We start from the raw sequence: 57,671 nt of genomic DNA, 5'->3' as shown, positions 1-57,671 counted from the left end.
CCCGCAGGCAGCTTTGCCTGTAGTTTATGCCAGCCGCCATCAAGGGCCGTAAAAAGACGTAAACTTTCCCAGAATGCTGCCGATATTATTCCACAACTGCTGGATGAACAGATCGAACAGGCTGTTTAACTGATACGGTGTGGATGAACACTCCAGCAGCGGTAAGCGATTACCGCTGCTTTTTTTTGTCCTGACCTTACGTTAATTGCCCGACTGCGCATCCTGTCATAGTCAATTGCGAAAGGATGATGTCGTGCTTATCTTATTAGGTTACCTGGTTGTTATTGGTACAGTTTTCGGCGGTTACATGATGACCGGCGGACACCTTGGGGCACTCTATCAACCGGCTGAGCTGGTGATTATCGGTGGCGCGGGTATTGGGGCATTCATCGTCGGTAATAACGGGAAAGCCATCAAAGGGACGATGAAAGCGATCCCGCTGCTTTTCCGTCGTTCGAAATACACCAAAGCGATGTATATGGATCTGCTGGCGCTCCTGTATCGCCTGATGGCCAAGTCACGTCAACAGGGCATGTTCTCGCTTGAGCGCGACATCGAAAACCCAAAAGAAAGTGAAATCTTCGCTAGCTATCCGCGCATTCTTGCCGATGCCGTAATGCTTGATTTTATTGTCGATTATCTACGCCTGATTATCAGCGGCAATATGAATACGTTTGAAATTGAAGCGCTGATGGACGAAGAAATTGAGACTCATGAGAGTGAGGCCGAAGTTCCGGCGAATAGTCTGGCGATGGTCGGCGACTCACTGCCGGCATTCGGGATCGTCGCGGCCGTTATGGGTGTTGTGCATGCACTGGCTTCTGCCGATCGCCCGGCAGCAGAGCTGGGGGCGTTGATTGCGCATGCGATGGTGGGAACATTCCTCGGTATTTTGCTGGCCTATGGATTTATTTCTCCGCTTGCCAGCGTTCTGCGCCAGAAAAGCGCTGAAACAACCAAAATGATGCAGTGCGTGAAGATAACGCTGCTCTCCAATCTGAATGGCTACGCGCCGCCGATTGCCGTTGAATTCGGTCGTAAGACTCTGTACTCCAGCGAACGTCCTTCGTTTATCGAACTGGAAGAACATGTTCGTGCGGTGAGAAATCCAACTGCGCAACAGACGACCGAGGACGCATGAAAAATCAGGCCCATCCCATTATCGTTGTAAAGCGACGCAAACATAAGAATCACGGTGGTGGGGCGCATGGCTCGTGGAAAATCGCCTACGCCGATTTTATGACCGCGATGATGGCCTTCTTTCTGGTGATGTGGCTCATTTCTATATCCAGCCCTAAAGAATTGATCCAGATTGCCGAATATTTCCGTACACCGCTGGCCACCGCGGTGACCGGGGGAAATCGTATTTCGAATAGCCAAAGCCCGATTCCAGGCGGCGGGGATGATTACACCCAGCAGCAGGGTGAGGTGAACAAGCAGCCGAATATTGATGACCTGAGAAAACGTATGGAACAGAGCCGCTTGAGCAAACTTCGTGGCGATCTCGATCAACTGATTGAATCCGATCCCAAACTGCGAGCGCTGCGTCCGCATTTAAAGATTGATTTAGTTCAGGAAGGGCTGCGGATACAGATTATCGACAGTCAGAATCGCCCAATGTTTAAGACCGGTAGTGCTGAAGTTGAGCCGTACATGCGCGATATCCTGCGCGCGATTGCACCAGTGCTAAACGGGATCCCTAACCGGATCAGCCTTTCCGGTCACACGGATGATTACCCTTACGCGAATGGTGAGAAAGGGTACAGCAACTGGGAATTGTCTGCTGATCGCGCAAATGCATCGCGTCGCGAGCTGGTTAGCGGCGGTCTGGATGATGGAAAAGTATTACGTGTGGTAGGTATGGCCGCCACGATGCGTCTGAGCGATCGCGGTCCTGAAGACGCTATCAACCGCCGTATTAGCCTGCTGGTTCTCAATAAGCAGGCAGAAGAGGCCATTTTGCATGAAAACGCTGAAAGCCAGAATGAGCCGGTAAGTGTCTTACAACGGCCAGCGGAACTCCCGCCGGTAAGCGTTCCCACATCGCCACCAGCCAATCCGAGGTGATAGCGTGAGCATGGATATTAGCGATTTTTATCAGACATTTTTTGATGAAGCTGACGAACTGTTGGCTGATATGGAGCAACACCTTCTTGATTTGGTTCCTGAAGCCCCGGACTCCGAACAGCTGAATGCCATTTTTCGTGCAGCGCACTCGATTAAAGGCGGGGCGGGCACCTTCGGCTTTACCATTTTGCAGGAAACGACCCATCTGATGGAAAACCTGCTGGATGAAGCGCGGCGTGGCGAGATGCAGCTCAATGCCGACATTATCAACCTGTTTTTGGAAACGAAAGATATTATGCAGGAACAGCTCGACGCCTATAAAAGCTCAGTGGAGCCTGATGCCGACAGTTTTGAGTACATTTGCCAGGCGTTACGGCAGTTAGCGCTCGAAGCGAAAGGTGAAACCGCACCGTCAGTTGTCAACTCAGCAAAACTGAGCGTTGTTGATAGCACCGCGATGCAGGAAGAGGCGGTTGCAAAGCCTGAACTCGCCAGTGAAGAGAGTAAAAAACGCATTACTCTCTCGCGTCTGAAAGCCAGCGAAGTGGATTTGCTGGAAGAGGAACTGGGGAATCTGGCGACCTTAACCGATGTGGTAAAAGGAAGCGACACGCTGTCAGCTACGCTTGATGGCAACCTCGCAGAAGATGACATCATTGCAGTACTCTGCTTTGTCATTGAAGCTGACCAAATTGAATTCGAAACCGTCAGCGCAGCGCCCGCGACTGTTGAAACTGAAGAGGTAGCCGTTGTCGCGAAGCCGCAGCCGGTTGCCGTTGCGCCAGCGGTGAAAGCCGCCGCCAGTGAAGCGCCACATGGGCGCGCGGAGCGTGAAAAACCAGCCCGCGCCAGCGAGTCGACCAGCATCCGCGTAGCGGTTGAGAAGGTCGATCAGCTTATTAACCTGGTCGGTGAGTTGGTCATCACCCAGTCGATGCTGGCCCAGCGATCTAACGAACTGGATCCCGTCAATCATGGCGATCTCATCACCAGCATGGGTCAGTTACAACGTAACGCCCGCGATTTGCAAGAGTCGGTGATGTCGATTCGTATGATGCCAATGGAGTATGTGTTCAGTCGTTTCCCTCGTTTGGTGCGCGATCTGGCCGGTAAGCTGGGTAAACAGGTCGAGCTGACGCAGGTAGGTAGCTCAACCGAACTCGATAAGAGCCTGATTGAACGCATCATCGATCCGTTGACGCACCTGGTGCGTAACAGCCTCGACCATGGTATCGAACTGCCGGAAAAACGCCTTGAATCCGGCAAAAGCCCAATCGGCAATCTGACGCTTTCCGCGGAGCACCAGGGTGGGAATATTTGTATTGAAGTGACCGACGATGGCGCTGGCCTGAACCGCGAACGTATCCTGGCCAAAGCTATCTCCCAGGGCATGCCGATCCACGAAAATATGAGCGATGACGAAGTGGGTATGTTGATCTTCGCTCCAGGCTTTTCGACCGCCGAACAGGTGACGGATGTCTCCGGACGCGGCGTGGGTATGGATGTGGTGAAGCGAAATATCCAGGAGATGGGCGGCCATGTTGAGATCCAGTCCAAACAGGGACAGGGGACCACTATTCGCATTCTGCTGCCGCTGACGTTGGCGATCCTCGACGGGATGTCCGTGCGTGTGGCGGATGAGGTCTTCATTCTGCCACTAAATGCCGTTATGGAATCGCTGCAACCGCGCGAAGAAGATCTCCATCCGTTGGCCGGAGGCGAACGCGTTCTGGAAGTGCGTGGCGAATATTTACCGTTGGTTGAGTTGTGGAAAGTCTTTGAGGTTGAAGGCGCTAAAACTGAAGCGACTCAGGGCATTGTGGTTATTTTACAAAGTGCAGGGCGTCGCTATGCGCTGCTGGTCGATCAGTTAATTGGTCAACACCAGGTAGTGGTCAAAAACCTGGAAAGCAACTACCGCAAAGTGCCAGGTATTTCTGCAGCAACGATCCTCGGCGACGGCAGCGTCGCGCTGATTGTCGATGTCTCTGCATTGCAGGGATTAAACCGCGAACAACGTGTGGCGATCACAGCCGCCTGATTGAGTGAGAAGGGAAGAATATGACCGGTATGAGTAATGTAACTAAACTGGCCGGCGAACCGTCAGGTCAGGAATTCCTCGTGTTTACGCTGGGGGATGAAGAGTACGGTATCGATATCCTGAAAGTGCAGGAAATCCGTGGTTATGATCAGGTGACGCGCATCGCTAACACGCCTGCGTTTATCAAAGGCGTCACGAACCTGCGTGGTGTGATTGTGCCTATCGTCGACCTGCGCGTGAAATTTAGCCAGAGTGATGTGGATTACAACGAAAACACCGTGGTGATTGTGCTGAACCTGGGTCAGCGGGTGGTTGGGATTGTGGTGGATGGAGTTTCGGATGTGTTGTCGCTGACAACGGATCAAATCCGTCCGGCACCGGAGTTTGCGGTCACGCTGTCGACGGAATATTTGACGGGATTGGGTGCGCTGGGTGACCGGATGCTGATTCTGGTCAACATTGAGAAGCTGCTGAACAGCGAAGAAATGGCGCTGCTGGATATTGCCGCTTCCCACGTCGCATAATCGCCATAACTCATCCGGCCTACAATGATTACTGTTGTAGGCCGGATTAGCGTAGCGCATCCGGCCGATTTCCTTCTTACGCTTCCCGCTCAACCAGCTCAGGTTCTTCTTCCAGTAAACCTTCATCCTGCGCCAGCATCGCCGTTGCAATCCCGTTACCTAATACGTTGATTGCTGAACGTCCCATATCCAGGAAGTGGTCAATACCCATCAGTAGCAGAATTCCGGCAACCGGAATATTGAAGCTCGGGATGGTTGCCGCCAGCACCACCAGTGCTGAACGTGGCACACCTGCAATTCCTTTGGACGCCAGCATCAGCGTCAGCATCAGGACGGCGATTTCTGCGAAAGAGAGGTGAATATTATAGGCCTGCGCGATAAACATGGAGGCAAATGAACAGTAGACCATGGAACCGACCAGGTTGAACGAATAACCGATAGGCAGCACGAATGACACGATGTTGGGTGAGCAGCCAAATTTAGTTAATTGCTCAAGCGTTTTCGGATAAGCGGCCTCAGAGCTGCTGGTGGTGAATGCGACCAGAACCGGGTCTTTCAGCATGCTCACCAGGCGAAAGACCTCTTTTTTCAGCATGACATAACCCACCGCCAACAGAACCAGGCAGGTCAGCAAAATCGCCACATAGTAGCCGCCGATAAACGATGCATAGTTAAGCAGGATCCCCAGACCCTGGGTAGAGATTACGGAAGAGATGGCGGCAAAAATTGCCAGCGGCGCGACGTACATCACGTAGCCGGTCACTTTCAGCATAATGTGGGAAACCACATCCAGCGCGGCAACCAGCGGAGCGTTAAATTTCTCTCCGAGCGATGCTCCACCAATACCGAAGAACATTGAGAACACCACGATTTGCAGGATCTCATTGTTAGCCATTGCCTCGGCTATGCTGGTTGGAATGGTATGTGTCAGAAAACCTTTCAGGCTCATGCCGCCTACGGCCAGACCGGTGTCGGTGGCTTCCAGCGGGATCGTAAGGTTTAACCCGCTCCCGGGTTGCTCAAGGGAAACCACAAACAGACCGACCAGAATAGACAATACAGAAGAGCTGATAAACCAGACCATCGCTTTGCCGCCCACGCGACCGATGGTGGACGTTTCCCCCAGGCGCATAATACCAACGGTCAGGGTGCTGAATACTAAAGGCGCAATCACCATCTTAATCAGACGTAAAAAGATGTCGGTGAGAAGCGTAATATTATCGGCCCAGGCGGTCACAACGCCGGGGGAGGCATAAGAGTGGATCACCGCACCCGACAGGATCCCCGCCAGCATGAAGATCACGATAAACAACGTGAGTTTGTTTGCATTTGCCACTAAAAAGCCCTCTGTAAGGATTTAACATTTATTGATCGGTTACTCATTTTTTATACTTATTAAGTGGTAACGAAGTATTCATCATATAAATTGGATTAAAGCGTAAACGGATACAACTTTTTTTAATTTTTTATCCATTTTGTTGTGGTATTTACGATGCGTATGTGTGATCCAAATCACACAGAAAAGTGTATTTCAGCCAATCTGGCCGTGCTCACTGATGAGTATGAATGTTATTTGCATGATAATTATGGTGTTTTTATGTGAATAATTTGTGGTTGCTGCACACCCGTTTTACCTTCCCCTCGCCAGGCTTCACATCCCTTCAGGATTTCCTTTTTGCAAACGTAAAGTTATCTCTGCCACTGCCGATAACGTTGGTAACTCGTTTTCAGGAAGGTGCCTTATGTTTAACCGTATCCGCGTTGTCACAATGCTGATGATGGTGCTGGGGGTTTTCGCACTGCTACAGCTTGTTTCCGGTGGTCTGTTGTTTTCTTCATTGCAGCAGAATCAGCAAAGTTTTGTTATTTCTAACGATCTTCGACAGCAGCAAAGTGAACTCACCTCAACATGGGATCTGATGCTGCAAACACGAATCAATTTAAGCCGTTCTTCTGCGCGCATGATGATGGATGCGTCTAACCAGCAAAGCAGTGCCAAAAACGATCTGCTGAAGAATGCGAAAGCATCGCTGGCGCAAGCTGAAACGCATTACGCAAAATTTAAAAACATCACACCGTTGCCGGAAATGGCAGAAGCCAGCGGCAACGTTGAGGAAAAATATCAGCAGTACCATGCGGCCTTGGCAGAACTGGTTCAGTTTCTGGAAAGCGGCAATATGGACGCCTACTTTGCGCAGCCTACGCAGGGAATGCAAAACGCGCTCGGCGAGGCGCTGGGCAAGTACGCCAGCGTTAGCGAAAAGCTTTACGTTCAGGCATTTGATCAAAGCGCGCGGGATTACCATTTCGCCCAATGGCAGCTTGGCGTGCTGGCCTTGGTGCTGGTGCTGATTCTGGTGGTTGTCTGGTACGGCATCCGTCATACCCTGCTTAATCCTCTGTCCCGTGTTATTGCCCATATTCGGGAAATCGCCAGCGGTAACCTGACCGCAACTCTCGCCGTTAGTGGCCGTAACGAAATCGGCGAGTTGGCCAGTACGGTTGATCATATGCAGCGCTCGCTGACGGAAACCGTCACTCTGGTGCGTGAAGGCTCTGATGCGATTTATTCCGGTACCAGCGAAATTGCCAGCGGAAACACGGACCTCTCATCTCGTACGGAACAGCAGGCGTCTGCGCTGGAAGAGACCGCAGCCAGCATGGAACAGCTGACCGCAACCGTGAAGCAAAACGCGGACAATGCACGTCAGGCCTCGCAACTGGCGAAAAGCGCCTCGGACACCGCGCAGCATGGCGGCAAAGTGGTTGATAGCGTGGTGAACACCATGCACGAAATTGCCGATAGCTCGAAGAAAATTGCCGACATCATTAGCGTCATCGATGGCATTGCCTTTCAGACCAACATTCTCGCACTGAACGCGGCGGTTGAAGCTGCCCGCGCCGGTGAGCAAGGCCGCGGCTTTGCCGTGGTGGCGGGAGAAGTGCGTAATCTGGCAAGCCGTAGTGCGCAGGCGGCGAAAGAGATTAAAGCATTGATTGAAGATTCCGTTTCCCGGGTTGATACCGGTTCTGTACTGGTAGAAAGCGCTGGGGAAACGATGAACGACATCGTCAATGCCGTGACGCGGGTGACCGATATCATGGGTGAGATTGCCTCGGCCTCCGACGAGCAAAGCCGGGGGATTGATCAGGTTGCGCTCGCGGTCTCTGAAATGGATCGCGTTACGCAGCAGAACGCCTCTTTGGTACAGGAGTCGGCTGCCGCAGCGGCCGCTCTTGAAGAACAGGCCAGTCGCCTGACGCAGTCGGTATCGACTTTCCGTCTTGCGTCACGTCCGGCCTCGACAAAACCACGCGATACACGATTACCTGCAGCGCCGAGCGCATCCTATCCGCGCCAGAGCATTGAACAAGATACGAATTGGGAAACATTTTGACTGACAGTTAAACCGCGGCCAGTGCCGCCTGATGGGAGCGTTGATGTTTAATCGTATTCGAATTTCGACCACGCTGTTTTTGATTTTAATCCTCTGCGGTGTTTTGCAGATTGGCAGTAATGGCTTGTCCTTCTGGGCATTTCGGGACGGTTTTCAGAACCTGAATCAGGTCGAACGGAGTAATCAGCAACGCGCTGCGCTGGCCCAAACCCGCGCTGTGTTATTACAGGCCAGTACGGCCCTTAATAAGGCAGGGACGCTGACCGCCCTGAGCTATCCGCCAGAGGACATCAAAACCCTGATGACCCTTGCGCGCGACAGCCTGGCGCAGTCTGAATTGATGTTTAAACGCTTTATGGCGACGTCGGATTCGACGGAACAAGGCAAGGCGCTGTTAAGCGCGACGGAGAAAAGTTTCAACCAGTGGCACAGCGATCTCGCGCATCAGGCCACCTGGCTTGAAAACAATCAGTTGTCAGATTTTCTGACCGCGCCGGTGCAGGCGGCTCAAGATGCTTTTGATGCGAATGTGAATGCGTGGCAGAGCAATATCGACCGCGTGTTGCAAACGGCAGGAGAGCAGAGTCAGCGCAATTACCATATGTCGGGGGTGATTTTCGCCACCATGGTGGTCCTGGCAGCACTGCTCACCAGCGGTGCGCTGTTCTGGTCACGCAAGATGATTGTTCAGCCGCTGGCGATTATTGGCAGCCATTTCGACAGTATTGCCGCGGGGAATCTGGCGCGGCCAGTAGCGGTTTATGGGCGCAATGAGATCTCGGCCATTTTTGCCAGCCTGCAGAAGATGCAAAAGGCATTACGCGAAACAGTAAATGACGTTCGTCAGGGCAGCTCAGCCATGCATAGCGGTATTTCAGAAATCGCGATGGGCAATAACGATTTATCTTCGCGAACCGAACAGCAGGCGGCCGCGCTGGCACAAACGGCGGCTAGCATGGAACAACTTACCGCCACCGTCGGCCAGAACGCTGATAACGCTCGCCAGGCGTCAGGAATCGCCAAAAGTGCGGCAGACACAGCGCATAAAGGTGGCGAGCAGACGTCCCGGGTTGCCAGCACCATGCATGAGATTTCTGCCAGCTCGCAGAAAATCGGCGACATAATCGGCGTGATTGACAGCATTGCCTTCCAGACCAATATCCTGGCGTTGAATGCCGCGGTCGAGGCCGCCAGGGCAGGGGAGCAAGGGCGTGGTTTTGCCGTCGTCGCTGGTGAAGTGCGTAATCTGGCAAGCCGTAGCGCGCAGGCGGCGAAAGAAATTAAGGGGCTCATTGAGGAGTCAGTCACCCGGGTGCATCAGGGCTCGCAACTGGTGGATATGGCGTCGCGCACGATGACGGAAATTGTCAGTTCGGTGACCCGGGTTAACGACATCATGGGCGAGATTGCCTCGGCATCCGATGAACAGCGCAGAGGCATTGAGCAGGTGGCGCAGGCCGTCAGCCAGATGGACTCAGTGACGCAGCAAAACGCCGGGCTGGTGGAAGAAGCCGCATCCGCCACCGGACAACTCGCCACACAGGCCGATAATCTTTCCGCCTGTGTCGCATTTTTCAAGCTTGAAGAGCAAACCGTAGCAAAACAAGAGTTGGCGCAGCCGCAGGTTGTGCCCGTTGTATCCTGAATGTGATTGAGAAGGCGCTATGACATCATCTCTGCCCACCGGGCAAACGTCATTATTGTTACAGATGACACAGCGCCTCGCGCTGTCTGACGCGCATTTTCGTCGGATATGTCAATTAATCTACCAGCGTGCGGGGATCGTACTGGCCGACCACAAGCGGGATATGGTTTATAACCGCCTGGTCCGCCGTTTGCGTACCCTGGGGCTGGATGACTTTGGTCGCTATCTCAGCATGCTGGAAGCTAACCAGAACAGTGCTGAGTGGCAGGCTTTTATTAACTCCCTGACTACCAACCTGACCGCATTTTTTCGCGAAGGGCATCATTTTCCGGTGCTGTCAGATCATGCTCGTCGGCGCAGCGGTGAATACCGCGTCTGGAGCGCGGCGGCATCAACCGGAGAAGAACCCTACAGCATTGCGATTACGCTTGCCGATACCTTAGGTATGGCACCGGGCCGCTGGCGTGTTTTTGCCAGCGACATTGATACCGAAGTGCTGGAAAAGGCCAGAAACGGCATTTACCGCCTCGATGAGCTAAAGACGCTGTCACCCCAGCAGTTGCAGCGTTATTTCATGCGCGGCACCGGGCCGCATGAAGGGTTGGTACGCGTTCGGCAGGAACTGGCAGGTCATGTTGAATTTTCCAGCGTCAATTTACTGGATAAGCAGTACAACGTGCCAGGCCCTTTTGATGCCATATTTTGCCGTAACGTGATGATCTATTTCGATAAAACGACGCAGCAGGACATTTTGCACCGTTTTGTTCCACTTCTTAAACCTGACGGACTGCTGTTTGCAGGTCATTCAGAAAACTTTAGCAACCTTGTGCGCGAGTTTAGCCTGCGTGGACAGACCGTGTATGCGCATGCGCCAGGTAAGGATAAAGCATGAGTAAAATCAGGGTGTTGTCGGTAGATGATTCTGCATTGATGCGTCAAATCATGACCGAAATTATTAACAGCCACAGTGATATGGAAATGGTGGCGACGGCGCCGGATCCGTTGGTCGCCCGGGATTTAATCAAAAAATACAATCCCGACGTCCTGACGCTGGACGTGGAAATGCCGCGCATGGATGGCCTCGATTTCCTTGAGAAGTTGATGCGCCTGCGTCCGATGCCGGTGGTTATGGTTTCTTCACTGACCGGTAAAGGTTCTGAGGTCACGCTGCGGGCCCTGGAACTAGGGGCGATTGACTTTGTCACCAAGCCTCAGTTGGGGATCCGCGAAGGCATGCTGGCGTATAGCGAGATGATTGCGGAGAAAATCCGCACCGCATCGCGGGCAAAACTGGCCGCCCACAAACCCTTGGCGGCACCGACGACCTTGAAAACGGGGCCATTACTCAGTTCAGAAAAACTGCTGGTCATCGGCGCCTCAACCGGAGGAACAGAGGCAATTCGCCATGTACTCCAGCCATTGCCGCTTTCAAGTCCCGGTATTCTTATTACCCAGCATATGCCGCCAGGATTTACCCGTTCGTTCGCCGAACGTCTGAACAAACTGTGTCAGATTACCGTGAAAGAGGCAGAGGACGGAGAGCGCGTTCTCCCTGGGCATGCGTATATCGCGCCTGGCGACAAGCATATGGAGCTGGCGCGCAGCGGCGCGAACTATCAAATCAAAATTCATGACGGTCCGCCGGTTAACCGGCACCGGCCCTCAGTGGATGTGCTGTTTCATTCGGTGGCGAAACATGCGGGGCGTAATGCCGTTGGGGTGATCCTGACCGGTATGGGCAACGATGGCGCAGCCGGAATGTTAGCGATGAACCAGGCGGGTGCCTGGACCATTGCGCAAAACGAAGCAAGTTGTGTGGTGTTCGGCATGCCGCGCGAGGCCATCAATATGGGTGGCGTAAGCGAAGTGGTCGATCTTAGCCAGGTGAGCCAGCAAATGCTGGTGAAAATTAGTGCCGGACAGGCAATACGTATTTGAATCAGGAGTTTATTTTTATGGCGGATAAAGAGCTTAAGTTTTTGGTTGTGGATGACTTTTCCACCATGCGTCGCATCGTGCGTAACCTGCTTAAAGAGCTGGGATTCAACAATGTTGAAGAGGCTGAAGATGGCGTGGATGCGCTGAACAAGCTGCAGGCAGGGGGATTCGGTTTTGTTATTTCTGACTGGAACATGCCGAACATGGATGGACTGGAACTGCTGAAAACCATCCGTGCAGATGGTGGGATGGCTTCTCTGCCGGTGCTGATGGTCACGGCGGAAGCGAAAAAAGAGAACATCATTGCGGCGGCACAGGCAGGCGCCAGTGGCTATGTCGTGAAACCGTTCACGGCGGCGACGCTGGAAGAAAAACTGAATAAAATCTTTGAGAAACTGGGCATGTGAGGGTGTGATGATGATGCAACCACAAATTAAACCTGCTGACGAACACTCTGCAGGGGACATCATCGCGCGCATCGGCAGTTTGACCCGAATGCTGCGCGACAGCCTGCGTGAACTGGGGCTGGATCAGGCCATTGCCGAAGCGGCAGAAGCAATTCCCGATGCCCGCGATCGTCTCGATTACGTTGTACAGATGACCGCTCAGGCGGCAGAGCGCGCGCTGAACAGCGTCGAAGCTTCGCAGCCGCACCAGGACGCGATGGAAAAAGGGGCCAAAGACCTGACCAAACGCTGGGATGAATGGTTCGAAAATCCGATCGAACTGTCAGACGCTCGTGAACTGGTCACCGATACCCGTCAGTTCCTTGGTGATGTGCCCGGACATACCAGCTTTACCAATGCCCAGTTGCTGGACATCATGATGGCGCAGGATTTCCAGGATCTCACCGGACAGGTCATCAAGCGCATGATGGATGTTATCCAGGAAATTGAACGTCAGCTGCTGATGGTTCTGTTGGAAAACATTCCGGAACAGGGCGCTCGTCCTAAACGTGAAAACGAAAGCTTGCTGAACGGCCCGCAGGTTGACGCCTCGAAAGCTGGCGTAGTGGCAAGCCAGGATCAGGTTGACGACCTGCTGGATAGCCTCGGGTTCTGATGAGTATTTGCCGGATGTGAGGCGTGGGCCTCTCATCCGGCTTACGCGCAATTCTGCTTAAAGCCATAAATCCCGTCTTTTTTACCGCTTACTCTTCCCATTGCTGGATAGCTGTTCTGGCATCATTCTCGCCTATATCTCTATCCAGGGTCTGATGCGTGGCAGAAGAAAGCGACGACGACAAAACAGAAGCCCCCACACCCCACCGACTTGAAAAAGCGCGGGAAGAAGGGCAGATCCCCCGATCCAAAGAGCTAACCTCACTACTTATTTTGCTGGTGGGCGTGTGTATTATCTGGATTGGCGGGGAGTCGCTTGCCCGCAGACTGGCCGGTATGCTGTCGGCCGGATTACGTTTTGACCACAGTATGGTCAACGATCCAAACCTGATCCTCAGCCAAATCATCCTGCTGATTAAAGACGCGATGATTGCGCTGTTGCCGTTGATTACCGGCGTCGTTCTGGTGGCATTAATCTCCCCGGTGATGCTTGGCGGCTTGATTTTCAGCGGTAAATCCCTGCAACCCAAATTCTCTAAGCTGAATCCGTTGCCGGGCATTAAGCGCATGTTTTCCGCGCAAACCGGCGCAGAACTGCTCAAAGCGATACTGAAGTCGACGTTAGTGGGCAGCGTGGCCGGGTTTTATCTCTGGCACAAGTGGCCAGAGATGATGCGGCTGATGGTTGAATCTCCGATTACGGCGATGGGCAACGCCCTGGATTTAGTCGGCATGTGCGCGTTGTTGGTGGTGCTTGGCGTCATTCCGATGGTGGGATTCGACGTTTTTTTCCAGATTTACAGCCATCTGAAAAAGCTGCGCATGTCGCGCCAGGATATCCGTGACGAATTTAAGCAAAGCGAAGGTGACCCGCACGTTAAGGGCAAAATTCGTCAAATGCAGCGCGCGGCCGCTCAGCGTCGCATGATGGCGGATGTACCAAAAGCAGACGTTATTGTCACTAACCCTACGCACTACTCAGTAGCGTTGAAGTATGACGAGAACAAAATGAGTGCGCCGAAAGTTGTCGCTAAGGGGGCCGGGCTGGTTGCGCTGCGCATTCGTGAAATTGGCGCAGAGCACCGTGTCCCTACGTTAGAAGCGCCACCACTGGCGCGTGCGCTCTATCGCCATGCTGAAATTGGTCAGCAAATACCGGGTCAATTATATGCCGCCGTTGCCGAAGTGCTGGCATGGGTATGGCAGCTAAAACGCTGGCGTCTGGCTGGCGGCAAACGTCCACCACAACCTGAAAACCTTCCGGTGCCTGAAGCACTGGATTTCATGAACGAGAAGAATACTGATGGCTAATCTGGTCGCGATGCTGCGTTTGCCCAGCAACCTGAAATCCACGCAATGGCAAATCCTTGCCGGACCGATCCTCATCCTGCTGATCCTGTCGATGATGGTGCTGCCGCTGCCGGCTTTCGTCCTCGATTTGCTGTTCACATTTAACATTGCGCTGTCGATCATGGTACTGCTGGTGGCGATGTTCACCCAGCGTACGCTGGAATTTGCCGCATTCCCGACGATTTTGCTGTTTACCACATTATTACGCCTGGCGCTGAACGTCGCGTCGACCCGTATCATTTTGATGGAAGGACACACCGGCGCGGCGGCGGCGGGGAAGGTGGTTGAAGCTTTTGGTCACTTCCTGGTGGGCGGTAACTTTGCGATCGGCATCGTGGTCTTCGTGATTCTCGTCATCATTAACTTTATGGTAATCACCAAAGGTGCAGGGCGTATCGCCGAGGTTGGCGCGCGCTTCGTGCTGGATGGTATGCCCGGCAAGCAGATGGCGATTGATGCGGATTTGAATGCCGGTCTGATTGGCGAAGATGAAGCTAAAAAACGACGCTCGGAAGTGACCCAGGAAGCGGATTTTTACGGCTCAATGGACGGTGCGAGTAAATTCGTCCGTGGAGACGCCATTGCCGGTATTTTGATCATGGTGATCAACGTAGTCGGCGGTCTGTTAGTTGGGGTGTTGCAGCATGGTATGAGCATGGGCAGCGCTGCGGAAAGTTATACCCTGCTGACCATCGGTGACGGGCTGGTGGCACAAATTCCTGCGCTGGTTATCTCTACCGCGGCGGGCGTTATCGTGACCCGCGTGAGTACCGACCAGGACGTAGGCGAACAGATGGTGACCCAACTGTTCAGCAATCCTAGTGTCATGTTGCTCAGTGCGGCGGTACTTGGACTTTTGGGCCTGGTTCCGGGCATGCCGAACCTGGTGTTTCTGATGTTTACTGCCGCATTGCTGGGCCTGGCCTGGTGGATGCGCGGTCGTGAGCAAAAAGCGCCAGATGAACCGCAGCCGGTGAAAATGCCGGAAAACAACTCCGTGGTGGAAGCCACGTGGAACGACGTGCAGTTGGAAGATTCGCTGGGAATGGAGGTAGGTTATCGCCTGATCCCAATGGTGGACTTTCAGCAGGATGGCGAGTTACTGGGGCGAATTCGCAGTATTCGTAAGAAATTTGCTCAGGATATGGGCTTCCTGCCGCCGGTGGTACACATCCGTGACAATATGGATCTGCAGCCGGCCCGCTATCGAATTTTGATGAAAGGGGTAGAAATTGGCAGCGGTGACGCCTATCCGGGACGCTGGCTGGCCATTAACCCGGGTACTGCTGCCGGGTCGCTGCCGGGCGAGAAAACGGTCGATCCGGCTTTCGGACTGGACGCTATCTGGATTGAAAGCGCATTGAAGGAACAGGCGCAGATTCAGGGCTTTACGGTGGTTGAAGCCAGTACTGTTGTTGCTACGCATCTAAATCACCTGATTGGCCAGTTCGCCGCTGAGCTGTTTGGCCGTCAGGAAGCGCAGCAGTTACTGGATCGAGTGTCGCAGGAAATGCCAAAGCTGACGGAAGATCTGGTGCCGGGCGTTGTGACGCTCACCACGCTACATAAAGTGCTGCAGAACTTACTGGACGAGAAAGTACCGATTCGTGATATGCGCACCATTCTTGAAACGCTGGCGGAACATGCGCCGCTGCAAAACGATCCGCATGAGCTTACCGCGGTCGTCCGTGTTGCGTTGGGACGCGCCATCACTCAGCAGTGGTTCCCGGGGAATGAAGAGGTTCAGGTTATCGGTCTTGATACTCCGCTCGAGCGTTTGCTGCTGCAAGCGCTGCAGGGGGGGGGAGGCCTGGAGCCTGGGCTTGCAGACCGCCTGTTGGCCCAAACACAGGAAGCGCTGTCCCGGCAGGAAATGTTGGGCGCGCCGCCTGTCTTGCTGGTTAATCACGCGTTGCGTCCGCTGCTGGCGCGGTTTTTACGTCGCAGCATCCCGCAGTTGGTGGTGTTATCGAACATGGAGCTTTCCGATAACCGCCATATCCGCATGACGGCGACCATTGGAGGTAAATAATGCGCAAGTTACTGTGGTTGTTGTTTTTTCCTCTGGTGGCGCAGGCCGCCGGAGAAGGGGCCTGGCAGGCAAGCGGTATGGGGATCACCTTAAATCACCGTGGCCAGTCAGCCTCGTCTGCGCCTTTGGTTCCTGGCCAGCCGGTCTCAGGCTTAATGACGCTGGTAGCCTGGCGCTATGAGCTGAATGGCCCCACGCCCGCAGGTCTGCGGGTGCGTTTATGTTCTCAGTCCCGTTGTGTCGAGCTGGACGGGCAAAGTGGGACCACCAACGGGTTCAATAATGTTCCGGCCATTGAACCGATGCATTTTGTCTGGGAAGTCCCCGGCGGTGGTCGCCTGATCCCCGCGTTACGCATTCAGAGCAATCAGGTGATTGTGAACTACCGTTAACACCCTCCGTCATTCAAACCAGCAGTTGAAACTGCTGGTTGTTTCAACATTTCAGTCTCTCATTCAATTAAATAGAAACGCAGTTTTATAAAATAAGTGACGTACGTTGCCGGACTCTTTGTATTGTTGCCATTTCACGAATCCTTCTGGCAGAAATAGAAAGGTTTCACTTCCTGTTTGCTTTTACTGTGCCTCTATAAGGATGCCCATTGTCAAAGCGAGGATTGCGGGGCCTCCCAAATACAGCTGCTGCGCCGCAACAGGGGCAGGTCACAGCATTGAATCCGACATTGACAGAGGTTAAGTAAATGATTGTTTACCCGGTTAAACATAGCCCGTTGTTGCGCCAGCCAGAACATTTTATTGCCAGGGATGAATTAAAAGTGCTGATCAAAAAGGTGACGCATAACCTGGTCAATATTCATGACGAAACTGGTGAGTTCTTGCTGCGTCTGGACGATGGACGCGTAATTGATACCAAAGGCTGGGCGGGATGGGAGTGGACGCACGGCGTCGGCTTGTACGGGATGTATCAGTACTATCTGCAAACCGGCGATGAAACGATACGCGATATCATCGATAGCTGGTTTGCCGATCGCTTTGCTGAAGGTGCAACCACTAAAAACGTTAACACCATGGCGCCATTTTTAACGTTGGCGTATCGCTATGAAGAGACGCGTAATCCAGCGTATCTACCGTGGCTCGACAGCTGGGCTGAGTGGGCAATGCATGAGATGCCGCGTACCGAGTTCGGCGGTATGCAACACATTACGCTGGCGGAAGAAAACCACCAGCAGATGTGGGATGACACGCTGATGATGACGGTTCTACCGCTGGCGAAGATTGGCAAGTTACTCAATCGCCCTGACTACATCGAAGAGGCAACGTATCAGTTCCTGCTGCACGTGCAAAACCTGATGGATAAAGACACGGGGCTGTGGTTCCACGGCTGGAGCTATGAAGGAAATCATAACTTTGCCAATGCCCGCTGGGCGCGTGGCAACAGTTGGTTAACTATCGTGATCCCGGACTTTCTCGAATTACTTGATTTACCAGAAAACAATGCCGTTCACCGCTATCTGGTACAGGTCCTGAACGCACAAATCGCGGCGCTGGCGAAATGCCAGGATGAAAGTGGGTTGTGGCATACCTTGCTGGACGACCCGCAGTCGTATCTGGAAGCATCGGCAACTGCCGGATTTGCTTATGGGATCCTCAAAGCTGTACGTAAACGCTATGTTGGGCAAGAGTATACGCTGGTGGCCGAAAAAGCCATTCGTGGCATTGTGCAGCATATTTCACCGGAAGGTGAACTGCTGCACACCTCGTTTGGTACCGGGATGGGACACAATCTCGATTTCTACCGCAACATCCCTCGGACTTCTATGCCTTACGGACAAGCGATGGCGATGCTGTGTCTTACCGAATACTTGCGTAAGTATTTTTGATATCGGTATTCGATGGCGCTACCGCTATCGGACCTGATGATTGAGTCGTCACTGTTTGTACCGTGTTGTCCTGCGGGGCAAAGAGATGATCCATGATTTGACGCATAACCGGCGCGGCGGTGACACCATCGCTGCCGCCGTTTTCCAGAATTAACGCCACCGCGACCTTCGGGTTCTTATAGGGCGCAAATGCGGTATAGAACACGTGGTCGCGCAAGCGGACAGGGATCATCTTCGCATTGTAGGTCTGATTTTCTTTCAAGCTAAAGACCTGCGAGGTGCCGCTTTTCGCCGCAATGCCGTAAGGTGCGGTGTGAAAGAACTTATAACCTGTACCATTTGGTTCATTCGCCATGCCGAACATCGCCTGACGCACCAGTTCCCAGTAGGGTGACGAGGCTGAGGCGATTTGTGACGGTGCTTCTGGAGCCTGATACGGCGTGAGGGTTTTGCCATTTTCTTCATCGAGTAGCAGGTGAGGGACGATAACCTTGCCGTTGTTAATCAGTGCGACCATGGCTTTTACCATCTGGATAGGAGTGGCAATCCAGTAGCCCTGGCCGATGCCAACTGAGATAGTATCCCCCTGATACCAGGCTTTTTTATGCACTTTTTGCTTCCATTCACGGCTCGGGAGCAGGCCGTTATACTCCTCATCAAGATCGATGCCGGTCGGTTTACCGTAACCAAACTGGCTGAGCATGCTGTTAATCCGGTCGATCCCCATCATATACGCCACCTGATAGAAGAATGTATCGGCAGACTCTTCTATCGCTTTGGTGACATCCAGCATACCGTGGCCCGTTTTTTTCCAGTCACGGTAATGTCGCTCGGTGCCGGGTAGCGTCCAGGTAGGAGCACCGAAGAAACTGGTCTGCGGCGTGATCACACCGTTTAGTAATGCTGACATCGCCATATACGGTTTGACCGTTGAAGCGGGGGGGTACAATCCCTGTGTGACGCGGTTGATTAATGGCAGGTCTTTATCATGGAGTAGCTTGTTATAGTCCTGATAGCTAATGCCTTTGACAAACGGATTAGGGTCATAGCTGGGGTTTGAGACCATCGCCAGTACAGAACCGTCGTGTGGATCTTCAACTAAAACGGCGGCACGCTGGCCAGCCAACAAGCTCTCAATATATTGCTGTAAATGTAAATCCAGCGTCAAATGGATATTTTTTCCGGCAACGGGCGGCACATCTTTGAGCAGGCGTACGATGCGTCCGTGGTTATCTACTTCCACCTCCTGATAACCGGTCTTTCCATGCAGTTCATTTTCGTAATAGCGCTCAATACCTTGCTTACCGATATTGTGATCGGCGGCGTAGTTCTCAGCCTGACCCTTTTGATCCAGAGCTTTCAGGTCGTTGTCATTGATTTTTGAAACATAGCCAAGGACATGTGCCAGCGCCGCGCCATAGGGATACTGGCGGTCTTCGTAGCTATTGATGTTTACGCCGCTAAAATGAAACTGGTTTACCGAGAAACGGGCGATTTCCACATCGGTAAGCGCATTTTTTAGCACGACCGGACGATAGCGGCTGCTGGCTTTTAGCTCATGGCGAAACTGATCAATATCATCAGGAGTGAGGTCAACGATGGGCGTGAGCTGCTGGATTAACGCATTCATATCGCTGATTTTATAAGGCGTAACGGAAATATCGTACCAGGTGACGTTGCGCACCAGCGGGATGCCGTTGCGATCGTAAATCATGCCACGCGTGGGGGCGACGGGTAGCATTTTGATGTCGTTTGCATTCGACCGGGTGGTGTAATACTGGTGCTGACAGATTTGTAAGTTATACAGATTGTAAATCAGGATGCCAAAACAGATGACCACCAGGCCAAAGGCCACCAATACACGCCGCTGAAAGAGTTTTTCTTCCGCCTCAAAATCTCTGAATGTCATTGACCCGTACCCGATTAATTCGCCGCCTAATGATACGGAGGCTTAAACGGGATGACAGGCAAAAAATGTTCCATATCTCTAGGGAAATGTGTCATTCCTTGTGGGCTGTTACAAATTACAGTGAACGTAGCCGCTTCTCGTAGGCCTGATTGCGCTGCCATGAGAACGGGTCAGGGAAAATAAAAAAGCCCGCGACATAGCGCGGGCTTTCACATTACTTGAGGTAATTACATACGTTCTACGGTTTCGATACCCAGTGTATCCAGACCCAGCTTCAGGGTTTTCGCCGTCAGTTGTGCCAGTTTCAGTCGGCTGTTACGAACCTCTTCGTTTTCAGCGCTGAGGATAGGGCAGTGCTCGTAGAAGCCAGAGAACAGACCGGCAACGTCGTACAGGTAAGCACACATCACGTGCGGTGTACCTTCACGTGCAACAACGGTCAGCGTTTCTTCAAACTGCAGCAAACGCGCAGCCAGCTGAGCCTCGCGATCTTCGTTGATAATCACCTGCGCATTTGCCAGCGCGCTTTCGTCGATATCCGCTTTACGGAATACGGACAGTACGCGGGTGTAAGCATACTGCATGTACGGCGCGGTATTGCCTTCGAACGCCAGCATGTTGTCCCAGTCGAAGATATAGTCGGTGGTACGGTTTTTGGACAGATCCGCGTATTTCACCGCGCCGATACCGACCGCATTTGCCAGCTTTTCCAGCTCATCGGCAGGCATGTCCGGGTTCTTCTCCGCGACCAGGCGACGTGCGCGCTCCAGCGCTTCATCCAGCAGATCGGCCAGTTTAACCGTGCCGCCAGCGCGGGTTTTGAATGGTTTACCGTCTTTGCCCAGCATCATACCGAACATGTGGTGTTCCAGCGGTACCGAATCCGGCACATAACCAGCTTTACGTACGATGGTCCAGGCCTGCATTAAGTGCTGATGCTGACGAGAGTCGATGTAATACAGTACGCGATCGGCATGCAGGGTTTCGTAACGATACTTGGCACAGGCGATGTCGGTTGTGGTGTAGAGATAGCCGCCATCTTTCTTCTGAATGATAACGCCCATCGGTTCGCCTTCCTTGTTTTTATACTCATCAAGGAATACGACGGTAGCGCCTTCGCTTTCAACAGCCAGGCCTTTGGCTTTGAGATCGGCCACGATGCCAGGCAGCATCGGGTTGTACAGGCTCTCGCCCATGACGTCGTCACGGGTCAGGGTAACGTTGAGGCGATCGTAGGTTAACTGGTTCTGCGACATGGTAATGTCGACCAGTTTACGCCACATCTCACGGAAGTATTCGTCGCCGCCTTGCAGCTTCACGACATAGCTACGAGCGCGTTCCGCGAAGGCTTCATCTTCGTCGTAATGTTTTTTCGCGTCACGGTAGAAACCTTCCAGGTCAGCCAGCGCCATCTCTCCGGCATTTTCCTGCTGCTGTTTTTCCAGCCATGCGATGAGCATACCGAACTGAGTACCCCAGTCGCCGACGTGGTTGGCGCGGATAACCTTGTGACCAAGGAATTCCAGCGTACGCACCGCCGCGTCACCGATGATGGTGGAACGCAGGTGACCAACGTGCATCTCTTTCGCTACGTTAGGCGCGGAGTAGTCAACCACAACGGTTTGTTTAGCCGGTTGGGTGACGCCCAGACGATCGGAAGCCAGCGCCTGCTGAACGTGCTGCGCCAGAAATGCCGGGTCGAGAAAAATGTTGATAAAGCCCGGGCCTGCAATTTCAACTTTGCTGGCAATCCCGTTGAGATCCAGATGAGTCAGCACCTGCTCAGCCAGTTGTCGCGGCGCCATACCCAGTTTTTTAGCGACAGCCATCATGCCGTTAGCTTGATAGTCGCCGAACTGTACTTTTGCTGACTGACGAACCTGTGGTTCGCAATCTGCAGGCGCGCCTGCAGCAATCATGGCCTGACTGACTTTTTCTGAGAGAAGAGCCTGAATATTCACCGGAATACCTTACATTTATGAAGCGGCCTAAAATTCACCGCACCAGTTTAAGAATTAAGGGCGGGAGTATACTGCAAATGCCCGTTGCCGTCAGCATTGTGTGTACCGCCAGTAGCCTGAAATATAAACCATGCAATGGCGTAAATTTATCCATGATGTGTTCGGAGAAAACAGCGGTTGGATGGCGCAGCGCAACAGAGTAAATTAGCGACTTTGAACATGGATATGAGCTTTTAATATGGCGAACTGGCAAACCGTTGCAGAACTACAGGATATTTCTGCAGATTTACCGCATTTCACGCAGGCATTAACGGAACTTTCTACCCGTCTTGGGCTGGATATCACAGGCCTGGAAGCCGATCACATTTCCTTGCGTTGCCATCAAAATACCACTGCAGAACGCTGGCGTCGTGGGTTTGAACAGTGCGGTGAATTGTTGTCAGAAAACATCATTAACGGCAGACCTATTTGTCTTTTTAAACTGCATGAGCCGGTTTGTGTGCAACATTGGCAATTTTCCATCGTCGAACTGCCGTGGCCGGGCGAAAAACGTTACCCACATGAAGGCTGGGAACATATTGAAATTGTTCTGCCGGGTGAGGCACAAACGCTGAATGCGCGAGCGCTGGCGCTGCTTTCCGATCACGGTCTGAGTCAACCTGGTATATTTGTGAAAACCAGCTCGCCAAAAGGAGAACGTGAACGTTTACCGAATCCGACGCTGGCGGTTAGCGATGGTAGCGTGACGATAAAATTCCACCCGTGGTCGATTGAAACCATTGTGGCAAGCGAACGTCAGGAGTGAGCATGACTATACTGGAAATCTGCTGTTACAGCATGGAGTGCGCGCACACGGCGCAGCAAAACGGCGCGGATCGTATTGAGCTTTGCTCGGCACCCAAAGAAGGGGGCTTAACGCCTTCACTGGGCGTCTTGCGTTCTGTTCGCCAGCACATTTCGATTCCCGTCAATCCCATTATTCGTCCACGTGGAGGCGACTTTTGTTACACCGAAGGTGAGTTCGCTGCAATGCTGGATGATATAGCGATGGTCAGAGAACTGGGGTTCTCAGGACTGGTGACCGGCATTTTAGATGCGAATGGCGATGTCGATATGCCGCGCATGGAGAAAATAATGATCGCCGCCGGTTCACTGCAAGTCACTTTTCATCGTGCCTTTGATATGTGTGCTAACCCACTCAATACGCTTAAAAAATTAGCTGATTTGGGCATCGCCAGAGTACTCACCTCCGGGCAAAAATCAGATGCGGCGCAAGGTTTAACAAAAATAATGGAACTTATTGCGCAGCCTGGTGCTCCAATCATTATGGCCGGAGCGGGGGTTCGCGCCTCGAATTTGTCCCTGTTCCTTGATGCTGGGGTGCAGGAAGTCCACAGTTCTGCCGGAGTATGGCTGGCTTCACCAATGCGTTATCGCAATTCGGGGTTGTCGATGTCTTCGGATGCGCAGGCGGATGAGTATTCTCGCTATGCGGTAGACGGGGCGGCGGTTGCTGAAATGAAAGCAATCATTGCACACCATCAGGCCAGCTGATTTTACCGTTGCATCATGTCGCCCAATATGATGCTTGCTCGTACCAGGCCCCTGCAATTTCAACAGGGGCCTTTTTTTCTCCTTCTCCTGCATATTTCGGTCTGCAACTGTGTTGGCTTTCCTCGCTCACCCTGGTCACGTAGTTATCTACGCTCCCAGGGATTTGCTGCGTCGCCGCCTTGTTGCAAACCGAACTATTTTGGAGAAATGGTGCTTACGTAATAGTCATTTGGCAAAAATGACTACGGTTTACGCGCAATCAATACCGCACGCAGTGGGGCGGGGTAGCCTTCCACCGTCTTGCTGTGGTCGTTCGGGTCAAGGAAGTCGGCCAGCGATTCGGTAATCATCCATTCGGTGCGGCGCTGTTCTTCGGTAGTGGTCACACATACGTCGGCAATGCGCACATCAACAAACCCGCATTTTTCCAGCCAGTTTTTTAGCGCCAGTGCAGACGGGATAAAGTAAACGTTACGCATCTGGGCGTAGCGATCGCCCGGCACCAGCACGGTATTTTCATTGCCTTCGACGACCAGCGTTTCCAGTACCAGTTCGCCATCTTTAACCAACTGATCCTTTAACTGCCACAGGTGTTCCAGCGGCGAGCGGCGGTGATAAAGCACGCCCATGGAGAATACGGTATCAAAGGCGTTGAGCGCCGGAAGCTGTTCAATACCCAGCGGCAGCAGATGCGCGCGCTGGTCATTGCCCAGCAGTTTACGCACCGCCTCAAACTGGCACAGGAACAGTTGGGTCGGGTCGATACCGACCGCCAGATGTGCGCCCGCGCCAATCATGCGCCACATGTGATAGCCACTGCCGCAGCCGACATCAAGAATGGTACGTCCGGTGAGATCAGACAAGTGCGGCAGGACGCGATCCCACTTCCAGTCGGAACGCCATTCGGTATCGATGTTGACGCCGTACAGCGAGTACGGTCCTTTACGCCATGGCATCAGGTTACGCATCAGGGTGTCTATGCGTTTAAGCTGACCTTCGCTGAGCGGCTCTTTGCTTTCTGCGGTAACGCTATGCAGTAAGTCCAGACGATGCGGCGTTAGCTCGGGCAGAAACTCGACGGCGTTTGACCATTGTTTAAAAAGACCGTGCTGATCGCGCTGCCAGGCAGCGATTTGCGCCGGAAGTGTTTCCAGCCAATGGGACAGATGATTTTTGGCAATCAACTGATAAAAGTTACCAAAATCGATCATGCGCTAACCTCAGCTTTCAACGCCACCAGAGAGCCAAAGTTGAAGCACTGGAACCACAATTCGCTGTGCTCAAAGCCGGCCTGATGCAGTCGCGCTTTATGCGTTTCGACCGAGTCGGTGAGCATCACGTTCTCCAGCATGCTGCGCTTCTGGCTGATTTCCAGTTCGCTATAGCCATTGGCTCGTTTGAAGTCGTGGTGCATGTTGAACAGCAACTCGCCTACGTTCGCGTCTTCGAAGCTGAATTTTTCAGATAGCACCAACGCGCCACCGGGATTCAGCCCCTGATAAATCTTATCCAACAACGCCTGGCGCTCAGGTGGCTCAAGGAATTGCAGGGTAAAATTCAGCACCACCATCGAGGCATTTTCGATAGTAATGTTGCGAATATCGCCTTCGACAACCTCAACCGGGGTCGGTGCCTTATAGGCGTCAATATGACGACGGCAGCGCTCAACCATCGCCGGAGAGTTGTCGACAGCAATAATTTTGCAATTCTCGTGATGAATATTGCGACGCACCGAGAGCGTCGCCGCGCCCAGAGAACAGCCCAGATCGTAGACCTGCGTGTTGGGTTGTACGAAACGTTCGGCCAGCATGCCAATCATAGAAATAATATTGGAATAGCCAGGAACGGAACGCTGGATCATATCCGGGAAGACTTCAGCTACCCGTTCATCAAAGGTCCAGTCACCCAGACTGGCGATAGGCGCAGAAAAAAGCGTGTCGCGGTGAGACATAACGTAAAAATCCGGGAAAAATAAAGTGGCGTATTGTGCGCTAATGCAGGGAGAAAACCAACTCCCAGGGCATATACCAAAGATTCGCCAGCACCATTAGCAACAGCGAACACCAGGTTGCGCTCATGCCTGAACGGCGCCAGCGGAAAAGCCGGTGGTGGAATCCGTAATAATGCATCAGTCGTCCGGCAATCAACATCAGCCCGCAAAGATGCACCATCCACGTCTCTGCGCCGTTCATTTCCATAAATAACAGCAGCACTAACGCGACGGGAATATATTCCACCGCGTTACCGTGAATGCGGATAGCGCTTTGCAGTTCGCTAAAACCTCCATCGCCATAGGCAACGCGATATTGCATGCGCAGGCGAACAACGTCAAAGGAGAACTTTATTAACAATAACGCACCCAATACGGCATAAAGCGCGCTTACCATACAAACTCCCTTTTAAAATGGCTGATGGCCTTGACTATGATAGGTGGCATTTTCAGAAAAGAGAAGATTGCTGTGGAATAGACGGCGCTGATCCGATCTCTGGCAGAACATTGCGTAAATCTGCCCATAGCGTATCAACAAGCTCCGGGGCCTGCGCGATGTCCGGCGTATGCAAAAACAGATACGGCGTCGTGGTGTGTTGCCATAGCGACAGCTTGGTCAGCCAGACGGCAAAAAGCGCGCTGTTTTGTGCCATATCATCGCTACCGATAAAGCGTACCATCGGATGGTTTGCCGTCACCACCGCATGCACCGGAACCTTTGGTTTCTTACGCTGGGCGTCACGTATCGCTTCGGTATGTGGGATTGCGGCATGTACCGGACGGCTGTCCAGAATCACCCGGTTTACTCCACGCTCGTGTAACCCGCGATTAAATAGCTGTTCGGCTTCGCCTTTGGCAAAGAAGTCTGGATGGCGAACTTCCACACCGTAGGTAAAACATTTGGGGAGCGCGTCGAGAAACTGCCACAGGGCAGGCAGGTCGCGTGGGCTAAAAGTCGCGGGTAATTGCAGCCAGTATTGTCCAATGCGCGATTCCAGCGGCGACATGCGCATAAAAAATTCCTGTACCAGGTCATCACAATTACGCAGCGCGGCCTTATGCGAAATGGTCGCCGGAAACTTAAAACAAAATCGAAACGTATCGGTGGTCTGTGCCTGCCAGCGGGCAACAATATCGGCTTTAGGCAGCGCATACAGTGTGGTATTGCCCTCCACGCAGTTAAAGTGGCGGGCATACTCTTCAAGGCTTGTGATCCCCAAACGCACCCATTTTGGATGCGACCACTGGGGTAAACCGATATAGATCATAGCGCTTGCAAAATCTCCTCCACGCTGCGAACGCGCGCAATGCGGGGGAAAATGTGAGTCATGCTACCCTGGTGTTGCTCAGCACTGGCGGCGCTACAGGCATCCTCTGCAATGATAAGACTGAAACCCAGCTCCCACGCATTTCGCGCCGTCGACTCAACGCCAATGTTCGTAGAGATGCCGCACAGGACGATGGTATCGATACCCCGGCGACGCAGCTGTAATTCCAGATCGGTGCCATAGAAGGCTCCCCACTGGCGTTTGGTTACTTCGAGATCGCTGGTGCATTTACCCAGAGCAGCCGGGTAATTCCACCAGTTTTCGGGCAACGCTTTTGCTGGAGTCTGAGCATCTACTGGTTGTTTCAGCGCTTCGGCGTAATCGTCAGACCACCCGACGCGCACCATTACCACCGGGGAACCGTGGGTACGGAATTTTTCCGCCAACTGCGCGGTGCGGGCAACCACAGCGTGTGCCGTATGAGGTCCGCCAGCGAAAGGCAGGATCCCTTCCTGTAAGTCAATCACGACAAGGGCAGTTGTTTTTGCGTTCAGTTCCAGCATGTTCACTCCAGTAAAAAATAGAATTCCGTTACACCTTAAGCGCGAATCAGTGTGAAAGGGGCGACAATTTTTGTTATTTTTTGTGAGATTACGCAATGCCCGTCCAGGAAACAGGCGTACAGTCAGTACCGGACTAAGAGTCTATCCCAGTAGGCTCTTATCGTGCGGCAGAATTTCCAGTATAATAGCCGCCTTTTTTCATTCAGTTGTGACATTCAGCTAAAGCTGCGACTTCGTCATCTGCGAGACAGGTGACAATCCGCCTGCGGCAAAGTTAAGGGATATCTCATGCGTACAGAATATTGCGGACAGCTACGTCTGTCCCACGAGGGGCAGCAGGTGACTCTGTGTGGTTGGGTCAACCGTCGTCGTGATCTTGGTAGCCTGATCTTTATCGATATGCGCGACCGCGAAGGTATCGTGCAGGTATTTTTCGATCCGGACCGTGCGGACGCGTTAAAGCTGGCCTCCGAACTGCGTAATGAGTTCTGCATCCAGGTTACGGGCACCGTGCGTGCGCGTGACGCGAAAAACGTCAACGCCGAGATGGCGACGGGCGAAATTGAAGTGCTGGCCTCCGATCTGACCATCATCAACCGTTCAGACTCGCTGCCGTTGGACTCTAACCACGTCAACACCGAAGAAGCGCGACTGAAGTATCGCTATTTAGATCTGCGTCGCCCTGAAATGGCGCAGCGCCTGAAAACGCGTGCCAAAATTACCAGTCTGGTGCGTCGTTTTATGGACGACCACGGCTTCCTCGACATCGAAACACCGATGCTGACCAAAGCGACGCCGGAAGGCGCGCGCGATTACCTGGTACCTTCTCGCGTACATAAAGGTAAATTCTACGCGCTGCCGCAATCACCTCAGTTGTTTAAACAGCTGCTGATGATGTCTGGCTTTGACCGCTACTATCAGATCGTAAAATGCTTCCGTGATGAAGACTTACGTGCTGACCGTCAGCCTGAATTTACCCAGATCGACGTTGAGACTTCCTTCATGACCGCACCGCAGGTGCGTGAAGTGATGGAAGCGCTGGTGCGTAATCTGTGGCTGGAAGTTAAAGGGGTGGATTTGGGTGATTTCCCGATCATGACCTTTGCCGAAGCTGAGCGTCGTTACGGTTCCGATAAACCAGACCTGCGTAACCCGATGGAGCTGGTTGACGTTGCCGATCTGGTGAAAGACGTTGAGTTCGCAGTGTTCTCTGGTCCGGCAAACGATGCGAAAGGCCGCGTAGCTGCTCTGCGTGTACCGGGCGGTGCCGCACTGAGCCGTAAGCAAATTGACGATTACGGTAACTTTATTAAGATTTACGGCGCGAAAGGTCTGGCTTACATCAAAGTCACCGAGCGTGCGAAAGGTCTGGAAGGTATCACCAGCCCGGTTGCTAAGTTCCTGAACGCGGAAATCGTAGAAGCGATTCTGGCGCGTACCGGTGCGCAAGACGGCGACATGATTTTCTTCGGTGCCGACAACAAGAAAGTGGTTGCCGACGCGATGGGCGCGCTGCGTCTGAAACTGGGTAAAGACCTGAACATTACCGACGAAGCCAAATGGGCGCCGCTGTGGGTTATCGACTTCCCAATGTTTGAAGACGATGGTGAAGGCGGACTGACCGCAATGCACCACCCGTTCACCGCGCCGAAAGATATGACGGCCGCTGAGCTGAAAGCTGCGCCAGAAGACGCGGTTGCTAACGCATACGATATGGTTATCAACGGATACGAAGTGGGCGGCGGTTCCGTGCGTATTCACAACGGCGACATGCAGCAGACCGTATTCGGTATTCTGGGCATTAACGAGCAAGAGCAGCGTGAGAAATTCGGCTTCCTGCTGGATGCGCTAAAATATGGTACACCACCGCATGCGGGCCTGGCGTTTGGTCTGGACCGTCTGACTATGCTGCTGACCGGTACTGACAACATTCGTGACGTTATTGCTTTCCCGAAAACCACTGCTGCAGCGTGTCTGATGACTGAAGCGCCGAGCTTTGCCAACGAAGCTGCGCTGGCGGAACTGAGCATTCAGGTTGTTAAGAAGGCCGAGAATAACTGATATGAGATACAAACAGCCTGTCTCGGTGTTAGTCGTGATTTATGCAAAGGACACCGGGAGAGTGCTGATGTTACAGCGACGCGACGATCCTGATTTCTGGCAGTCGGTCACCGGCAGCCTTGAAGAGGGTGAAACCGCGTCGCAAGCCGCTATGCGCGAAGTAAAGGAAGAGGTCGCCATTGATGTTGCATCTGAGCAACTGACCTTAATTGACTGTCAGCGCACGGTGGAGTTTGAGATTTTTAGCCATTTACGTCATCGCTATGCACCGGGAATTGAACGAAATACTGAATCCTGGTTTTGCCTGGCACTTCCCTCAGAACGAGAGATCGTGTTCACCGAACATCTGACCTATCGTTGGGTTAATGCGGTTGAAGCCGCCCAATTAACCAAGTCGTGGAGTAACCGGCAGGCGATTGAAGAGTTTGTAATTAACGTCGCCTGAAAAGGCGCGCTTTTTGGAGATATTATTTATGGCAGGTCATAGTAAATGGGCCAACACCAGACACCGTAAAGCAGCGCAGGATGCTAAACGCGGTAAAATTTTCACCAAAATAATTCGTGAACTGGTGACGGCGGCAAAACTCGGCGGCGGCGATCCGGACGCTAACCCGCGTCTGCGTGCAGCGGTTGATAAAGCGCTGGCTAACAACATGACCCGTGACACCCTGAACCGTGCAATCGCGCGCGGTGTGGGTGGTGATGAAGATTCCAACATGGAAACCATCATCTATGAAGGTTATGGTCCTGGCGGTACAGCCGTTATGATTGAATGTCTGTCTGACAACCGTAACCGTACTGTTGCGGAAGTGCGTCACGCGTTCACGAAAACGGGCGGCAACCTCGGTACCGACGGTTCCGTGGCTTACCTGTTCAGCAAAAAAGGCGTGATCTCCTTTGAACAAGGCGACGAAGACGCCATCATGGAAGCGGCGCTGGAAGCAGGTGCTGAAGACGTGGTGACCTTCGACGACGGCGCAATTGACGTTTACACCGCGTGGGAAGAGATGGGTAAAGTGCGTGACGCGCTGGAAGCGGCGGGTCTGAAAGCGGACGCGGCTGAAGTGTCTATGATTCCATCCACCAAAGCAGATATGGATGCAGAAACAGCGCCGAAGTTGTTGCGTCTGATCGATATGCTGGAAGACTGCGACGACGTGCAGGAAGTTTACCATAACGGCGAGATCTCTGATGAGGTTGCAGCTACCTTAGAATGAGGTGGCTGTACCGCAACCTGACAGGAGGTGCGTGATGTCTATCATTCTCGGCATTGACCCGGGGTCGCGCATCACCGGTTATGGCGTTATTCGTCAGGTCGGAAGACAGCTGACCTACCTCGGCAGCGGTTGTATCCGCACCAAAGTCGACGATCTCCCGTCACGTCTGAAGTTAATTTACGCGGGCGTGACGGAAATCATCACCCAGTTCCAGCCGGACTATTTTGCCATTGAGCAGGTCTTTATGGCGAAGAACGCTGACTCGGCGCTAAAGCTTGGACAGGCACGCGGCGTGGCAATCGTTGCGGCGACCAATCAGGATCTACCGGTCTTTGAATACGCCGCCCGCCAGGTAAAACAGACTGTGGTGGGGATCGGTAGTGCGGAAAAAAGCCAGGTCCAGCATATGGTGCGCACGCTGCTAAAACTCCCGGCGAATCCGCAAGCGGATGCCGCGGATGCGCTGGCGATAGCTATTACCCACTGCCATGTCAGTCAGAATGCCATGCAAATGAGCGAGTCGAGGCTGAATCTGGCGCGAGGTCGATTACGTTAGTGACAAATGAGGCTGGATATCTATCCAGCCTTTTTTTATGATAGCGCATTACCTTTTAGCCCTTAACGCAGGAGCGTCACGTGATAGGCAGACTCAGAGGCATCATTATTGAAAAACAACCCCCGCTGGTCCTTCTGGAAACGGGTGGGGTAGGCTATGAAGTGCACATGCCAATGACCTGTTTCTACGAGTTGCCGGAAGCCGGGCAGGAAGCGATTATCTTCACCCATTTTGTGGTGCGTGAAGACGCTCAACTGCTGTATGGCTTTAACAACAAGCAAGAGCGCACGCTGTTTAAAGAGTTAATCAAAACCAATGGCGTGGGGCCGAAGCTGGCGCTGGCGATCCTCTCCGGAATGTCTGCGCAGCAGTTTGTTAATGCCGTTGAGCGCGAAGAGCTTGGCGCGTTAGTGAAATTACCGGGCATTGGTAAGAAAACCGCAGAGCGTTTGATTGTTGAAATGAAAGACCGCTTTAAAGGCCTGCATGGTGACCTCTTTACCCCGGCGGCGGATCTGGTTCTGACCTCTCCGGCCAGTCCGACAACGGACGACGCCGAGCAGGAAGCGGTTGCTGCGCTGGTGGCGTTGGGCTATAAACCACAAGAAGCCAGCCGCATGGTGAGCAAAATTGCCCGCCCTGATGCCAGCAGTGAAACCCTGATTCGTGAAGCGCTTCGCGCGGCATTGTGAGGTAAAGGATGATTGAAGCAGATCGCCTGATTTCGGCTGTCAGCACGACCCCTGAAGACCTGGTGGATCGTGCGATCCGCCCTAAATTGCTGGAAGAGTATATTGGCCAGCCTCAGGTCCGTTCGCAAATGGAGATTTTTATCCAGGCGGCGAAGCTGCGTGGTGACGCTCTCGATCACCTGCTGATTTTCGGTCCTCCAGGTCTTGGTAAAACCACGCTTGCCAATATTGTCGCCAATGAAATGGGCGTTAATCTGCGCACCACGTCCGGTCCGGTACTGGAAAAAGCGGGTGACCTGGCGGCAATGCTTACCAACCTTGAACCCCACGATGTGCTGTTTATCGATGAAATCCATCGTCTTTCGCCGGTGGTGGAAGAGGTGCTGTATCCGGCGATGGAAGATTATCAGCTGGATATCATGATTGGTGAAGGGCCGGCTGCACGTTCGATCAAGATCGATCTGCCACCGTTTACGCTAATCGGGGCGACGACGCGCGCCGGGTCGTTAACGTCTCCGTTGCGTGACCGTTTTGGTATTGTACAGCGCCTGGAATTCTATCAGGTGGCTGATCTGCAGCACATTGTAGGACGCAGTGCGCGTTTTATGGGCCTGGAAATGAGCGATGAAGGCGCGCTGGAAGTGGCACGCCGTGCTCGCGGTACGCCGCGTATCGCCAACCGCTTATTACGCCGGGTACGTGATTTCGCCGAAGTGAAGCATGACGGCACGATTTCAGCAGATATCGCCGCTCAGGCGCTGGATATGCTCAATGTGGATGCGGAAGGATTTGATTATATGGACCGTAAGTTGCTGCTGGCGGTTATCGACAAATTCTTTGGCGGACCGGTCGGACTGGATAACCTGGCAGCGGCGATCGGGGAAGAGCGTGAAACCATTGAGGACGTGCTTGAGCCATATCTGATTCAGCAAGGTTTTCTGCAGCGTACGCCGCGTGGACGTATGGCAACCGTGCGCGCCTGGAACCATTTTGGCATTACACCGCCACAGATGCCTTAATGCATGATGTCGCTACGCTTATAAGGCCTGGGCGATTTTGTAGGCCCGGTAAGCGCAGCGCTACCGGGCAACGCATGCTTAGCTCGCTTGCTTTTTCATCATGCTGAAAATAAACAGCAGCGCGGCACACAGCACCACGGAGGGACCTGCCGGGGTGTCATAGAAGGCCGAGAAGGTCAACCCGCCTGTAACCGCTATCATTCCCACACCAACGGCAACTCCTGCCATCTGTTCCGGCGTACGGGCAAAGCGACGGGCGGTCGCCGCAGGGATAATAAGCAGCGAGGTGATAATCAACGCCCCGACAAACTTCATCGCCACGCCAATCGTTAACGCCGTAACCAGCATCAGCAGCAGCTTCACGCGTTGCAGCTTCACGCCATCGACAAATGCCAGATCCGGACTGATGGTCATCGACAGCAGGTTGCGCCACTGCCAGAACAGAATCGCCAGAACAATAACCACGCCGATGGCGATGGAGATAAGATCTTCAGGCGTCACGGCGAGCAAATCACCAAACAGGTAAGCCATCAGATCCACACGGATGTTGGACATCAGGCTGACGACAACCAGCCCCAGCGACAATGCACTATGCGCCATAATGCCCAGTAAGGTATCGATCGCGAGGTGAGGGCGCTTTTCAAGCCATACCAGACCGCCAGCCAGCAACAAAGTGACGGCGATAACCGCATAGAAAGGGTTTACATCCAGCAGCAGGCCAAAGGCGACTCCCAGCAGCGAAGCGTGGGCCAGCGTATCACCGAAATAAGACATTCGACGCCAGACCACAAACGAGCCGAGTGGGCCAGCAGCACAGGCCAGCATGATCCCGGCTAACCAACCGGGTAATAACAATTCAATCATGAGTGACCATTTCCCCGGCGTAAGACGATACGACCCTGTAAATCGTGGCGGTGGTTGTGATTATGACGGTAAATTCCGAGTTGTTCGGCGCCGCGTTGCCCGAACATTGAGATGAATTCCGGGTGCATGGAAACCACTTCCGGTGCACCGGAACAGCAAATATGATGGTTCAGGCACAGTACTTCATCGGTTTTGGCCATCACCAGATGCAGGTCATGGGAAACCATCAGTACGGCGCAATCCAGTTCACGTCGCAACTGGTCGATAAGGTCGTACAGTGCGACCTGCCCATTGACATCTACGCCCTGGGTCGGCTCATCGAGCACCAGTAGCTGAGGTTTATTCAATAAAGCACGGGCTAACAGGACGCGTTGCGTTTCCCCGCCAGAGAGCTTTTGCATCGGCGCATTCATCAGATGTCCGGCCTGAACGCGCTTCAGTGCCGGAAGGATATCCTCTTTTTTGGTGCCGGGACGTAAGCGCATAAACCGGCTTACCGTCAGCGGAAGCGTAGTATCGAGGTACAGTTTTTGCGGTACATAGCCAATCCGCAATTGGCCATTACGCTTGATAACTCCCTCATCAGCCGCTACCAGTCCTAATACAACGCGCACCAGCGTAGACTTCCCGGCACCATTTGGGCCGAGAAGCGTTAAAATTTTACCGGGTCGAAGTTCAAGCGATACGTCAGACAGGACGCGGCGTTGACCATAAGAGACCGAGACATTTTCCAGTGAAACCAAAGTCGTCATATCAATTTTAGTCTTGCAGAAGTTATAGAATGTTATAATATCACATTTCTTACATTCATTACGATGATTGGTCGCATTATGTTACATAAAAATACGCTTCTTTTCGCAGCATTATCCGCTGCTCTTTGGGGTAGTGCAACACAGGCAGCAAATGCTGCTGTGGTGGCCTCGCTCAAGCCGCTGGGATTTATTGCTTCGGCCATTGCGGACGGGGTAACAGACACTGAAGTTTTGCTGCCTGACGGGGCTTCCGAACACGACTATTCACTGCGTCCATCAGACGTAAAACGCTTACAGGGCGCGGACTTAGTCGTTTGGATTGGACCTGAGATGGAAGCGTTTATGGAAAAGTCAGTCAAGAATATTCCTAACGCGAAACAGGTAACGATTGCGCAGCTCAATGACGTGAAACCGTTACTCATGAAAGGTGCTGACGACGACGATGACGATCATGGACACAATGATGCTGGCAGTGAAAAAAGTGACGAGCATCACCATCACGGCGATTACAACATGCATCTTTGGCTTTCCCCAGAGATAGCGCGGGCCTCAGCGGTTGCAATCCATGAAAAATTAGTGGAACTTATGCCGCAAAGTCGAGCCAAACTTGACGCCAACCTGAAGGATTTTGAGGCACAATTAGCCGCAACCGATAAGCAGGTAGGTAACGAGCTCGCACCGCTCAAGGGAAAAGGTTATTTCGTTTTTCATGACGCCTATGGCTACTACGAAAAACACTACGGACTAACACCGCTTGGTCACTTTACCGTGAACCCTGAGATTCAACCTGGTGCGCAGCGTTTACATGAAATAAGAACACAGTTGGTTGAGCAAAAAGCAACCTGCGTTTTTGCTGAGCCACAGTTCAGGCCAGCGGTCGTTGAAGCCGTCGCGAGAGGGACATCCGTTCGAATGGGAACGTTGGATCCGCTCGGTACGAATATCAAACTGGGTAAAACAAGCTATTCAGCGTTTTTGAACCAATTAGCCAACCAGTATGCGAGCTGCCTGAAAGGAGATTAATGAGGAAGTGAATACGTGCAACAGATAGCCCGCTCTGTCGCTCTGGCATTTAATAATCTGCCGCGACCCCATCGTGTTATGCTGGGGTCGCTTACCGTACTGACATTGGCCGTCGCCGTCTGGCGGCCTTATGTTTACCATCCCGATTCTGCACCCATCGTTAAAACTATCGAGCTGGAAAAAAGCGAGATTCGTTCACTGTTACCTGAGGCAAGCGAACCTATTGATCAGGCTGCACAAGAAGACGAAGCCATTCCACAGGATGAACTGGATGACAAAACGTCTGGTGAAGCCGGTGTGCATGAGTATGTCGTCTCCACAGGCGATACGCTGAGCAGTATTCTGAATCAGTACGGCATCGATATGGGCGATATCAGTCAACTCGCTGCTTCCGATAAAGAGCTGCGTAATCTGAAAATTGGTCAGCAGCTTTCATGGACCTTAAGCGCGGAAGGTGACCTGCAGCGTCTGACCTGGGAAGTATCCCGCCGTGAAACCCGTACTTACGATCGCACTGCGACGGGTTTCAAAATGAGCAGCGAAATGCAGCAGGGCGATTGGGTTAACAGTCGTATCAAAGGCACGGTGGGCGGAAGCTTCGTCGCCAGCGCCAAAGATGCCGGGCTGACCAGCTCTGAAATCAGCGCAGTGATTAAGGCCATGCAGTGGCAGATGGATTTCCGCAAACTGAAAAAAGGCGATGAGTTCTCGGTGCTGATGTCTCGCGAAATGCTGGACGGCAAGCGCGAGCAAAGCCAACTGCTGGGCGTGCGTTTACGTTCTGAAGGTAAAGACTATTATGCCATCCGTGCTGCAGACGGTAAGTTCTATGACCGTAACGGTACCGGGCTGGCGAAAGGCTTCATGCGTTTCCCGACGGCGAAACAGTTCCGTATTTCCTCGAACTTTAACCCGCGTCGCCTGAATCCGGTGACTGGACGCGTAGCGCCGCACAAAGGTGTCGACTTTGCGATGCCGCAGGGGACGCCGGTACTGTCGGTGGGCGATGGTGAAGTGGTTGTAGCGAAGCGTAGCGGCGCTGCCGGATACTATGTTGCGGTTCGTCATGGTCGCACCTACACCACGCGTTATATGCACCTGCGTAAGCTGTTGGTGAAACCAGGTCAAAAAGTGAAACGTGGCGATCGTATCGCGCTGTCAGGTAACACCGGGCGTTCAACGGGGCCGCATCTGCACTATGAAGTATGGGTTAACCAGCAGGCCGTGAACCCTTTGACGGCGAAACTGCCGCGTACAGAGGGTCTGACCGGCTCGGATCGCACCGATTACCTGGCGCAGGTGAAAGAGGTTATGCCTCAGCTACGTTTTGATTAATTAGCACACTGACAAAGCCGGTACGCTATGCGTGCCGGCTTTTTTATTTTGTACGGCGCACGGTGCGCCGCTACACTATCAGCAGATTTACTTTTCGCGGCACCAGACACTGGAAGAGCATGGAAACGAAAAAAAAGAATATTGAGTATATCCCTGAGTTTCACAAATCATTTCGCCATCCGCGCTACTGGGGCGCCTGGCTGGGGGTGGCGGCGATAGCTGGGATTGCGTTAACACCTGCGTCATTTCGTGATCCTATTCTGGCAAAACTCGGACGGCTCGCCGGAAGACTGGGAAAAAGCTCCCGTCGCAGAGCATTGATCAATTTATCCCTCTGCTTTCCTGAACGTAGCGAAGCTGAGCGTGAAGCCATTGTTGATGATATGTATGCAACTGCGCCTCAGGCGATGGTCATGATGGCTGAATTAGCAATACGTGGCCCGGAGAAGATTCAAAACCGTGTTGACTGGCAAGGCCTGGAAATCATCGAAGAGATGCGGCGCAACGATGAAAAAGTTATTTTTCTCGTTCCACATGGCTGGGGTGTAGATATCCCGGCGATGCTGATGGCGTCCCAGGGACAGAAAATGGCGGCGATGTTCCACAATCAGGGGAACCCGGTATTCGATTACGTCTGGAACACGGTACGCCGTCGCTTTGGTGGTCGTTTGCATGCGCGTAATGATGGCATCAAACCGTTTATTCAGTCTGTCCGTCAGGGATATTGGGGATACTACCTGCCGGATCAGGACCATGGGCCTGAACACAGCGAGTTTGTCGATTTTTTTGCTACCTATAAAGCAACGTTACCGGCGATTGGACGTCTGATGAAAGTCTGCCACGCGCGCGTGGTACCGCTGTTCCCCGTATACGATGGGAGAACGCACCGCCTGACGATCCATGTTCGTCCACCGATGGATGACATCCTGACGGCGGATGACCACACCATTGCCAGACGGATGAACGAAGAGGTGGAGATTTTTGTCACGCCTCATGTCGAACAATACACCTGGATTCTGAAACTGCTTAAGACACGTAAACCCGGCGAGATTGAGCCCTATAAGCGCAAAGATCTCTATCCGAAGAAATAAAAAAAAGCCTCTCAAACGAGAGGCTTTTTTACATTTAAGCGACTTATTCTACGGTCAGAATACGCGTGGTATTGGTTGAGCCAATGGTGCTCATCACATCGCCCTGGGTCACGATCACCAGGTCACCAGAAACCAGGTAGCCTTTATCGCGCAGCAGGTTCACCGCTTCATTGGCGGCAACGACGCCGTCAGTTTCGCTGTCGAAGTGAACCGGGGTGACACCGCGGTACAGGGAGGTCAGATTCAGCGTACGCTCATGACGGGACATCGCGAAAATCGGCAGACCGGAACTGATACGAGAAGTCATCAGCGCAGTGCGACCGGACTCCGTCATTGCGATGATAGCGGTGACCCCTTTCAGGTGGTTAGCAGCGTACATCGCTGACATCGCAATCGCTTCTTCAACGTTATCAAACTGCACGTCAAGGCGGTGTTTAGAGACGTTGATGCTCGGGATCTTTTCAGCGCCGAGACAGACGCGCGCCATTGCCGCGACGGTTTCCGCCGGGTACTGACCTGCTGCTGTTTCTGCAGAGAGCATCACGGCATCGGTGCCGTCGAGGACGGCGTTAGCCACATCCATCACTTCCGCACGAGTCGGCATTGGGTTGGTAATCATCGACTCCATCATCTGCGTAGCGGTGATGACCGCACGGTTCAACTGGCGCGCGCGACGAATCAACGCTTTCTGAATACCTACCAGCTCAGGGTCACCGATTTCAACACCCAGGTCGCCACGGGCTACCATCACTACGTCAGAAGCCAGGATGATGTCATCCATCGCATTCTGGTCGCAGACGGCTTCTGCACGTTCTACTTTGGCGACAATTTTCGCATCGCAACCGGCATCGCGCGCCAGACGGCGGGCATAATTCAGATCTTCGCCGCAGCGCGGGAAGGAGACAGCCAGATAGTCAACGCTGATTTGTGCTGCGGTAATGATGTCGGCTTTGTCTTTTTCGGTCAGGGCTTCAGCAGAGAGACCGCCGCCCAGTTTGTTGATGCCCTTGTTATTGGATAGCGGGCCACCGACGGTGACTTCGGTGAAGACTTTCATGCCCTGAACTTCCAGCACCTTAAGCTGTACGCGACCGTCGTCGAGCAGCAGGATATCGCCAGGCACGACGTCAGCAGGCAGCCCTTTATAATCAATACCGACTTTTTCTTTGTCGCCTTCGCCTTTGCCGAGGTTGGCGTCTAACAGGAACTTGTCGCCAACGTTAAGAAATACTTTACCTTCTTTAAAGGTGGATACGCGGATTTTAGGTCCCTGCAGGTCACCCAAAATAGCTACATGACGTCCCAGTTTTGCGGCAATTTCACGGACTTTATCCGCCCGCAGTTTGTGATCTTCTGGAGAGCCGTGGGAAAAGTTCATACGTACGACGTTCGCACCCGCGGCGATAATCTTCTCAAGGTTGTTATCGCGGTCAGTTGCCGGGCCTAACGTGGTAACGATTTTGGTTCTGCGAAGCCTTCTGGACATGTAATACTCCGTTGACTGAAACAACTTGGTGTTGCGTGAACATTGATCCGGCCGTTCTCAAACATTAACGGTAAATGAACAACCCGGATGATAAAAGGGTAGAACATTGTTATTGCTTTTAGCGGTCATCACTCTTGATGAGTAATTCTTTATCAAAACGCGATTCCTTGAGCGCTTCCTTGACACGCTTCAAGTTATCTCTAAATTTTGCCCCTCGGCGCAAAGTAAATCCTGTAGCCAGCACATCTATCACGGTCAGTTGAGCAAGTCGAGAGACCATGGGCATATAAATGTCAGTATCTTCCGGTACATCGAGGGTAATTGCCAGCGTGGCTTCCCGCGCCAGTGGTGTACCGGGAGAGGTGAGGGCGATAACCATGGCATCGTTTTCCCGCGCTAACTGCGCCAGTTCAACCAGACTTTTGGTTCTTCCGGTATGAGAAATAAGCACAATGACGTCGTCGTCGCTACAATTCATACAACTCATGCGTTGCAGAACAATATCGTCGGAATAAATTACCGGCACGTTAAAGCGGAAAAATTTATTCATCGCGTCATGCGCTACCGCGGCGGAAGAACCTAAACCAAAGAAGGCAATTTTCTTCGCCTGGGTTAATAAATCTACCGCCCGGTTTACCGCCGCGTTATCCAGCGACTGGCGAACGTGGTCGAGGCTTGCCATCGCTGACTCGAAGATTTTCCCCGTGTAAGATTCTACGCTGTCATCCTCATCCACATTGCGATTAACATAAGGGGTGCCATTTGCCAGACTTTGCGCCAGATGCAGTTTAAAATCAGGAAAGCCGCGGGTGTCCATGCTGCGACAGAAACGGTTCACCGTTGGCTCGCTGACATTCGCTTCTACAGCAAGTGCGGCGATGCTTGAATGGATTGCCCGCTCGGGAGAGGCAAGAATAATGTCGGCGACTTTACGCTCTGACTTGCTCAAATGTTCCAGTTTTAACTGGATTTTTTCCAGCATATTCATGATGTAGGTAGACTCATGGGTCATGGGCAAAAACGATTTCAGCGATACGGGGAAACCGATACACAATTTAGTGTATAGATATTACCCCTGCTAATGCAGCAACGGGGCAAAATGGACAGAATAGTTGTTGTTTTTTTTCATTACATGATCGGAGTCGGATTTTCATACTTCGTCATGGGTACGGAAAATACGACTTTTTTATCCATTTTGATGGGTTATACGCCAATAAAGCGGCTGTTCGCGGTAACAGCACGGCTGGATAAGCGTTTACGGTTTCCGGATTCACGTAAAAGCAGTACAGTGCACTGTAATAAAATTACAACCAGTGTCTGGCAAAAGCACCAGGCACTTAATTGAGGAGAATGACATGGCGGTAACGCAAACAGCCCAGGCATGTGACCTGGTCATTTTCGGTGCGAAGGGCGACCTGGCGCGACGGAAATTGCTGCCTTCCCTGTATCAACTGGAAAAGGCCGGCCAGATTAACCCGGAAACCCGTATCATTGGGGTTGGGCGTGCCGACTGGGACAAAGCAGCTTATACCAAGGTTGTGCGCGAAGCGCTCGAAACCTTCATGAAAGAAAAAATCGATGAAGGTTTATGGGAGACCCTCAGCGGTCGTCTGGAGTTTTGTAATCTGGACGTCAATGATACCGCCGCATTTAGCCGTCTGGGTGAAATGCTGGATCAGAAATCACGTACCACTATTAACTATTTCGCGATGCCGCCAAGCACTTTTGGCGCAATCTGCAAAGGTTTGGGTGAAGCAAAGCTGAATGCTAAGCCTGCCCGCGTGGTGATGGAAAAACCGTTAGGAACGTCACTGGCAACATCGCGCGAAATTAACGATCAGGTCGGCGAGTATTTCGAAGAGTGCCAGGTTTACCGCATTGACCACTATCTCGGCAAAGAGACGGTACTGAACCTGTTGGCACTGCGTTTTGCCAACTCCCTGTTTGTGAACAACTGGGATAACCGCACTATCGATCACGTAGAAATTACCGTGGCGGAAGAAGTGGGCATTGAAGGGCGCTGGGGCTACTTTGACCAGGCCGGTCAGATGCGCGACATGATCCAGAACCACCTGCTGCAAATCCTATGCATGATCGCGATGTCTCCACCGTCCGATCTGAGCGCTGACAGCATCCGTGATGAAAAAGTGAAGGTACTGAAATCACTGCGTCGCATCGATCGTTCGAACGTGCGAGAAAAAACGGTTCGCGGTCAGTACACCGCCGGTTTTGCCCAGGGCAAAAAAGTTCCGGGATACCTGGAAGAAGAAGGTGCGAACAAGAGCAGCAACACGGAAACGTTTGTGGCAATCCGTGTGGATATCGATAACTGGCGCTGGGCGGGTGTTCCATTCTACCTGCGTACCGGTAAACGTTTACCGACCAAGTGCTCTGAAGTCGTGGTTTACTTCAAAACGCCTGAGCTGAACCTGTTCAGAGAATCCTGGCAGGACCTGCCACAGAACAAGCTGACCATCCGTTTGCAGCCTGATGAAGGTGTCGATATCCAGGTACTGAACAAAGTGCCGGGTCTGGATCACAAGCATAACCTGCAAATTACCAAACTTGATCTGAGCTACTCCGAAACCTTCAACCAAACACATCTGGCCGACGCTTATGAGCGTCTGCTGCTTGAAACGATGCGCGGCATTCAGGCGCTGTTTGTGCGTCGAGATGAAGTTGAAGAAGCATGGAAGTGGGTCGACTCTATTACCGAAGCCTGGGCAATGGACAACGACGCACCGAAGCCTTATCAGGCCGGGACCTGGGGACCGGTTGCCTCTGTGGCCATGATTACCCGTGATGGTCGTTCCTGGAACGAATTCGAGTAAAATATCATCTAGCCCATAGGTGTTATTTTACCGGTAACATGATCTAACACAGATTGTAGAATAATTTTTGCACTTTTAAGCCTCGCGTGGATTCACCCGCGGGGCTTTTTTTATTACACTGCCTGAAACGATTTTGCCCCTGAGCTACGGCTAACAAGCGATTCAGCTGTTTTTAACCCAACTGAAACACATTGTTTTTCCAACGCTCTGACAGATAAATTTTAGGAGCCTCTATGAATCCGAATTTGTTACGCGTAACACAACGTATCGTCGAACGTTCTCGCGACACACGTTCCGCCTACCTTGCCCGTATTGAACAAGCGAAATCGACTACCGTTCATCGTTCACAACTGGCGTGCGGTAACCTGGCGCATGGTTTTGCTGCCTGCCAGCCGGATGACAAGGCTTCGCTGAAAAGCATGCTGCGTAACAATATCGCGATCATTACCTCCTATAACGATATGCTTTCCGCGCATCAGCCGTACGAACATTACCCGGACATCATTCGTAAAGCGCTGCATGAAGCCAATGCGGTAGGCCAGGTCGCTGGCGGTGTTCCTGCGATGTGCGACGGTGTGACCCAGGGACAGGATGGGATGGAGCTTTCGCTGCTGAGTCGCGAAGTGATTGCTATGTCGGCTGCTGTGGGACTCTCACACAATATGTTCGACGGCGCGTTATTCCTTGGCGTGTGCGACAAAATTGTCCCGGGTCTGGTGATGGCGGCACTGTCATTTGGTCATCTGCCTTCGATCTTTATTCCCTCTGGCCCGATGGCTAGTGGTCTGGCGAACAAAGAAAAAGTGCGTATCCGTCAGCTGTATGCTGAAGGTAAAGTCGATCGTATGGCGCTGCTTGAATCCGAAGCTGCGTCTTATCACGCACCGGGTACCTGTACGTTCTATGGCACGGCAAACACCAACCAGATGGTAGTGGAGTTTATGGGGATGCAACTGCCAGGATCCTCATTCGTGCACCCGGATGCGCCGCTGCGCGAAGCGTTGACCGCCGCTGCGGCTCGTCAGGTAACGCGTCTGACCGGCAACGGCAATGAATGGATGCCGATCGGTAAAATGATCGATGAAAAAGTAGTGGTCAACGGTATTGTCGCGCTGCTGGCGACCGGGGGCTCCACTAACCATACAATGCACCTGGTCGCGATGGCGCGCGCGGCCGGTATTCTGATTAACTGGGACGACTTCTCCGATCTGTCCGATATCGTGCCGCTGATGGCGCGTCTGTACCCGAATGGTCCGGCAGACATTAACCACTTCCAGGCGGCGGGTGGCGTGCCGGTGTTAATGCGTGAACTGCTTAATGCGGGTCTGCTGCATGAAGATGTGAACACCGTTGCCGGGTTTGGTTTATCGCGCTACACCATGGAACCCTGGCTCAACGAGGGTGAGCTGGACTGGCGTGAAGGTGCGGCGAAGTCGCTGGACAGCAACGTGATAGCCACCTTTGACCAGCCTTTCTCCCACCACGGCGGCACCAAAGTGCTGAGTGGAAACCTCGGCCGCGCAGTGATGAAAACGTCGGCGGTACCGGTAGAAAATCAGGTGATTGAAGCGCCCGCGGTTGTTTTCGAAAGTCAGCATGATGTATTACCTGCCTTCGATGCGGGACTGCTCGACCGTGATTGCGTAGTGGTTGTGCGCCATCAGGGACCAAAAGCAAACGGAATGCCAGAATTACATAAACTCATGCCGCCACTTGGTGTATTATTGGACCGTTGTTTCAAAATTGCGTTAGTTACCGATGGACGACTTTCAGGTGCTTCAGGTAAAGTGCCTTCTGCAATCCATGTAACCCCAGAAGCCTATGATGGCGGGCTGCTGGCAAAAGTACGCGATGGCGACATCATTCGTGTGAATGGACAGACAGGTGAATTGACGCTGCTAGTTGATGAAGAGGAACTTGCTTCTCGTCAGCCTCATATTCCTGACCTCAGCGCATCGCGCGTGGGCACAGGCCGTGAAATGTTCAGCGCGTTGCGTGAAAAGCTGTCCGGTGCGGAACAGGGCGCAACCTGTATCACTTTTTAAGACTTATTTTGTAATCAGGCGAGAGAAAACTCTGATGAAAAACTGGAAGACAAGTGCAGAAGCAATCCTGACCACTGGCCCGGTTGTACCGGTTATCGTGGTTAATAAACTGGAACACGCAGTGCCGATGGCAAAAGCGCTGGTTGCAGGCGGCGTGCGCGTTCTGGAAGTGACCCTACGTACCGCATGTGCGATGGATGCCATTCGCGCGATCGCAAAAGAAGTTCCGGACGCTATCGTTGGTGCAGGTACTGTACTGAATCCACAACAGCTGGCTGAAGTTACCGAAGCCGGTGCACAGTTTGCTATCAGTCCGGGTCTGACCGAGCCGTTGCTGAAAGCCGCAACGGAAGGCACTATTCCGCTGATCCCTGGTATCAGCACCGTATCTGAACTGATGCTGGGTATGGACTACGGTTTGAAAGAGTTCAAATTCTTCCCTGCTGAAGCAAATGGCGGTACTAAAGCGCTGCAGGCGATTGCGGGTCCGTTCTCACAGGTCCGTTTCTGCCCAACCGGTGGTATCTCTCCAGCGAATTACCGCGACTACCTGGCACTGAAAAGCGTGCTGTGCATCGGCGGTTCCTGGCTGGTTCCGGCAGATGCGCTGGAAGCAGGTGATTACGATCGCATTACCAAACTGGCTCGTGAGGCTGTTGAAGGCGCGAAGCAATAATTGCGCAAAATGCCCGGTAATCACTACCGGGCCTGCGAATCTGTAACGGGCCATTCGGCCCGTTTTTTTATCCAGTAACTTTCACCTGTGCGGCCGCGTCTTTCGCGCGTATCACCGCATCTTCAATGCTCTGTGCTGTGGCCAGCACAACGCCCAGACGACGGCTCCCGTCGATTTCCGGTTTGCCAAAGAACCTAACTTGCATACCCGCACCTACAGCGGCCTGCACGTTATCAAACGTGATATTCTGACTGGTAAGTTGCGGCAGAATAACAGCGGAAGCAGAAGGCCCATACTGGCGGATTTCGCCAACGGGCAGACCGAGAAATGCACGTACGTGCAGGGCAAACTCAGACAGATCCTGCGAAATTAAGGTCACCATACCCGTGTCGTGAGGGCGAGGGGAGACTTCGCTGAAAATCACCTCATCACCGCAGACAAACAGCTCCACACCAAACAGTCCGTGACCACCCAGCGCCAGAACCACCTTGCGGGCAATCTCCTGCGCGCGCGCCAGCGCTAGTTCACTCATCTGTTGCGGCTGCCAGGACTCGCGATAATCGCCATCTTCCTGTCGATGTCCAACCGGCGCGCAGAAATGCACGCCATCAACGGCGCTAACGGTTAGCAGGGTGATTTCAAAATCAAAATTCACTACGCCTTCGACGATAACGCGTCCAGCACCAGCCCGACCGCCCTGTTGAGCATAGTCCCAGGCTGCAGCTAGCTGATCGGCTGAACGGATAAAGCTTTGTCCTTTACCGGATGAACTCATTACCGGTTTCACGATGCAGGGGTAGCCGATTTCAGCGACGGCTTCGCGAAAGCGGACTTCACTGTCAGCAAAGCGGTAAGAAGAGGTCGGTAGAGACAATTCTTCGGCGGCGAGGCGACGGATTCCTTCCCGGTTCATGGTCAGTTGCGTTGCTCTTGCACATGGCACAACACGCTGGCCTTCCTGCTCCAGTTTTACCAGCATATCCGTGGCGATCGCCTCAATTTCCGGCACGATATAATGTGGTTTTTCACGCTCGACGACCTGGCGTAATGCTTCGCCATCCAGCATGTTGATAACGTATGAGCGATGGGCAACGTGCATGGCTGGCGCGTCGGGGTAACGATCCACGGCAATGACTTCCACACCCAGGCGTTGACATTCAATTGCTACTTCTTTACCCAGTTCTCCCGAACCTAATAACATCACTCGCGTTGCTGCTGGACGCAGCGCTGTGCCTAATAACGTCATAAATTAATCCCCTGTTTTATCTGGGCGCAGTATATACGAAAACGTTTGCGTCTGTCTTTATTACCAGGTTGATTTCAGGGCTTAAAAAGAATATACTGTACATAAATACAGGTAATTTAAGAGGCTGCAAAATGGCGGTTGAAGTTAAATACGTAGTCATTCGGGAAGGTGAGGAAAAAATGTCGTTTACCAGCAAAAAGGAAGCCGATGCGTATGACAAAATGCTGGATACAGCAGATCTGCTCGACACATGGCTGGAGCAATCGCCGGTAGCGCTTGAAGACGAACAGCGCGAAGCGCTTTCCCTGTGGCTGGCTGAGCAAAAAGATGTGCTGAGCGCCATTCTGAAAAATGGCAAGCTGCCTTCGCCGCAGGCTGTCGAAAACGATGCGCACGCTGGGGATGATACTCAGGCTGCCTGAAACGACTTGCGCTCCTGACGTTTTGTACCATGCTTTTCCCTGAATCATTGTGCAATCCCTGACGTTATTTCACGTTGCTACAGGCAATCTGAATGACGAAGGGGAGATTAAGGAGAAAAGAATGTATAAAAAAAGAACGTTATTGAGCCTGCTGCTGCTGTCTGCCAGCGTATCTGTATTTGCGGCAAATATGGAAAGCAAAAACGTCCAGTTCCCCAAGTGTGAGGGACTGGACGCTAACGGTATTGCGGCGAGCGTGAAACGTGATTATCAACAAAATCGCATCGCGCGCTGGGCTGACGATCAAAAGCGCGTCGGGCAAGCCGATCCTGTCGCCTGGGTAAACACGCCCGATATTACGGGCAAAGACGGGAAATGGTCAGTTCCCCTGACTGTTCGCGGTAAAAGTGCGGATATTCACTATCAGGTAAAAGTCGACTGCAAAGCCGGAACAGCGGAGTATCAGCCGCAGTAACGGAGGTATTTGCACATCTTTTGATGACCTGAACACTTCCTGACATCCCCTCGGGTACGCTTTGATGATTATTCGTCTGTACTTGAGGGGCAAAATGGCTAACTGGCTAAATCAACTACAATCTCTTCTTGGGCAAAAAGCTTCCTCCGCGTCATCTTCTGGCGAGCAAGGGCTGAGTAAACTTCTGGTTCCAGGCGCGTTAGGCGGTCTGGCAGGATTACTGGTTGCCAACAAATCTTCTCGTAAATTACTGAGTAAATACGGCACCAGCGCGCTTCTGGTGGGCGGCGGCGCGGTTGCCGGGACTGTGTTATGGAACAAGTACAAGGATAAAGTTCGCGCAGCGCATCAGGATGAGCCGCAGTTTGGCGCACAAAGCTCACCGCTGGATGAGCGAACCGAACGTCTGATTCTGGCGCTGGTTTTTGCGGCGAAAAGCGATGGCCATATTGATGCCAAAGAACGTAGCGCCATTGAGCAGCAGCTCCGTGAAGCGGGCGTGGAAGAGCAGGGCCGCATTCTGATTGAACGCGCCATCGAACAACCGTTAGATCCTCAACGACTGGCGCATGGGATCCGTAACGAAGAAGAAGCGCTAGAAATTTACTTCCTCAGTTGTGCGGCGATTGATATCGACCACTTTATGGAACGTAGTTATCTCAATGCGCTGGGCGATGCGTTGAAGATCCCTCAGGATGTTCGTGAAGGCATTGAACAGGATCTCAAGGAACAAAAACAGGCGTTACCGGGTTAATTACTTACCGCTAAGGCGCATGTTTCGCTTGCATCATTGCTGTCTTTTGCCACCCTTATAGGATGTTTAAGCAAAAGAACAATGACATGCTACCAAAAGCTTCTCGTATTCCCCACGCCATGACGCAGCATGGCGATACTCGTGTTGATAATTATTACTGGTTGCGAGATGACACTCGCTCGCAGCCAGAAGTGCTGGATTATCTGCAACAAGAAAATGCGTATGGCCGTCAGGTTATGGCCTCGCAGCAGGATTTGCAGGATCGCGTCCTGAAAGAGATTATCGACCGTATCCCGCCTCAGGATGCTTCTGCCCCCTATGTGAAGAATGGTTATCGCTACCGGCATATTTATGAACCGGGGTGCGAATATGCCATCTATCAGCGTCAGTCTGCCTTCAGTGAAGAGTGGGATGATTGGGACACTTTGTTGGATGGGAACCAGCGCGCGGCACACAGCGAGTTTTATACGCTGGGAGGAGTGGCGATATCACCGGATAACACCATCATGGCACTGGCAGAAGATTATCTCTCTCGCCGGCAATATGGCGTGCGTTTTCGCAACCTGCAAAGCGGCAACTGGTATCCGGAAGTGCTGGAAAACGTCGAAGCGGATTTGGTATGGGCGAATGATTCTCAGACTTTCTATTACGTGCGCAAGCACGAAACGACGTTATTGCCGTATCAGGTCTGGCGACATACAGTCGGCTCGCCATCGTCACTGGATGAGCTGGTGTATGAAGAAGCCGATGACATGTTTTATGTCAGTCTGCATAAAACCACATCATTGCATTATGTGATTATCCACATTGCCAGTGCGACCACCAGTGAAGTTTTGTTGCTTGATGCAGAACTGGCAGATGCCGAACCGTTGGTCTTTTTAGCGCGACGCAAAGACCACGAATACAGTCTCGATCACTATCAGCACAATTTTTATCTGCGCTCCAACCGTCAGGGGAAAAATTTCGGCCTGTACCGTACCCGTGTTCGTGATGAGCAAGCCTGGGAGACGCTGATCCCACCGCGTGACAACGTGATGCTGGAGGGCTTTACGTTATTCACCGACTGGCTGGTGGTAGAAGAGCGTCAGCGGGGCTTAACCAGCCTGCGGCAGATTAATCGTAAAACGCGCGAAGTGGTCGGGATCGCCTTTGACGATCCGGCATATGTGACCTGGCTTGCCTATAATCCAGAGCCGGAGACATCGCGCCTGCGCTATGGCTATTCCTCCATGACTACCCCGGACACATTGTTTGAACTGGATATGGACACCGGGGAACGTCGTGTGCTTAAGCAGACGGAGGTCCCCGGATTTGATGCGGCGAATTACCGTAGCGAACACGTATGGATAACGGCACGTGATGGCACCGAGGTTCCGGTTTCGCTGGTTTATCATCAAAAGTATTTCCTGAAAGGAAAAAATCCGTTACTGGTTTATGGCTATGGCTCATATGGCGCCAGCATGGATGCCGATTTCAGCAGCAGCCGTTTAAGCTTACTGGATCGCGGCTTTGTTTACGCCATTGCCCATGTGCGTGGCGGTGGTGAATTAGGACAACAGTGGTACGAGGACGGTAAGTTTCTGCGCAAGAAAAATACCTTTAATGATTACCTCGACGTCTGTGATGCGCTGCTAAAAATGGGCTATGGCGCGCCTGAGTTATGTTATGGAATGGGAGGAAGCGCCGGGGGAATGTTAATGGGCGTCGCCATTAATGAGCGCCCGGAACGCTTCCATGGTGTTATTGCGCAGGTGCCGTTTGTCGATGTGCTGACCACAATGCTCGATGAATCAATTCCCCTGACGACCGGTGAGTTTGAAGAGTGGGGTAATCCACAGGACGAAGAGTATTACACCTATATGAAAAGCTACAGCCCGTATGACAATGTAACCGCGCAGGCGTATCCGCATCTGCTGGTCACGACGGGATTACACGATTCCCAGGTGCAATACTGGGAACCAGCAAAATGGGTGGCAAAACTGCGTGAGCTGAAAACGGACGATCGTTTGCTGCTACTTTGCACGGATATGGATTCCGGACACGGCGGTAAATCCGGGCGTTTTAAATCTTACGAAGGTGTGGCTCTTGAGTACGCTTTTTTGATTGGACTGGCGCAGGGAACACTGCCTGCTCAGGCGTGATCCAAATAGTGTTTTAGCGTTAATCGCAGTTCCGGGCTCATATTGTCAAGGTTATTAAATAACCAGCGCAGATAGCCCGGATCGCGTTCAGCCACTTCTGATACCGGTTTTCCGCGGTACTTACCAAAAGTGAAAGTAGTGAGTAACGCGGGACGGCCGGTAATATCGACCATTTGATCGGCTGTCCAGCCTGACGTCTGCATGATGTCGATCAGGAGTGCCGCAGTGATGTAGCAGTCGTACAGGGCGCGGTGATGGTGGAGACCCGCTGGCGTCTGTACGCTCAGCTTGCGCGATTTATACAGCGCCATGTTGCTGTATTTGATCCCCGGCCACAAACGACGGGAGAGCTTCATGGTGCAAATCCACTCTCCGGGCATATCGGGTAATACGCGGCGGTCAAAGCTGGCATTGTGGGCCACGTACCACTCGCTGCCGTAATACTGCGGGATGACGTCTTCAATCCACGGCTTATCGGCCACCATTGCTTCAGTAATGCGATGGATAGCCATCGCCTGTGGGCTGATGGGGCGGTCAGGGCGTACCAGGTGGCTCATTGGGTTGACTATTTTTCCGTCAACCACATCGACAGAAGCAATTTCAACAATGCCTCCCTGTAGACCACAGGTTTCTGTATCTATTATGCGCAACATGCCATGCTCCTGACCCAAAACGACTAGCGTAATGGAATGATATCACCTTGCCAACCCCGTGGCGTGCGTTGACCGGTTAACAGCAAAGAACCGCTGTCTGCGCGAACAATCAATCGGCCTCGCTCATCCCATAACGCGCTGCTGCCACGCGCATTGGCCATTAATACAGCTATGGCAAACTTATGCGAGAAACTCTGGAGACGAGATGTGGAGGAGAGCAATTCGGGTTCGCTAATGGACTGACTGCTGGTGAACAGGGAGTAAGCCGGGTCGATATCGATACCTTCCGGCTGGCTATCCACTACGCTAATGGCATTTTGCTGTCTGGCGATACAGGCTCCGTGACTTTGATGAAACGTTAAGGGCGAGGTCATCCAGGGAGAAAAGAGCGCGATGCCTTTTACGAACCGGTTGTTATGTTCCACCGGTAGTCCCGCAATGATTGTCATACGATAAGTCACGGCGGCATGGGCGAGAGGTTCTAACAGCGCTTCATCGGGTGGGGCAGGAAGCGCGTCATGTTCATCAACACAGCCTAACAAGGAGAGGGAAGGAAAGACCAGCAATTCACATTGGCATTGGGCGGCTGCCTGAATGAATTGCAGGTGATGTGCGACATGCTCGGTAACTGAGGTGTGAAGAGGTTCGTACTGCGCTGCTGCGATTTTCCAGTGTGACATAATGATTTCCTTTTCATAGTGTCTACAATCATCCTGAAAGTATAGATTAAGAATATGCTTATACTGTAGCAGCCATCATGTAAGGAATCGTAACGTAGTATAAGTTTTATTTAACTTTAGGCTCGTAAGGTAAACGTGAAAGGGAAACGGATGCCAGTCGGTGCGCGATGAGTCTTTCGCGAAACCAGTCGCGTAAATGTTCGGGCTGTTCACGCTCAACAACTTCGGCAACAACCGGCATGTTGTATCGCTCCTTAAACGCTACACCTGCAGCGGCCAGGTCAACATTGACCTTATCCATCTCCGCCTGCTCAAGTTTGGCCAGATTGATGTTCATGGGCTTCTCCTTTTCTCTGTCTTTCGGCGCGCAAAGTTACTAAGAGTGTGCATTAATGGCAAGACCGAAATGATGATTCTCGACTCGATCATTGTAGAAGGTTATTCTCTATAGATTAGACATAACAAAAAGGAATAGTTGAAATGGCTTCATCTGCATCTATGCTTCGCAGCGCTCTCATCGTACTCGCCAGCGTGCTGGCAACGCCCGCCGCCCTGGCGCATGCCCACCTCACAAAACAAAGCCCGGCTGCTAATGCCGAGGTTGTGGCATCTCCTCAGGCGTTGACGCTGAATTTTTCTGAAGGCGTAGAGCCGGGATTCAGCGGCGCAACCCTGACAGGTCCAAACAAAGAACAGATCAAAACGGGCAAGGCGTCACGCAGTGAGCAGGACAAAACGCAGCTGATTGTTCCGCTTGATCAAACACTTGAAGCAGGAAAATATACGGTCGACTGGCACGTTGTTTCCGTGGATGGTCACAAGACGAAGGGGCAATATACCTTTAGCGTGAAATAACCGATGCTGGCATTTACCTGGGTTGCATTACGGTTTATCCATTTTACCACTTTGATGCTGGTGTTTGGTTGTGCGCTTTACGGCGCATGGCTGGCTCCCGTTTCGGTTCGTCGTTTAATGATGCGTCGTTTTTTGCGTCTGCAACGGCATGCCGCAACGTGGAGCTTTATCAGCGCGACGCTGATGCTGGCGATCCAGGGTGGGTTAATGGGCTCAGGCTGGCGGGATGTTATCTCTACAGATGTATGGGGCGCGGTGTTGCAAACGCAGTTTGGCGGCGTCTGGTTATGGCAGATTATCCTCGCGCTGGTCACTCTGGTGGTGGTTATTATCGTACCGCGTAGCATGCCGCGACGGCTGTTAATGCTGACGATTGCGCAGTTTATTTTGCTGGCTGGCGTCGGGCATGCGACGCTGCATAGTGGTATTACTGGGGCAATCCAGCAGGTTAACCATGCCTTGCATCTGATATGCGCCGCCGCCTGGTTCGGTGGCCTGCTACCCGTACTTTACTGTATGCGAATGGCGCATGGCCGCTGGCGAGAACAGGCCATCAGCACCATGATGCGTTTCTCCCGCTACGGGCATCTTTTTGTTATTGGTGTTTTACTTACCGGTATTATGAATGCGCTGTTTATTGTCGGTTTTTCTGTTCCCTGGCACATGGCTTACGGGCGGCTGCTTTTGTTAAAAGGTGCCCTGGTCATGCTAATGGTGGCGATTGCGCTGGTGAATCGGTATGTTCTGGTACCACGCATGCAGCAGGATAACCGCGGCATGACTCTCTATTTTATTTGGATGACCAAGCTGGAATGGGGTATAGGAGCCGTTGTGCTGGCAATTGTCAGCCTGTTCGCAACCCTTGAACCTTTCTGATTGATGGACTGGCGAAACGCATGAAAAAAATCATTATCTCTTTATTACTCCTGGCAAGCTCCGGAGCCGCGCTGGCTGCGCCGCAGGTCATTACCGTCAGCCGTTTTGAGGTTGGCAAAGATAAGTGGGCGTTTAATCGGGAAGAGGTGATGCTGACCTGCCGCCCGGGTAACGCGCTGTATGTCATCAATCCCAGTACGCTGGTACAATACCCGTTGAATGATGTTGCCAGACAGCAGATGGAGAGCGGAAAAACCACGGCAAAGCCGATCGAGATTATCCAGATTGATGATCCGGCGAAACCGGGCGAAAAAATGAGCCTGGCACCGTTTGTGGAGCGTGCAGAAAAGCTCTGCTAATTGTCAGATGTAGCGCTCTGATTTCCAATAAAAAACCGCAAGGTTCTCGCACGAGAACTTGCGGTTTTTGCGTTTGGATGTGTAACAAACGTCCTTTTTTTCCGGCCACTTTAGTCGCGGACTGGAAAACCTGGCGCTGTCATCTATTCTTAAATGGCAGGGTAACTTAGCCTGCATTAATGCCAACTTTTAGCGCACGGCTCTCTCCCAAGAGCCATTTCCCTGGACCGAATACAGGAATCGTATTCGGTCTCTTTTTCTCGGGCTTTAATTTCAGTCACTTAGGGTTCCATGTCCGAAAATGTCCGAAATTTGTCCGAATTCAAATATTCGGTCTTTATTCGTTATACCACACCATTTTTAACATTCACAATTCATTTACGAAGAAAAATTAGATCAGCACATACTCTTTTTTTCTCGTATCAAGATACTTCTCAGTCATTTTTTCTGACTTGTGCCCCAGCAGTTTTTGCGCAAAATCCTTCCCGAATTCCTTCTCATACATCCTTCCCGCCAGACTCCGAATTTCATGAAATGAAGGTGGGTTTTCTGAAAACTTTAGACCAGAAAAATTTCGTGCTTTCACAAAACCTTTTGTCAGACTGTCCAGGTTTATGCTTCCGTCTTCGCTGTTTTTTCTGATCCCGGGGCTTATCAAAAAATCGCATCGACTGACAAGCCGGCAGCGATCGATGATGGTCGACAGTCTCAGGCCGGATGCTTTCAACGTCAGTGAAAGTGGGATAGCAAGGCAAGACCCGGTTTTTTGTTGTTCGATGTACAGTCGGTCATCTTTAATGTCACTGAAGCGCATCCGGGCGATGTCTTCACGTCGCTGACCGGTGACCAGGGCGAGATCCATCGCTAGGCCGAACCATGCTGGCATGCGCTCTGCACCAGCACGAACGGCCACAAACATTTCATATTCCAGGCGTTCGCGCAGCACTTTAATTTTCGGTGCTCGAGTTGGGTCCACAGGATTGGAATCAACACGCCCTTCCACAACGGCCTCACGGAAAACATCAGACAGTACTGATCGCATGGTTCCTGCCATCGTTGTTTTGCCGCACTCCGTCCAGCGATCAATAAACTCAGCCACATCTCGGGTGGTTATGCTGGCCAGTATCATTACGCCAAAGTATTCTCTAATGGTCGCCAGCTGTCCGGCGCGAACTTTGTAAGTATTGGTCGCCAGCTTGCGTCGTTGCAGGATAATTTCGTACCGATCGAGCCAGCTGGCCATGGTGTATTCATTAGTACCTTTCAGTTGTTCGAGTAGGGCGATTGGAGTGTAATTTTTATCGATGTAGTGATTTGCTTCAATGGCCTGGGCGATCGCTTCCCTGCGCGAAATTTTACCCAGAGATATCTCTTTTCCGTCGACGGGATTGCGCCAGGAATATGACTTCCTGGCTTTACGATAGGTCAGATTCTTAGGCAAATTAGCGTCATACTTGTCCGGCCTCGCCATCGATAATCCTCTCTATCAATCGCCCTTTTAACGGGTGTCTGCTTTGGTTTGTGTTGATCGTTTTACAATATTTATTTGGTCGGATAAAAACCGCATCCGGCCTAACGCGATACTGGGTGCCTTCCTTCTCTGGTGCTGGGTAGATATTCCCGTTTCGCGCCCATTTCCTTAGCGTTCCTATTGGTGGCGGTACTTCATATCTGAGTTCCGCCCAGCGTTCGAGTGATACCAGTTTCACTTTCACCTCGATAGCCAGCCATTACGATACGCGCAACAGCTGGCACTGGTTGATATTCAATAATCAGTTTGCGGTCAGACGTTGCCAGATAGCAGAGACGTATTTGACCTGATGTCTGGCGTCAGAAAGTGCATTGTGCATGTCGCCTTCAAACGGGATGTCGTAGCGTGGATTGATACCGACAGATTTACCCAGTTCGACCATGGTCCTTACATCCCTGTCATTCCGGAACGGAACAGCGAAGGGAGTTTCTGTTAACGCGTACGCGCGGCGGAGAATGACGTTATCAAACGAGCATCCATTACCCCACATCTGAACGGTGTGACTACCGTTAGCAGCATTTTCAGCAATAAAGTCAGCCAGAAGTTCGAGAGTCTCAAGCAGCCCCATGGCTTCATCGACAAGAATGGCAGAGCGGGCTTCAGACGATTGTTTCAACCACCACTGAATCGTCGACGCATCCGGTTTCATCCCAAACGACATCGATGATTCAAGGCTGACAACCCGATAAAACTCGGCACCAGTGTTGCCAGTTGAAGGATCAAAAAATACAGCGCCGATAGAGACTATTGGGGCATCAGGACTGTTGCCCATAGTTTCCATATCAACCATCAGGTGGGTATAAAAAGCGTTCAGGGGGTCCGTATTAATATGGTGAACGGGTTCATTATTCAGGGAAGCTGACGCGTCACCAGTTGCATCAGCGCTTTTAACTGGCAAAACTGCTGTTTCGCTCTGAGACATTTCAGGATTAGCTTTGACTTCGTTGTTGTCAGTTTCTTCCATCTGCACATCGCTGGTGGCTTCCTCTGTATTGGCATGATGTAATTTATCCTCGACGGCGCGCTGGCGTACCTGGTCTACGATAGAAAGAGCTGGCGTTTGCTGGTTCCCCATCAGGCCATCGATGGAGAACACGCCGTTGCCCATGTTGGTGATTTCTGGTTGTTCGACTACAGCGTTCTGTTCAGCTGTGACTTTCTCGTTAATCTCGTTTTCCCAGCTTTTTTCTGGCACGTGACCGGCTGCCGCCAGGATTTCTTCAGTTGGGTGCTGGTGGTCGGTTTCAGTCAGGTTCTTATTGATGTAACGGCTCAGCAGTTCCGGGAAATGGTGAGTGTTTTCTTCTGCACTGCGAATAAGCGCGAAAATAGCGGCACGGGAATAATCCAGGATGCCAGCGCGTTTGCGCAGAGCGGCGGACCACTCTTTGAACGGACTTTCGTTTTTAGCAATGATCTCTTTTGCACGACGGTAAACGCCACCCGGGATATCGTAGATGTTGAAATCCATTGGAAGTGTGGCCAGCGCAATATCAATGTCCAGAGTTTCCAGTGTGTGGACAAGTTCTGGGTTACGATCGGTCTTATTGCCACCACCAGCGTTGGTTCCGGAATCAGAGCGCTGAATCTGCGACACACGATTGCCCTTACACCACTCTTTAACCAGCAACCCACGGTCAATGTGTTCAGTATTGAACCAAGTTTTAAAGAAATGAATGACGGTAGAGAGATCTACTCGTTTGCCATCAACAGGGAAAATAGTTTTCAGCGCGCTGACAATTTTCCAGATATCGATCTCTGGCGCTTTCCTGAATGGTTCTACATTCTCGGCAGCAAGCAGCAGATTTTGCACGTAGCTGTTATCCACATCCAGCTCAAGTTCCTGAATGGTTTTCTTCTGCTCAGTATCAATATGGTAAGCATATTCTTCAGAAATAAAGTGAGCTAAGAGGCGCTGGCGTAGCGGCAGAGTCGCAACGGTAATAAGTTCTGGCGTTACAGGTGGAGTGGCATGTTCATCACCCGCAACTCGTGCTTTCTTATCATTAACCCACTCCTGAACGGTAAGAGCCCGCTTTTCTGGTTCTTCAATCCATTCGGAAATAAATTGCTCAAATGTAGCAACGGTATAGACCTGCTCACGGTCAAAGACTTCTTTTATTGCATTTGCCAGCTTCCACTCAACATGAGCAGAAAGCTCTTTCACCGACGGCACATTCGCAACGGCCAGTAACAGGTTTTGTACATAGAGATCATTTTCGTCCAGTACCATTTGCCCGATCTGGATGTGCTGCGCTTCACTGATTTCCTTCTCTTCAGTGTCATTGACCAGGTGCGCAATCAGTCGCTGAGACAGGCGCAAGCGAGATATGGGGCGGAGTAATGCTGGCGCATCGCTGGTGGGTACATTGGCATTGGAAGTTTCAGGTTTTTGCTGGCTGGAAGTCTCCTGATTTTCATTATCAGGCTTCTGTTTCAGTTGCCACGTTTGCTGGTCTTCTGCCAGTTCGTAACGATCGCACCATGTGTCATCAAGTGTGCTTTCCTCAGGAAGATCGTCAACAACAAACCAGTTGGTGCGGACAGGTAATTGATAGTCGGCGCCACGACCGACGGCAATATCGTTGTCTTCGAGAATATTGAGGATTTCGCGTTCTGCACGGGAATCTGATTTCGCAGAGAACCAGCAAAACAGGTTTTTTGCCTCAGTTGCTTTCGCTTTGGCTTTAATAAGATACGCATACGTTAACATTGCGTTCGGGCTCCATAGGATTGTAAGATACCCGGCAGCTGATGATCGCCGCCTAAGGTAGTGGTTATTGGTCAAAACTCGTTCCGGAAAGCTTTGGTCGGCTGACCGGGTACTTAACCCGCCTTGCGCGGGTTTTGTGCTTTATGGGGTAGGGGATTTTCCCTGCGCCAGCTGTGC

Annotated in this window: 55 protein-coding genes (1 of these 55 running past the window's edge); 36 read left to right on the top strand and 19 right to left on the bottom strand. The window is 52.3% G+C overall.

Annotation, left to right across the window (positions count from 1 at the left end):
- The 5 genes from flhC to cheW all read left to right on the top strand — a co-directional run.
- Window positions 1-129, top strand: partial view of a flagellar transcriptional regulator FlhC gene (gene flhC / locus OGV74_RS04320; RefSeq protein ID WP_008785071.1) — the end only. The gene continues 456 nt to the left of window position 1, outside the view; the window shows 129 of its 585 coding nt (coding positions 457-585); its start codon lies beyond the left edge, outside the window; its stop codon occupies window positions 127-129.
- Window positions 130-253: 124 nt separating this feature from the next.
- Window positions 254-1,141, top strand: coding sequence for a flagellar motor stator protein MotA (gene motA, locus OGV74_RS04315; protein ID WP_003034628.1), 888 nt, complete (start codon window positions 254-256; stop codon window positions 1,139-1,141).
- Complete coding sequence (gene motB / locus OGV74_RS04310) at window positions 1,138-2,067, top strand: flagellar motor protein MotB (protein WP_003034631.1); 930 nt, start codon at window positions 1,138-1,140, stop codon at window positions 2,065-2,067. Before motA ends, motB begins: the two co-directional genes overlap by 4 nt.
- 4 nt (window positions 2,068-2,071) lie before the next feature.
- On the top strand, window positions 2,072-4,108 hold the full coding sequence (gene cheA / locus OGV74_RS04305; RefSeq protein ID WP_003034635.1) for a chemotaxis protein CheA: 2,037 nt from the start codon (window positions 2,072-2,074) through the stop codon (window positions 4,106-4,108).
- A 20-nt stretch (window positions 4,109-4,128) separates the two neighbouring features.
- Complete coding sequence (gene cheW, locus OGV74_RS04300) at window positions 4,129-4,632, top strand: chemotaxis protein CheW (RefSeq protein ID WP_003034638.1); 504 nt, start codon at window positions 4,129-4,131, stop codon at window positions 4,630-4,632.
- Window positions 4,633-4,708: 76 nt separating this feature from the next.
- On the opposite strand, the gene OGV74_RS04295 is transcribed toward cheW, so the two are convergent.
- Complete coding sequence (locus OGV74_RS04295; RefSeq protein ID WP_086504024.1) at window positions 4,709-5,968, bottom strand: dicarboxylate/amino acid:cation symporter; 1,260 nt, start codon at window positions 5,966-5,968, stop codon at window positions 4,709-4,711.
- 406 nt (window positions 5,969-6,374) lie between these two features.
- Here OGV74_RS04295 and tar point away from each other — a divergent pair, with 406 nt between their 5' ends.
- The 10 genes from tar (at window position 6,375) to bglB (ending at window position 17,896) form a co-directional block, all read left to right on the top strand.
- Window positions 6,375-8,030, top strand: coding sequence for a methyl-accepting chemotaxis protein II (gene tar, locus OGV74_RS04290; protein ID WP_086504025.1), 1,656 nt, complete (start codon window positions 6,375-6,377; stop codon window positions 8,028-8,030).
- 43 nt (window positions 8,031-8,073) lie between these two features.
- Window positions 8,074-9,675: a methyl-accepting chemotaxis protein IV gene (gene tap / locus OGV74_RS04285; RefSeq protein WP_071698265.1), complete on the top strand. Its 1,602-nt coding sequence runs from the start codon at window positions 8,074-8,076 to the stop codon at window positions 9,673-9,675.
- Window positions 9,676-9,694: 19 nt separating this feature from the next.
- A complete protein-coding gene (gene cheR, locus OGV74_RS04280) occupies window positions 9,695-10,567 on the top strand; it encodes a protein-glutamate O-methyltransferase CheR (RefSeq protein WP_003034649.1) in 873 nt (290 codons plus the stop codon).
- Complete coding sequence (locus OGV74_RS04275) at window positions 10,564-11,613, top strand: protein-glutamate methylesterase/protein-glutamine glutaminase (protein WP_003034651.1); 1,050 nt, start codon at window positions 10,564-10,566, stop codon at window positions 11,611-11,613. Before cheR ends, OGV74_RS04275 begins: the two co-directional genes overlap by 4 nt.
- 17 nt (window positions 11,614-11,630) lie before the next feature.
- Window positions 11,631-12,020: a chemotaxis response regulator CheY gene (gene cheY, locus OGV74_RS04270; RefSeq protein WP_003034656.1), complete on the top strand. Its 390-nt coding sequence runs from the start codon at window positions 11,631-11,633 to the stop codon at window positions 12,018-12,020.
- A gap of 10 nt (window positions 12,021-12,030) precedes the next feature.
- Window positions 12,031-12,675 (top strand): protein phosphatase CheZ, encoded by a 645-nt coding sequence (cheZ, locus tag OGV74_RS04265; protein ID WP_003034659.1) that lies wholly within the window; start codon window positions 12,031-12,033, stop codon window positions 12,673-12,675.
- Between the two features lie 158 nt (window positions 12,676-12,833).
- On the top strand, window positions 12,834-13,985 hold the full coding sequence (gene flhB, locus OGV74_RS04260; protein ID WP_086504027.1) for a flagellar biosynthesis protein FlhB: 1,152 nt from the start codon (window positions 12,834-12,836) through the stop codon (window positions 13,983-13,985).
- On the top strand, window positions 13,978-16,056 hold the full coding sequence (flhA, locus tag OGV74_RS04255; protein WP_003034666.1) for a flagellar biosynthesis protein FlhA: 2,079 nt from the start codon (window positions 13,978-13,980) through the stop codon (window positions 16,054-16,056). Before flhB ends, flhA begins: the two co-directional genes overlap by 8 nt.
- Window positions 16,056-16,448, top strand: a complete 393-nt coding sequence (gene flhE / locus OGV74_RS04250; protein ID WP_003034667.1) for a flagellar protein FlhE — start codon at window positions 16,056-16,058, stop codon at window positions 16,446-16,448. The genes flhA and flhE overlap by 1 nt, the downstream gene beginning before the upstream one ends.
- A 308-nt stretch (window positions 16,449-16,756) precedes the next feature.
- Window positions 16,757-17,896: a beta-galactosidase BglB gene (bglB, locus tag OGV74_RS04245; RefSeq protein WP_086504028.1), complete on the top strand. Its 1,140-nt coding sequence runs from the start codon at window positions 16,757-16,759 to the stop codon at window positions 17,894-17,896.
- Here bglB and mrdA2 read toward each other — a convergent pair.
- Window positions 17,868-19,805 carry a peptidoglycan DD-transpeptidase MrdA2 gene (gene mrdA2 / locus OGV74_RS04240; RefSeq protein WP_286520369.1) on the bottom strand — a complete coding sequence of 646 codons (1,938 nt, stop codon included), beginning with the start codon at window positions 19,803-19,805 and terminating at the stop codon, window positions 17,868-17,870. The two genes, bglB and mrdA2, sit on opposite strands and share 29 nt — an antisense overlap.
- Window positions 19,806-20,032: 227 nt before the next feature.
- On the bottom strand, window positions 20,033-21,766 hold the full coding sequence (argS, locus tag OGV74_RS04235) for an arginine--tRNA ligase (protein ID WP_071696444.1): 1,734 nt from the start codon (window positions 21,764-21,766) through the stop codon (window positions 20,033-20,035).
- Between the two features lie 238 nt (window positions 21,767-22,004).
- Here argS and OGV74_RS04230 point away from each other — a divergent pair, with 238 nt between their 5' ends.
- A complete protein-coding gene (locus tag OGV74_RS04230) occupies window positions 22,005-22,571 on the top strand; it encodes a VOC family protein (protein WP_003034677.1) in 567 nt (188 codons plus the stop codon).
- 2 nt (window positions 22,572-22,573) lie between these two features.
- Complete coding sequence (cutC, locus tag OGV74_RS04225; RefSeq protein ID WP_086504030.1) at window positions 22,574-23,320, top strand: copper homeostasis protein CutC; 747 nt, start codon at window positions 22,574-22,576, stop codon at window positions 23,318-23,320.
- Window positions 23,321-23,562: 242 nt separating this feature from the next.
- Here cutC and cmoB read toward each other — a convergent pair whose 3' ends face one another.
- The 5 genes from cmoB to OGV74_RS04200 are packed head-to-tail and all read right to left on the bottom strand — an operon-like array spanning window position 23,563 to window position 27,141.
- Window positions 23,563-24,531, bottom strand: a complete 969-nt coding sequence (gene cmoB, locus OGV74_RS04220; RefSeq protein ID WP_257646580.1) for a tRNA 5-methoxyuridine(34)/uridine 5-oxyacetic acid(34) synthase CmoB — start codon at window positions 24,529-24,531, stop codon at window positions 23,563-23,565.
- Window positions 24,528-25,271 (bottom strand): carboxy-S-adenosyl-L-methionine synthase CmoA, encoded by a 744-nt coding sequence (gene cmoA, locus OGV74_RS04215; RefSeq protein ID WP_003034686.1) that lies wholly within the window; start codon window positions 25,269-25,271, stop codon window positions 24,528-24,530. Before cmoA ends, cmoB begins: the two co-directional genes overlap by 4 nt.
- Before the next feature lie 40 nt (window positions 25,272-25,311).
- Window positions 25,312-25,707 carry an MAPEG family protein gene (locus tag OGV74_RS04210; protein WP_003034689.1) on the bottom strand — a complete coding sequence of 132 codons (396 nt, stop codon included), beginning with the start codon at window positions 25,705-25,707 and terminating at the stop codon, window positions 25,312-25,314.
- Window positions 25,708-25,759: 52 nt separating this feature from the next.
- Complete coding sequence (locus OGV74_RS04205; RefSeq protein WP_086504033.1) at window positions 25,760-26,578, bottom strand: DUF72 domain-containing protein; 819 nt, start codon at window positions 26,576-26,578, stop codon at window positions 25,760-25,762.
- Entirely contained in the window at window positions 26,575-27,141 is a 567-nt protein-coding gene (locus tag OGV74_RS04200; RefSeq protein WP_044700301.1) for a hydrolase, read from the bottom strand. Before OGV74_RS04200 ends, OGV74_RS04205 begins: the two co-directional genes overlap by 4 nt.
- A 288-nt stretch (window positions 27,142-27,429) precedes the next feature.
- Between OGV74_RS04200 and aspS the strand changes: the two genes are divergently transcribed.
- From aspS to ruvB, 6 genes are all read left to right on the top strand, one after another.
- The gene (gene aspS, locus OGV74_RS04195) at window positions 27,430-29,202 is read left to right on the top strand and encodes an aspartate--tRNA ligase (RefSeq protein WP_003034862.1); all 1,773 of its coding nucleotides are present in this window, start codon (window positions 27,430-27,432) and stop codon (window positions 29,200-29,202) included.
- A 1-nt stretch (window position 29,203) separates the two neighbouring features.
- Entirely contained in the window at window positions 29,204-29,647 is a 444-nt protein-coding gene (gene nudB / locus OGV74_RS04190; RefSeq protein WP_003844155.1) for a dihydroneopterin triphosphate diphosphatase, read from the top strand.
- Window positions 29,648-29,675: 28 nt separating this feature from the next.
- Window positions 29,676-30,419 carry a YebC/PmpR family DNA-binding transcriptional regulator gene (locus OGV74_RS04185; RefSeq protein WP_003034865.1) on the top strand — a complete coding sequence of 248 codons (744 nt, stop codon included), beginning with the start codon at window positions 29,676-29,678 and terminating at the stop codon, window positions 30,417-30,419.
- Between the two features lie 34 nt (window positions 30,420-30,453).
- Window positions 30,454-30,975: a crossover junction endodeoxyribonuclease RuvC gene (ruvC, locus tag OGV74_RS04180; RefSeq protein WP_003034867.1), complete on the top strand. Its 522-nt coding sequence runs from the start codon at window positions 30,454-30,456 to the stop codon at window positions 30,973-30,975.
- An 80-nt stretch (window positions 30,976-31,055) separates the two neighbouring features.
- Window positions 31,056-31,667: a Holliday junction branch migration protein RuvA gene (gene ruvA / locus OGV74_RS04175; protein ID WP_003034869.1), complete on the top strand. Its 612-nt coding sequence runs from the start codon at window positions 31,056-31,058 to the stop codon at window positions 31,665-31,667.
- An 8-nt stretch (window positions 31,668-31,675) separates the two neighbouring features.
- Window positions 31,676-32,686, top strand: a complete 1,011-nt coding sequence (ruvB, locus tag OGV74_RS04170) for a Holliday junction branch migration DNA helicase RuvB (RefSeq protein ID WP_003034872.1) — start codon at window positions 31,676-31,678, stop codon at window positions 32,684-32,686.
- A 78-nt stretch (window positions 32,687-32,764) separates the two neighbouring features.
- Here ruvB and znuB read toward each other — a convergent pair whose 3' ends face one another.
- Window positions 32,765-33,550 carry a zinc ABC transporter permease subunit ZnuB gene (gene znuB / locus OGV74_RS04165; protein ID WP_003034874.1) on the bottom strand — a complete coding sequence of 262 codons (786 nt, stop codon included), beginning with the start codon at window positions 33,548-33,550 and terminating at the stop codon, window positions 32,765-32,767.
- Window positions 33,547-34,302, bottom strand: a complete 756-nt coding sequence (gene znuC / locus OGV74_RS04160; RefSeq protein ID WP_003034877.1) for a zinc ABC transporter ATP-binding protein ZnuC — start codon at window positions 34,300-34,302, stop codon at window positions 33,547-33,549. The genes znuB and znuC overlap by 4 nt, the downstream gene beginning before the upstream one ends.
- Window positions 34,303-34,380: 78 nt before the next feature.
- Here znuC and znuA point away from each other — a divergent pair, with 78 nt between their 5' ends.
- The 3 genes from znuA (at window position 34,381) to lpxM (ending at window position 37,751) form a co-directional block, all read left to right on the top strand.
- Window positions 34,381-35,325, top strand: a complete 945-nt coding sequence (znuA, locus tag OGV74_RS04155) for a zinc ABC transporter substrate-binding protein ZnuA (RefSeq protein WP_003844151.1) — start codon at window positions 34,381-34,383, stop codon at window positions 35,323-35,325.
- A gap of 15 nt (window positions 35,326-35,340) precedes the next feature.
- On the top strand, window positions 35,341-36,660 hold the full coding sequence (gene mepM, locus OGV74_RS04150) for a murein DD-endopeptidase MepM (protein WP_003034883.1): 1,320 nt from the start codon (window positions 35,341-35,343) through the stop codon (window positions 36,658-36,660).
- Window positions 36,661-36,779: 119 nt separating this feature from the next.
- Entirely contained in the window at window positions 36,780-37,751 is a 972-nt protein-coding gene (lpxM, locus tag OGV74_RS04145) for a lauroyl-Kdo(2)-lipid IV(A) myristoyltransferase (protein ID WP_003034887.1), read from the top strand.
- Between the two features lie 43 nt (window positions 37,752-37,794).
- Here lpxM and pyk read toward each other — a convergent pair whose 3' ends face one another.
- On the bottom strand, window positions 37,795-39,237 hold the full coding sequence (gene pyk, locus OGV74_RS04140; RefSeq protein ID WP_003034890.1) for a pyruvate kinase: 1,443 nt from the start codon (window positions 39,235-39,237) through the stop codon (window positions 37,795-37,797).
- Window positions 39,238-39,355: 118 nt separating this feature from the next.
- Window positions 39,356-40,225, bottom strand: coding sequence for a MurR/RpiR family transcriptional regulator (locus OGV74_RS04135; RefSeq protein WP_003034893.1), 870 nt, complete (start codon window positions 40,223-40,225; stop codon window positions 39,356-39,358).
- Between the two features lie 367 nt (window positions 40,226-40,592).
- Between OGV74_RS04135 and zwf the strand changes: the two genes are divergently transcribed.
- The 3 genes from zwf (at window position 40,593) to kdgA (ending at window position 44,789) form a co-directional block, all read left to right on the top strand.
- The gene (gene zwf, locus OGV74_RS04130; protein ID WP_003034896.1) at window positions 40,593-42,068 is read left to right on the top strand and encodes a glucose-6-phosphate dehydrogenase; all 1,476 of its coding nucleotides are present in this window, start codon (window positions 40,593-40,595) and stop codon (window positions 42,066-42,068) included.
- A 233-nt stretch (window positions 42,069-42,301) separates the two neighbouring features.
- Window positions 42,302-44,113 (top strand): phosphogluconate dehydratase, encoded by a 1,812-nt coding sequence (gene edd / locus OGV74_RS04125; RefSeq protein WP_003841668.1) that lies wholly within the window; start codon window positions 42,302-42,304, stop codon window positions 44,111-44,113.
- Between the two features lie 34 nt (window positions 44,114-44,147).
- On the top strand, window positions 44,148-44,789 hold the full coding sequence (gene kdgA, locus OGV74_RS04120; RefSeq protein WP_003034901.1) for a bifunctional 4-hydroxy-2-oxoglutarate aldolase/2-dehydro-3-deoxy-phosphogluconate aldolase: 642 nt from the start codon (window positions 44,148-44,150) through the stop codon (window positions 44,787-44,789).
- A 67-nt stretch (window positions 44,790-44,856) separates the two neighbouring features.
- Here the strand turns inward: kdgA and purT are convergent, their stop codons facing one another.
- Window positions 44,857-46,035 (bottom strand): formate-dependent phosphoribosylglycinamide formyltransferase, encoded by a 1,179-nt coding sequence (gene purT, locus OGV74_RS04115; protein WP_048217921.1) that lies wholly within the window; start codon window positions 46,033-46,035, stop codon window positions 44,857-44,859.
- 131 nt (window positions 46,036-46,166) lie between these two features.
- Between purT and yebG the strand changes: the two genes are divergently transcribed.
- The 4 genes from yebG (at window position 46,167) to ptrB (ending at window position 49,827) form a co-directional block, all read left to right on the top strand.
- A complete protein-coding gene (yebG, locus tag OGV74_RS04110) occupies window positions 46,167-46,457 on the top strand; it encodes a DNA damage-inducible protein YebG (RefSeq protein ID WP_003034906.1) in 291 nt (96 codons plus the stop codon).
- A gap of 121 nt (window positions 46,458-46,578) precedes the next feature.
- Window positions 46,579-46,932, top strand: a complete 354-nt coding sequence (yebF, locus tag OGV74_RS04105) for a protein YebF (protein ID WP_003034909.1) — start codon at window positions 46,579-46,581, stop codon at window positions 46,930-46,932.
- Between the two features lie 94 nt (window positions 46,933-47,026).
- The gene (locus OGV74_RS04100; RefSeq protein WP_061548578.1) at window positions 47,027-47,686 is read left to right on the top strand and encodes a tellurite resistance TerB family protein; all 660 of its coding nucleotides are present in this window, start codon (window positions 47,027-47,029) and stop codon (window positions 47,684-47,686) included.
- Between the two features lie 86 nt (window positions 47,687-47,772).
- Window positions 47,773-49,827, top strand: a complete 2,055-nt coding sequence (gene ptrB / locus OGV74_RS04095) for an oligopeptidase B (protein WP_199880177.1) — start codon at window positions 47,773-47,775, stop codon at window positions 49,825-49,827.
- Here the strand turns inward: ptrB and exoX are convergent.
- The 3 genes from exoX to OGV74_RS04080 all read right to left on the bottom strand — a co-directional run bounded on the left by exoX (window position 49,818) and on the right by OGV74_RS04080 (window position 51,497).
- Entirely contained in the window at window positions 49,818-50,480 is a 663-nt protein-coding gene (gene exoX, locus OGV74_RS04090; RefSeq protein WP_003833802.1) for an exodeoxyribonuclease X, read from the bottom strand. The genes ptrB and exoX overlap by 10 nt on opposite strands.
- A gap of 23 nt (window positions 50,481-50,503) precedes the next feature.
- Complete coding sequence (locus tag OGV74_RS04085) at window positions 50,504-51,160, bottom strand: carbon-nitrogen hydrolase family protein (RefSeq protein ID WP_003841657.1); 657 nt, start codon at window positions 51,158-51,160, stop codon at window positions 50,504-50,506.
- Window positions 51,161-51,266: 106 nt separating this feature from the next.
- Window positions 51,267-51,497: a DNA polymerase III subunit theta gene (locus OGV74_RS04080; RefSeq protein ID WP_003034925.1), complete on the bottom strand. Its 231-nt coding sequence runs from the start codon at window positions 51,495-51,497 to the stop codon at window positions 51,267-51,269.
- Between the two features lie 143 nt (window positions 51,498-51,640).
- Here OGV74_RS04080 and yobA point away from each other — a divergent pair, with 143 nt between their 5' ends.
- Genes yobA through OGV74_RS04065 form a run of 3 tightly spaced genes read left to right on the top strand, consistent with a single transcriptional unit; the run spans window position 51,641 to window position 53,250 of the window.
- Window positions 51,641-52,015, top strand: coding sequence for a CopC domain-containing protein YobA (gene yobA, locus OGV74_RS04075; protein WP_003841654.1), 375 nt, complete (start codon window positions 51,641-51,643; stop codon window positions 52,013-52,015).
- Window positions 52,016-52,018: 3 nt separating this feature from the next.
- On the top strand, window positions 52,019-52,891 hold the full coding sequence (gene copD, locus OGV74_RS04070) for a copper homeostasis membrane protein CopD (protein WP_003034931.1): 873 nt from the start codon (window positions 52,019-52,021) through the stop codon (window positions 52,889-52,891).
- Between the two features lie 20 nt (window positions 52,892-52,911).
- Window positions 52,912-53,250: a YebY family protein gene (locus OGV74_RS04065; protein WP_003034934.1), complete on the top strand. Its 339-nt coding sequence runs from the start codon at window positions 52,912-52,914 to the stop codon at window positions 53,248-53,250.
- Between the two features lie 391 nt (window positions 53,251-53,641).
- Here OGV74_RS04065 and OGV74_RS04060 read toward each other — a convergent pair whose 3' ends face one another.
- The 3 genes from OGV74_RS04060 to OGV74_RS04050 all read right to left on the bottom strand — a co-directional run bounded on the left by OGV74_RS04060 (window position 53,642) and on the right by OGV74_RS04050 (window position 57,494).
- A complete protein-coding gene (locus tag OGV74_RS04060) occupies window positions 53,642-54,721 on the bottom strand; it encodes a tyrosine-type recombinase/integrase (protein WP_121581681.1) in 1,080 nt (359 codons plus the stop codon).
- Window positions 54,699-54,959: an excisionase gene (locus OGV74_RS04055; protein ID WP_072211989.1), complete on the bottom strand. Its 261-nt coding sequence runs from the start codon at window positions 54,957-54,959 to the stop codon at window positions 54,699-54,701. The genes OGV74_RS04060 and OGV74_RS04055 overlap by 23 nt, the downstream gene beginning before the upstream one ends.
- A 63-nt stretch (window positions 54,960-55,022) precedes the next feature.
- Complete coding sequence (locus OGV74_RS04050) at window positions 55,023-57,494, bottom strand: 3'-5' exonuclease (protein WP_286520354.1); 2,472 nt, start codon at window positions 57,492-57,494, stop codon at window positions 55,023-55,025.
- Between the last annotated feature and the right edge of the window lie 177 nt (window positions 57,495-57,671).

The organism is Citrobacter sp. Cf116 (assembly GCF_030336505.1).
Classification (GTDB): Bacteria; Pseudomonadota; Gammaproteobacteria; order Enterobacterales; family Enterobacteriaceae; genus Citrobacter; species Citrobacter freundii.
This window is presented reverse-complemented; position numbering and strand designations above follow the sequence as displayed.

Coding starts and splice junctions, on each gene's coding strand:
- motB (WP_003034631.1), top strand. CDS start 1,138: ATGAAAAATCAGGCCCATCCCATTATCGTTGTAAAGCGACGCAAACAT.
- cheW (WP_003034638.1), top strand. CDS start 4,129: ATGACCGGTATGAGTAATGTAACTAAACTGGCCGGCGAACCGTCAGGT.
- tar (WP_086504025.1), top strand. CDS start 6,375: ATGTTTAACCGTATCCGCGTTGTCACAATGCTGATGATGGTGCTGGGG.
- tap (WP_071698265.1), top strand. CDS start 8,074: ATGTTTAATCGTATTCGAATTTCGACCACGCTGTTTTTGATTTTAATC.
- cheR (WP_003034649.1), top strand. CDS start 9,695: ATGACATCATCTCTGCCCACCGGGCAAACGTCATTATTGTTACAGATG.
- OGV74_RS04275 (WP_003034651.1), top strand. CDS start 10,564: ATGAGTAAAATCAGGGTGTTGTCGGTAGATGATTCTGCATTGATGCGT.
- cheY (WP_003034656.1), top strand. CDS start 11,631: ATGGCGGATAAAGAGCTTAAGTTTTTGGTTGTGGATGACTTTTCCACC.
- cheZ (WP_003034659.1), top strand. CDS start 12,031: ATGATGCAACCACAAATTAAACCTGCTGACGAACACTCTGCAGGGGAC.
- flhA (WP_003034666.1), top strand. CDS start 13,978: ATGGCTAATCTGGTCGCGATGCTGCGTTTGCCCAGCAACCTGAAATCC.
- flhE (WP_003034667.1), top strand. CDS start 16,056: ATGCGCAAGTTACTGTGGTTGTTGTTTTTTCCTCTGGTGGCGCAGGCC.
- bglB (WP_086504028.1), top strand. CDS start 16,757: ATGATTGTTTACCCGGTTAAACATAGCCCGTTGTTGCGCCAGCCAGAA.
- mrdA2 (WP_286520369.1), bottom strand. CDS start 19,805: ATGACATTCAGAGATTTTGAGGCGGAAGAAAAACTCTTTCAGCGGCGT.
- OGV74_RS04230 (WP_003034677.1), top strand. CDS start 22,005: ATGGCGAACTGGCAAACCGTTGCAGAACTACAGGATATTTCTGCAGAT.
- cutC (WP_086504030.1), top strand. CDS start 22,574: ATGACTATACTGGAAATCTGCTGTTACAGCATGGAGTGCGCGCACACG.
- cmoB (WP_257646580.1), bottom strand. CDS start 24,531: ATGATCGATTTTGGTAACTTTTATCAGTTGATTGCCAAAAATCATCTG.
- cmoA (WP_003034686.1), bottom strand. CDS start 25,271: ATGTCTCACCGCGACACGCTTTTTTCTGCGCCTATCGCCAGTCTGGGT.
- OGV74_RS04210 (WP_003034689.1), bottom strand. CDS start 25,707: ATGGTAAGCGCGCTTTATGCCGTATTGGGTGCGTTATTGTTAATAAAG.
- OGV74_RS04205 (WP_086504033.1), bottom strand. CDS start 26,578: ATGATCTATATCGGTTTACCCCAGTGGTCGCATCCAAAATGGGTGCGT.
- OGV74_RS04200 (WP_044700301.1), bottom strand. CDS start 27,141: ATGCTGGAACTGAACGCAAAAACAACTGCCCTTGTCGTGATTGACTTA.
- aspS (WP_003034862.1), top strand. CDS start 27,430: ATGCGTACAGAATATTGCGGACAGCTACGTCTGTCCCACGAGGGGCAG.
- nudB (WP_003844155.1), top strand. CDS start 29,204: ATGAGATACAAACAGCCTGTCTCGGTGTTAGTCGTGATTTATGCAAAG.
- OGV74_RS04185 (WP_003034865.1), top strand. CDS start 29,676: ATGGCAGGTCATAGTAAATGGGCCAACACCAGACACCGTAAAGCAGCG.
- ruvC (WP_003034867.1), top strand. CDS start 30,454: ATGTCTATCATTCTCGGCATTGACCCGGGGTCGCGCATCACCGGTTAT.
- ruvB (WP_003034872.1), top strand. CDS start 31,676: ATGATTGAAGCAGATCGCCTGATTTCGGCTGTCAGCACGACCCCTGAA.
- znuB (WP_003034874.1), bottom strand. CDS start 33,550: ATGATTGAATTGTTATTACCCGGTTGGTTAGCCGGGATCATGCTGGCC.
- znuC (WP_003034877.1), bottom strand. CDS start 34,302: ATGACGACTTTGGTTTCACTGGAAAATGTCTCGGTCTCTTATGGTCAA.
- znuA (WP_003844151.1), top strand. CDS start 34,381: ATGTTACATAAAAATACGCTTCTTTTCGCAGCATTATCCGCTGCTCTT.
- lpxM (WP_003034887.1), top strand. CDS start 36,780: ATGGAAACGAAAAAAAAGAATATTGAGTATATCCCTGAGTTTCACAAA.
- pyk (WP_003034890.1), bottom strand. CDS start 39,237: ATGTCCAGAAGGCTTCGCAGAACCAAAATCGTTACCACGTTAGGCCCG.
- OGV74_RS04135 (WP_003034893.1), bottom strand. CDS start 40,225: ATGAATATGCTGGAAAAAATCCAGTTAAAACTGGAACATTTGAGCAAG.
- zwf (WP_003034896.1), top strand. CDS start 40,593: ATGGCGGTAACGCAAACAGCCCAGGCATGTGACCTGGTCATTTTCGGT.
- edd (WP_003841668.1), top strand. CDS start 42,302: ATGAATCCGAATTTGTTACGCGTAACACAACGTATCGTCGAACGTTCT.
- kdgA (WP_003034901.1), top strand. CDS start 44,148: ATGAAAAACTGGAAGACAAGTGCAGAAGCAATCCTGACCACTGGCCCG.
- purT (WP_048217921.1), bottom strand. CDS start 46,035: ATGACGTTATTAGGCACAGCGCTGCGTCCAGCAGCAACGCGAGTGATG.
- yebG (WP_003034906.1), top strand. CDS start 46,167: ATGGCGGTTGAAGTTAAATACGTAGTCATTCGGGAAGGTGAGGAAAAA.
- yebF (WP_003034909.1), top strand. CDS start 46,579: ATGTATAAAAAAAGAACGTTATTGAGCCTGCTGCTGCTGTCTGCCAGC.
- OGV74_RS04100 (WP_061548578.1), top strand. CDS start 47,027: ATGGCTAACTGGCTAAATCAACTACAATCTCTTCTTGGGCAAAAAGCT.
- ptrB (WP_199880177.1), top strand. CDS start 47,773: ATGCTACCAAAAGCTTCTCGTATTCCCCACGCCATGACGCAGCATGGC.
- exoX (WP_003833802.1), bottom strand. CDS start 50,480: ATGTTGCGCATAATAGATACAGAAACCTGTGGTCTACAGGGAGGCATT.
- OGV74_RS04085 (WP_003841657.1), bottom strand. CDS start 51,160: ATGTCACACTGGAAAATCGCAGCAGCGCAGTACGAACCTCTTCACACC.
- OGV74_RS04080 (WP_003034925.1), bottom strand. CDS start 51,497: ATGAACATCAATCTGGCCAAACTTGAGCAGGCGGAGATGGATAAGGTC.
- yobA (WP_003841654.1), top strand. CDS start 51,641: ATGGCTTCATCTGCATCTATGCTTCGCAGCGCTCTCATCGTACTCGCC.
- copD (WP_003034931.1), top strand. CDS start 52,019: ATGCTGGCATTTACCTGGGTTGCATTACGGTTTATCCATTTTACCACT.
- OGV74_RS04065 (WP_003034934.1), top strand. CDS start 52,912: ATGAAAAAAATCATTATCTCTTTATTACTCCTGGCAAGCTCCGGAGCC.
- OGV74_RS04060 (WP_121581681.1), bottom strand. CDS start 54,721: ATGGCGAGGCCGGACAAGTATGACGCTAATTTGCCTAAGAATCTGACC.
- OGV74_RS04050 (WP_286520354.1), bottom strand. CDS start 57,494: ATGTTAACGTATGCGTATCTTATTAAAGCCAAAGCGAAAGCAACTGAG.